Origin of the sequence: Pedobacter cryoconitis (assembly GCF_014200605.1) — a bacterium.
Taxonomy (GTDB): domain Bacteria; phylum Bacteroidota; class Bacteroidia; order Sphingobacteriales; family Sphingobacteriaceae; genus Pedobacter; species Pedobacter cryoconitis_B.
On sequence record NZ_JACHCE010000004.1, the window covers coordinates 199,619 to 257,289 of the forward strand.

The following is a 57,671-nucleotide window of genomic DNA, read 5'->3' on the forward strand; positions in this document are numbered from 1 at the left end:
CTCAGACAATGCTCTTGTTAGCTCCCTTGGATAAGGTTTTTGTCAGTGACCTCAGGCAACACTCTTGTTAGTTCCCTTGGATAAGGTTTTTGTCAGTGACCTCAGGCAACACTCTTGTTAGTTCCCTTGGATAAGGTTTTTGTCAGCGACCTCAGACAATGCTCTTATTAGCTCCCTTGAATAAGGTTTTTGTCAGTGACCTCAGACAATGCTCTTGTTAGTTCCCTTGGATAAGGTTTTTGTCAGTGACCTCAGGCAACACTCTTGTTAGTTCCCTTGGATAAGGTTTTTGTCAGCGACCTCAGACAATGCTCTTGTTAGCTCCCTTGGATAAGGTTTTTGTCAGCGACCTCAGACAATGCTATTGTTATTTCCATTGGATAAGGTTTTTGTCAGTGACCTCAGGCAACACTCTTGTTAGTTCCCTTTCAGCGATATTAGAAGACATTCTTGTTAGTACGTTTAAATAATAACTTAAGTGAAATCTCTAATTGATAACAATTAGAAGCCTTAAAGGTAGATTTTGAAGCCTGGAAGAAAGAATTGCCAGAGCTTAAATTAAAAGTTAAGCCATAAATAATCACCATTGCCGAAGCTAAAGAAGCTTTCAGCTATTAGCCCCATAAAAGCCTCAGGATTAATTTATTACAGGAAGTGATTAACGATTCTCAGAATTAACTAATTAAGATTGGGGTTTTTAGGGAAATTACTGATGTGTGCGTATTTAGGACCAAGGTGAATGATCACTTCTTTCCAAAGCTTTTCGGCATCGGTAGAGAAGATCATATCAGCATCATATTGATCGGAAACTATCCAGGTGTTTTCTTCCAGCTCAGCTTTGAGCTGCACACCCTCCCAGCCCGAATAACCAACGAATATTTTTACATCGTCTTTGGTTAGCTCCCCCCGTCCCATTAACGTCATGAAACTCTCGAAATTACCTCCCCAGAAGACTCCCTTAGCGATTTCCTCTCCACCCGGGATTTTCCCGGGGCATCTGTGGATGAAATGGATAGTGTCGGTCGCTACCGGCCCCCCGTAACATACCGGGAAAGCTGGTCCGCCAACGCCTTCAATCAGATCTCCCAACAGGAGCAGACTCGGCTGGTTAATGACAAAACCAAGGGTCCCCAGTTCACTATGCTCAGTAAGGAAGATTACAGAACGTGAGAAATTAGGATCATTTAAAAATGGTTCGGAAACAAGCAGTTTACCGGCCGAAGGTGCTAAGCGACTTATCATATCGGAAAATTACTTATAATTTTAAATAAACTAAAGACTATTTTTGTCAAATGGAGCTGACCAAAGAAAATATTCAAAACCTAAGACAAGATTACCGCGCTGCTGAACTTGCAGAGGGCGATATCGACAGAAATCCAATCACACAATTTGGAAAATGGTTCAAAGATGCAATTGACGCTAAATTGTACGAGCCTAATGTAATGACTCTGGCTACGGCCTCCCTTTCGGGGAAACCATCGTCCCGTATTCTGCTTTTAAAGGGATTTGATGAAAATGGATTCGTGTTTTTCACAAATTACAATAGTAAAAAAGGTCAGGACCTGCAGGAAAATCCTCAGGCTGCAATGCAGTTTTTCTGGCCGGAACTGGAAAGACAAGTGAGAATCGAAGGTATCGTAAGTAAGGTCACGGAAGAGGTTTCTACGGCCTATTTTCATTCCCGCCCAAAAGGAAGCCAGATTGGTGCAACCGCCTCTCCTCAAAGCACAGTTATCCCAAACAGGGAAATTCTGGAAAACCGTGTGCAGGAACTTACAGCCACTTACCAGGAAACAGAAGTCCCACGCCCCGGGCATTGGGGAGGATATATTTTAAAGCCTGAACACCTGGAATTCTGGCAGGGCCGCCCAAGTCGTTTACATGATAGAATTACTTATACCAGCGTCAACGGCGTATGGACAATCAACAGACTAGCACCTTAAAAAAACAAAATGACTAAAATAGCAGTAATCGGATCTGGTACCATGGGAAATGGTATCGCCCATACTTTTGCACAATTCGGCTACCAGGTAAACCTGATTGATATTAACCAGGAAGCCTTAAATAAAGGATTAAATACAGTCAGTAAAAACCTTGACCGTCAAGTTGCTAAAGGAACAATAACTGAAGAGGATAAAACAAAGACCTTACAAAATATAACTATTTTTATTGACCTGAAATCGGGCGTAGCCGAAGCTGATCTTATTGTAGAGGCTGCATCAGAAAACCTTGATATAAAGCTTAAAATATTCAGAGATCTGGACGCTTACGCAAAACCAGAAGCCATATTAGCAAGTAACACTTCTTCTATCTCAATCACACATATTGCCTCGGTAACCAGCAGAGGAGAAAAAGTAATCGGGATGCATTTCATGAACCCTGTACCTGTGATGAAATTGGTAGAAGTTATCCGTGGGTATGCGACATCAGACGAAACTACTGAGCTGGTAATGAACCTGTCACAGAAACTAGGTAAAGTACCTGTCGAAGTAAATGATTATCCTGGTTTTGTAGCCAACCGTATTTTGATGCCTATGATTAATGAGGCTATCTACACCTTATTTGAAGGCGTCGCCGGAGTTGAAGAAATCGACACAGTAATGAAACTGGGTATGGCTCATCCTATGGGTCCGTTGCAGCTTGCGGATTTCATCGGACTGGATGTCTGTCTTGCCATCATGAATGTTTTATATAAAGGGTTCGGCAATCCTAAATATGCGCCCTGCCCTCTTTTAGTGAATATGGTTATGGCCGACAAAAAGGGTGTAAAATCAGGAGAAGGTTTCTATGATTATACCCATGGCGTAAAAGAGGCAAAACCATCAGCTAAGTTTTTATCTTAACTTTACCACATGAACGAAAACCTTGATCCCTCTTCAGAAAGCTTATCACCCATTGAAAGGGATATAGAGAAAGTGTTGCGTCCCCAGGCTTTTGAAGATTTCACTGGTCAGGACAAAATCATGGAAAATTTAAAGATCTTCGTTAAAGCAGCAAAAATGCGCGGCGAACCTTTAGACCATGTATTGCTTCACGGCCCTCCGGGACTCGGAAAAACTACACTTTCTTATATCATAGCCAATGAAATGGGTGTGGGTATTAAAGTTACTTCCGGCCCCGTACTGGATAAACCTGGTGACCTTGCCGGCCTTTTGACCAACCTGGAAACCGGAGATATACTTTTTATTGACGAAATACACCGCTTAAGCCCTCTGGTAGAAGAATATCTATATTCTGCTATGGAGGACTTCAAAATTGACATTATGCTGGAGAGCGGGCCAAATGCCCGTTCTGTACAGATTACCCTGAACCCTTTTACATTGGTTGGGGCTACTACACGCTCAGGTTTACTGACTGCGCCACTGCGTGCGAGATTTGGTATTAACTCCCGGCTGGCATACTATGATGCAAAACTGCTGACCACGATCGTCCTGCGCTCCTCACAGATACTTAAAACACCGATCACCGAAGAAGGTGCTTATGAGATTGCACGCCGCAGCCGCGGTACCCCAAGGATTGCGAATGCTTTGTTGAGAAGAACAAGAGATTTCGCGCAAATCAAAGGAAACGGTACTATCGACACGACTATCGCAAAATATGCACTGACGGCTTTAAATGTTGATGAACACGGGCTGGATGAAATGGATAATAAAATCCTGCTGACTATCATTGATAAATTTAAAGGTGGCCCTGTTGGCCTTAAGACCATTGCTACTGCTGTTGGTGAAGATGAGGGAACCATAGAAGAAGTATACGAACCATTTCTTATTCAGGAAGGTTATATGATGCGTACTTCGCGCGGAAGAGAAGTTACTGAGGCAGCTTACAAACATCTTAAAAGACAATACCAGGCGCAGTCCGGCAAGTTATTTTAAGAAATATAATTTGAGGCATCATTTATGTGTGTGAACAGGTAATATTACACTTTTCACGTCTTTTACTGCTTACAGATGGCTTTTTTCAGACCAGCTGTAAGCAATAAAAGAATTAAAATAACGCACATGAATATTGAAACAAGAAAACTGACCCTGGAAGACTATGATGATCTGAAAGAGTCAATGGAACAGGCATATGATACCCTTGGCGGACAGATCTGGAGTAAACAAACTATCGCCAAACTACTTAAACTATTTCCCGAAGGCCAGCTCTGCATAGCTGTAGATGATAAAGTGGTAGCCTGCTCACTGGCAATCATCGTGAATTATGATGAATATGGTGATAAGCATACCTATCAAATGATCACTGGTGGTTATACCTTCTCTACACATGATCCTAATGGCGATACCCTTTACGGGATCGAGATCTTTGTTTCCCCCGAATACAGGGGCTTAAGATTAGGCCGCAGATTATATGAAGCCCGGAAAGAGCTTTGTGAAAGCCTGAATTTAAAGAGCATTATTGCTGGTGGCCGTATCCCCGGTTATCATGAGCATGCTGATAAACTGAGCCCGAGACAATACATCGACAAGGTTAAAGCCAAAGAAATCTATGACCCTACACTTACCTTCCAGATATCCAATGATTTCCACGTCAGGAAAGTCTTAAAAAACTATCTTCCCGGAGACCATGAATCAAAAGAGTTTGCTACACTAATTGAATGGAACAACATCTATTATCAGGGTGTTGATGCTTCGGCGCGTTCTGCAAAAACAATCCGGATTGGGTTAGTACAATGGCAAATGCGTCTTTTTCCGGATATGGATGCTTTTTACGAACAAGTGGAGTTTTTTGTAGACGCTGTAAGTGGTTATAAATCCGATTTCATCATGTTCCCCGAACTTTTCAATACTCCGCTCTTACAACCTTACAATCATTTACCAGAGATGGAAGCCATGCGTAAGCTGGCCGAATTAACCCCGGAAATTGTAGAAAAGATCCAAAGCTATGCTGTCTCCTACAATGTGAACGTCATTTCGGGCAGTATGCCAATCCTGGAAAACAACAAACTCTATAACGCTACCTATTTGTGTCATAGAAGCGGAAAAACCGAAGAGTACAGAAAGATTCACATTACCCCTAACGAATTGAAATACTACGGTATGGTTGGCGGTGATAAAATACAGGTTTTCGATACTGACTGTGGTAAAATTGGTATTCTGATTTGCTACGACGTAGAATTCCCTGAACTTAGCCGTATTTATGCAGACCAGGGTATGCAAATCCTTTTTGTTCCATTCCTTACAGACACCCAGAATGGCTACACCAGAGTGAGAAGATGTGCTCAGGCCAGGGCCATAGAAAACGAATGTTATGTTGCTATTGCCGGTTGTGTAGGTAACTTACCAAAGGTGAATAACATGGACATACAATTTGCACAATCGGCTGTATTTACCCCATCCGACTTTGCTTTTCCAACCAATGCAGTCAAAGCTGAGACTACTCCAAACACAGAAATGATGCTAGTAGTAGATGTAGATCTGCATCTTTTGGATGAGCTGCATCATTTCGGTACTGTAAAAATATTAAAAGACCGTCGTAACGATCTTTATGAGGTGAGACTCCTTAAATAATATTTTGAGTAGCAGCTTTAGATTAAAACAACTACTCAAAAAAATTATTTGCGTAAAAACAACCAATAAATGAGCAGGAGTGCTATAATTATGGGTACACCCCATTTAATTACAGGCCCTGCTCCTTTATCATTATCTTCATTTACTGCTTCTGGTGATGGTCCTGGATCTTCCTTATGTTTCGGATAATCAGTTTCTACTTCTCTGGGTTTATTCTCCGGGTTTTCCTCAAAATGAGGTTCTTCATTTTCCATAGTTGATCATTTAGTTTAGCCTTAAAAATAAATCCCACCTTAAATCTGGTGCTAAGCCGTAAAAATGCTTATACCTAAAGAACAACAAAACCCGTAAAAAGTTTAAACAGTGCCATTCTAAGTCCATAAAAAAAAATCCCTGCCCTTCCATACTATATCAAAAACTGCATTTTTTTCAGTAACGATTATCAAGTCGGGTATAATCAGGGTCAGGCACATACAACAAGTTAAGGACCTCATATAAGTTGTCAGATGCAGACACCTCTGTATAGGTATGCTCAGGTAAAGCAGATCAAGGAATATCAAATCCTGAGTTAAAAAAAACAAGTACAATACCCTAATCAAGTCAAGTATAATCAGGATACCACAACATAGCTACAACACCTACACAAATCTTCTAAAAGTTCTTCTATAATCATCATCTAAAAGCTCCTTCTATAAAATTCTTCAACAATAATTACCTAAACGCTCCATCAAATAAACATTTTCTACAAACATCATCTAAAAGCTCCTTCTATAAAATTCTTCAACAACCATTTTCCAGATGCGCTACCTAAAAACTCTGTCTGTAATTATCATCTAAAAGTTCTTCTATAAAATATTTCAACAATAATTACCTAAACGCTCCATCAAATAAACATTTTCTATAAACATCACCTAAAAGCTACTTCTATAAAATATTTCAACAATAATTACCTAAACGCTCCATCAAATAAACATCCCCTATCCGCTCCATCTATGAACACCAACCAGCAGACAGCGCCCCAGGATTGGAATAAAAAAATGACAGGCAACAAATCCGGCGTCCGTTGCCCGCCCCCTTCGGGGAGGGAAATGCGGCCGGTATTTGTGCCTGTCATTTTTTTATTAAGCCGCAGAAGCCTTACCTTTGTGAACTAAAATGTACAACAACCCTTCCAAACACAGCCAGCTCATCAAAGATGAAGCCCTTCGACTAGGCTTCATGCAATGTGGTATAGCCAAAGCCGGCTTTTTAGAAGAAGAAGCCCCAAGACTTGAAAAGTGGTTAAAAGACAACCGTCACGGGCAGATGAGTTACATGGAAAACCATTTTGACAAAAGGCTGAACCCTACTCTTTTAGTTGACGATGCAAAATCCGTCATATCCCTTACCCTGAACTACTTCCCCGAAGAGCGCCAGACAGATCCTGATGCGCCGAAAATATCCAAATACGCTTACGGGGCTGATTACCATACTGTCATCAAAGACAAGCTCTTCCAACTACTCAATTTCATACAGGAAAACATAGGAGAAGTAAGCGGCAGGGCATTTGTTGACTCCGCACCCGTAATGGACCGCGCCTGGGCAAAACGTGCTGGTATAGGGTGGATAGGTAAAAACAGTAATATAATCAGTAAAAAAAGCGGGTCATTCTTCTTTTTGGCAGAGCTCATCATAGATCTTGACCTCGTTTATGACGATCCATTTGCCACCGACCATTGCGGTACCTGTACCAAATGCATAGATGCCTGTCCGACAGAGGCGATCCTGTCCCCTTTTATAATTGATGCTACCAAATGCATCTCCTATTTAACCATTGAGCTCAGAGAAGAAATCCCTAAAAGCTTCAACGATAAAATGGATAACTGGATGTTTGGCTGTGATATTTGTCAGGACGTATGTCCATGGAACAGATTTTCTGTACCTCATACAGAGCCGCAATTTAAACCCAACGATAAACTACTGGGAATGAAGCGTGAAGATTGGATGGATATAACCGAAGACGTATTTAAACAGATCTTTAAAAACTCGGCAGTAAAGCGGACTAAGTTTAAAGGCTTAACCCGCAATATTGATTTCATCAGGCAGATTCCTGATGAAAGTAAATAATTGAGCAATGCACTAAACTGTGCTTATCTCACACTAAGAATATTATTATAATCGTTTTTATCTGGCACATACGTACTTCCAATCACAACTTTCTTTATTCTCTTATTCGTTTTAAAAGGAATAGAAATCATTTGAACCGGTTGCTCCCAGACGCCAATGCTCCAGTGTACCTTTTCAGTAGTGCTATCCTCATAAGTTAACGTCAGATCTACCGGTAGAGGCTTAAGACTCTTATTTTCTACCTTAAATATATAACCATCATCAGTTTTATCGGCAGCAACAATCCCCAGATCAATATCTCCCTCATCAAAAAACCAGCGTTTCCAGAACCAGTCCAGATTTTTTCCAGAACCTTCATTCATGCTGTAAAAGAAATCATAAGGCATAGGATGTTTACCATTCCACTGCTCAATATAATGATGTAAAGCTTTGGTAAACAATTCATCACCCAGATAATCCTTAACATATAAATAGCCTAAAGCAGGTTTAGGATAAGAATTTGTAAAAGTACCTGACCCCTTTAAATCGGGAGTAAGCGTCATAATTGGTGTATCATCCTTTGTACCCGAACTAAATGCAGTAGGCTGTATTCCATACTCATCAACCATTGTAGAATCGATTAGCGGGGAATTTAACCATTCTCCTATAGTTGCCCATCCTTCGTCCATCCAGCCATATTTAGTCTCATTGATCCCCATATAAAAAGGGAACATCGTATGAAAAATCTCGTGGATTGTTAAGGTAATCCCATTTTCACGTTTTTCAACAGGATTATCGTTGACCATCATCGGATACTCCATCTGATCAAGACCATCAAACACTGTTTCATGCGCATAAGGGTAAGGCCATTTTGGAAACTTATAGCTCATGGCATCAACAGATTTACGTGCAAAATCTATCACTTCATAATAATCCTTATGAATCGGATTAAAAGCAGCATCTACACGGGTTCTGCGCTTAGTTACAGGATCAACCACCAGGCTGCTTGATTTCCATAAATAGTGGTTACTCGTAGCAAATACAAAGTCAGTCACATTTTTAGCATCAAATCTCCAGGTATTAAAATTCTGGTCTTTAGTAACTGTGTGCGTTGCAAGGTCATTGTCAGTAATCACATTAACTACGCTGTCTACCTGCTCCGCTAAAGTAATTCTATCGGCAATCTTCTTATGCAGCACATTTTTAGCGTTCACTAAATCTCCGGTCGCCCAGATCACATAATCTTTAGGCACAGTAATTGCTGCCTTGAACGTACAAAAGTCGTTATAGAACTCAGCATCGCCCAGATAAGGATACTTGTTCCAGCCATCAATATCATCATAAACAGCAATACGCGGAAAGAAATAAGCTACAAAATACGAGCCTTCATCTACCATACCGGTTCTGTTATGAGAACCTTTATTCAATGTATACTGATAAGCAATTTTAACTCTGATACTTTTACCGGGAGCCAATGCAGCAATTGCAGTATGCATATTAGTCCCATCAATATTTAAAGCCTCAGTTGAAACAGATTTATCATTAATTGATAAAGAACCAATTTTCACACCTTCCCCCAAATCTCTGTCAGCAACTTTTGTTGCACGCGGACTGCCATCTTTATATAAATTCGGGTATAACTTAAACCAAACCTCTTTCAATGTATCCGGGCTCTGGTTCTTATAAATTACATCAACAGTACCTTTTAATAATCCTGATACCGGATCAAAATCTACTTTAAGATCATAATCGGCAGTATTTTGCCAGTATTTTAAACCTGGTCTGCCACTTACCGCTCTCGTCCCCTTCGTGTAGGCCTGCTGAAATTCCGGAGGAACCGGCAAAGCCTGTTGTGCAAAAACGCTCAGACCTATCATACTGAACAGACTGAGCATTGTAATTTTCTTCATCTTCTGAATTTATTATTCCCTGTTTATTTAAACTTTTTGTAAAAGCAATGCCAGGAATGCATTGCGTTTTAAAATTACAAAAACCATTATAGCAAAGAACCTGCATAACAGTTATGCATGCAGGTTCTTTTAATTTATTTACCGAATTTCATCTTTAACTGTTCGAGCATATCAGGAGTAACACTTACTGCTGGTTTCTCTTTTTTAGGCTGCTGGGCAGGTTGTCTTACTTGTCCGCCAGCCTGCTGCGGTCTGGGTTGTGCTGGTGCAGCAGGTTTAGGCTTAACAGCATTAGCCTGTTCAGCTGGTTTTGGTGCCGAAGGGATTTTAGCAGCTCTGCTTAATTCCTTTTTCTTGTTCCAGCGTGTCCAGATCTCTTCCAGCTTTTTCTTGGTATATAATGGAAAATCTCCCTGTTTCATCCAGGCATAATAACTAGGCTCAGTATCAAATACATGCTCTACAGTCTTATTTTTGTGCTTTCCGAAATTGAATACCTCTTCATCATTTTCATTGAAGACCATTCTTCCTGCAAAATCAACAGGCTTGTTCATGTTTGTAAATGCATGTAATGCTTCTACGTCATTTTTAACCGGCTGAGATATATTCCCCTGCTTATCTTCAAAATCTACATTTTCATAACGATCAAGCTGCGCTAATAAAACATGATAAGTAGCTTTGATATCCGCCTCTGCAGAGTGTGCATTGACAATATCTTTATCGCAATAAAATTTATAGGCAGCGCGTAAAGTACGTTGCTCCATCTGGTGAAATACATTCTGTACATCAACAAACTTTCTGCCTGTCATATCAAAATCTACACCCACGCGTAAAAATTCTTCCAATAATACCGGAATATCAAAACGGTTTGAATTATAACCAGCAAGATCGGCATCACCAATAAATTCAGCAATTTCCGCTGCTACTTCTTTAAATTTAGGGGCATCAGCAATATGCTCATCATAAATACCATGAATCAATGAAGATTGCAATGGAATAGGCATTTCAGGATGAATGCGTAATGTTTTTACCAGCTCAGATCCATCTGGCATAGCTTTTAAAATTGCAATTTCAACGATACGATCAGAACCTACATTAATTCCAGTGGTTTCCAGATCAAAAAAAGCAAGAGGACGGATTAGATTTAATTTCATTATTGTTTTTTTTTGTCAGATGGCGCCTTTGACGGTTAAAATAATTATTGCCCTGCTGGAATAATAGTTATTTTAATCATTTCGGGTTCATTAGTGTTTTTATTTTTTAATGGGTCAGCTGTTTTTACTAGTTCACGTTTTTAGATTTGGCAGCTAAATTTCATGTTAACTAAGAAAAATAATTCCCAAACCTATACCAATTATCATAATAAGATACATTAATATTTCAGTAGTAGCGAATTTTTTATACTTAGTCCAAAATGATATCTCGTGTTTCTTGCCTTGCATCTATATTTTTATATCAATTTTAATCTTTTACCGGCCCTGCTTTAATCAGCGCACGCTGATAAGCAGGAAGGCTTAAATCATCTACAATTACTCCACGCGTTGTTGAGGCATGAACAAAGTAACCATGATTAAGATAAACGCCAACATGATCAATTCCATTGCCCCCGAAAGAGAAAAAGATTAAATCTCCCTCTTTAAGCTGTGAAATACTTTTTTGTTTAATCACATCTGCCTGATCCCTGGACCTTCTTGGTAAGTTTAATCCATAAATCTCCTTATTCAAAAGTAAGGCAAATCCTGAACAATCTATTCCCCTTTTATCCAGTCCGCCCAGTTTGTACCTCACTCCCGTCCAGTCATTAATAAAACGGTACAGAGATTTACTCTTCAGTTCTGACATCACCTCAGCAGCTTTTGCTCCTCTTGTTTCTCTGTAAGCTGTTGATCTTCTGCTTCCACAGGAAGAGAAAAAAGCCATTGCGGCCAACAGTATGATCAGGTGAGAGGTGCGTATACTGCGTAAAATCATATCTCTTTTTTTTAGTTTTTAATTAGTCTCTGAATCTCATCCAGCTTCAGCAAAGCCTCTACAGGAGTCAATACATTTACATCAAGGTTATTCAGCATATCCCTGATTTGTACCAGAACAGGATCATCTACAGCAAACATATGCAGCTGATAAGCCTGATTCTGAACTTTCTTAAAACTGTCCTTGATACTCTGCCCTTCGGTTCTGTCTATTTCCAGTTTTTTAAGGATTTCATTAGCCCTGTTAATCAGTTTTGGCGGCATACCAGCTATTTTAGCCACATGAATACCAAAACTATGCTCACTGCCACCCGGCACAAGTTTACGCAGGAATATAATTTTATTTCCAACCTCTTTGACAGAGACATTGAAATTCCTGATGCGGTTCATTGTTCCCGCCAGTTCATTCAGCTCATGGTAATGGGTCGCAAATAATGTTTTAGGTCTGGCCGAAGGATGGGTATGTAAAAACTCAGCAATCGCCCATGCGATAGAAATACCGTCATATGTACTTGTACCACGGCCAATCTCATCCAGAAGAATCAGACTTCTGTCAGAGATATTATTCAGGATACTTGCTGTTTCATTCATCTCTACCATGAATGTACTCTCTCCCGAAGAAAGATTGTCAGAAGCCCCCACACGGGTAAATATCTTGTCTATTAAACCAATATGTGCAGCTTTAGCCGGAACAAAACAACCCATCTGTGCCATCAGAACGATAATACCTGTTTGTCTTAAAATTGCCGACTTACCAGACATATTGGGCCCTGTGATAATAATCAGCTGCTGCGTATCATTATCCAGGTAAACATCATTGGTAATATATTCTTCGCCAACCGGCAAACGTTTTTCAATTACCGGATGTCTGCCGCCTTTAATATCCAGCACTTTCGTTGCATTCATTAAAGGCTTAACATAATGATTTTTAATCGCCAGCTGTGCGAAACACAATTGTACATCAAGCTGGGCAACCAGAAAAGCATTCAATTGAATTGGTCTGATATAAGCAGCAACCTGCTGTACCAGTGCCTCATAAAGGCGGACTTCAATCTGCTGGATTTTATCCTCAGCACCTAAAATCTGTTCCTCGTATTCTTTAAGTTCAGGGGTAATGTATCTTTCTGCACTAACAAGCGTTTGTTTACGCGTCCATTCGGCAGGTACTTTATCTTTATGTGTATGGGTTACTTCCAGATAGTATCCGAAAACATTATTAAAAGATATTTTCAGAGAAGGAATTCCTGTTTTTGCGGCTTCACGCTTTTGAATTTCTACCAGGAAGTCTTTACCGCCCGATGAAATTGCACGCAGTCTGTCCAGTTCTTCATCGATACCTTCGGCAATCACATTTCCTTTAATCAATAATGCCGGAGGATCTTGCTGAAGCTGTTTTTCCAGCGTTTCACGTATGCTTAAACAAGGGTCAAGCTGCTCGGCAAGTTTTGTTAAATATGGGTTCTCAGCAGTTAAAGCTGTTTCCTTAATTTCTTCAATATGATATAATGCCTTTTTAAGCTGACTCAATTCTCTTGGGCCGCATTTCTGCAAACCTACTTTAGAAATCAGCCTTTCCAGATCACCAATCAGTTTTACATGGTTTAGAAACTCTTCGATCATCCCTTCATGGGCAACCAGAAACTCTACTGTTCCTAAACGTTCCTGTATTGGTTTCAGCTCCTTTAATGGCATTACAATCCATTTATGAAGCATCCTTGCGCCCATTGGGGTAGAAGTCTGATCCAGCACATTGAAAAGCGTCATAGCATTTTCATTGGCCGAACCCACCAGTTCCAGGTTGCGGACCGTAAATCGGTCCAGCCACATATAATTGTCTTCTTCCAGACGGGAGATCGCAGTAATATGTTTTAAATTGCGGTGTTCTGTCTCATTTAAATAATGCAGCACAATTCCCGCAGCGATAACGCCTGTCTGCAATTTATCGACACCAAATCCTTTTAAGGAAGTGACTTCAAAATGTTTGTTTAAAGTTTCGTTGGCATAGTCACTGGTAAAAGCCCAGTCGTCCATTGGGAAAGTATAAAACTTATCCCCGAAAAGTTCAAAGAATTCCTGACGTTTACTTTTCTGAAAGATAACTTCTGTCGGTTTGAACCCCTGCAAAAGTTTATCTATATATTCTGCATTCCCTTGTGCTACATGGAATTCACCTGTAGATATATCTACAAATGATACACCTATCATAGCTTTATCAAAGTATACTGCGCCTAAATAGTTATTGGATTTCTGGCTGATAATATTATCATTATAAGCCACTCCGGGTGTAACCAGTTCAGTTACCCCGCGTTTAACAATTGTCTTAGTCGTTTTAGGATCTTCCAGCTGATCGCAAATTGCTACACGCTGCCCTGCACGGACTAATTTTGAGAGATAGGTATCCAATGAATGGTGAGGAAAACCTGCCAGCTCTATATATGCGGCAGCCCCATTTGCTCTCCTGGTCAATACTATACCAAGTATCTGAGAGGTTTTAATGGCATCCTCGCCAAAAGTCTCATAAAAATCCCCAACCCTAAACAATAATAATGCATCAGGATACTTTGCCTTGATCGCACTGTGCTGCTGCATTAATGGTGTTTCTTTCGTCTTATCTTTAGCCAAAATATATGTTACGTTACAAAAATGTAAATATACTATCTAAGGATTAGCTTTAGGTTTTTTTTTGAAAAAATAAGGCACACAAATAGCAATAAATCTCAGCTACAACTGTTCTATATAGGATAAAAACAGGGATAAGGCTTCTCTTTTCTGAGCAGTCAGTTCAAAATCCAGCTTATGCATCAGATAATCATCCAGATCAAAAACAGGGTTCAAAGGCAATGTTTTCAATAAGTCTTTTCTTGCTGCTAAACCAATTTTCAAAGCTGCATTGAACTCATTTATAAACTCTTCAGGGATAACCTTATTCGCTACCCACGCTGCGTATACAAAAGGAAGACCGGTAAAATTCATCCACTCCTCTCCCATATCGTAAGCAAAAGCATAATCATCCTTTTTACCAAAAGTCCTGTCGCCGATTAAAACTATGGCATCAGTAACCGCATTGGCATCGGTTGTATAAGCTACTTCCTGTTTAAAATGAAACTTTAACAAGACACGGGCTAAATTATTTGATGTTCTGGAATGACTATCCAAACGCAAGGTCTTAATTTCATGGGCAGGAACACTACTAAAGATGAATACTGAATTTACAGCCCCTACCGACCCGATACAATAATCAGAGATGATGTTTGCATTCGGAACGTGCGGGATTGCTGCAACCGGGATTAAACCTACATCAACTGTACCATCAATTAATTTGGCGGCACAATCTGAAGGGATATCTAAACTCAGATCTATTTGATTGATTACTTCAGAATGATTAATTCCGTAAATAAAAGGCTTGGTATTGGTATAGGCAACAGCAGAAATCTTAATCTTATTCAATGTTATGCGTTTAAATGATCGGTATTGTTTTGCGCGATGATCGTGAAAGTATCACCCGTCAGATTCAGTCTGTAAAGACCGGTATTTTGATGTGGGAAATCATACATGGCTGATAGTGGTTTGTTAGTTAACAAACACATCAGTAAACGCAACGAACGTCCATGCATACAGATCAGTATCAGTTTTTCATCAGTCCTGCTTTTGATAACTTCTACTATCTTTTTCAATCTGATGGCAACATCCGCCGGACTTTCTCCTCCTGCGAAATGTGCGTCATAATCACCCGCCTGCCACTTCTCGGTGATGTCTTTAAAGGCACCGATTACCAGTTCACTGGTATGCTGCCCTTCAAATTCACCCCAGGCCAATTCGTCAAGTTCTGTATGTTTTTCCCAGGGAATGCCTGAATCAATAAACTGCTGAACAGTTTGCTGCGTCCTTTTTAAAACAGAGGTATAAACCTTTTCAAAAGGTGTAGCTGCATACAATTTATAAAAAGCAGCAGCCTGGGCTCTTCCAGTGTCATTCAGATCACTGTCTATCCCTCTGCCCTGTATAATTCCCTGTTTATTTAAATCCGTTTCGCCATGACGAATGATATATATTTCTTTATCCATTAATTAATAACCGGTAGCTTATAGTACTGAGGTTTAGTATCTTCTTCAAAAACGAAATCGGTATAATCTGTCACTACATTGTAGAATGTATCTCTTTCTATTGGCTTACGGTTAACCTGTTTAATCAGATTGGCCAGTTCGCGGGTACTCATACCCGGAGTTTGCTCTTCTGCACCAGCCATAGAGTAGATTTTTGTGGTATCATCCAGCGTACCATCTATATCATCAACTCCAAAATTTAAAGAAAGCTGTGCAGTCTGACGGCTGATCATTGCCCAATATGCTTTGATATGATCAAAATTATCAAGATAAATACGTGCAATGGCATAGTTTCTTAAATCTTCAATGACAGAAACCTCTGGAACATGTTCCATCTGGTTATTCTGATTTCTGAATTTAAGTGGAATAAAAGCCTGAAAACCACCAGTTTTATCTTGCAGCTGACGTAGACGCTCCATATGGTCTACTCTGTGCTTAAACTCTTCAATATGACCATATAACATGGTTGCATTAGTTTTTAAACCTAATTTATGTGCCTGCTCATGAATATCAAGCCATTGTTCGGCAGTACATTTATCATTTGCAATCTTTTCTCTTACCTCCGGATGGAAAATCTCTGCCCCGCCACCTGGCATAGAATCAAGTCCTGCTTCTTTAAAATATTTCAAGCCATCATAATGACTTAATTTAGCCTTTTTGAAGATATAATAGCATTCAACCGGAGTTAAAGCTTTAATATGTAATTCGGGACGGTGTGCTTTTACTCTTTTAAAAAATTCAGCGTAGAATTCAAGATTTTGTTTAGGTACTACTCCTCCTGTCACATGTACTTCTGTGACCGGCTCGTTATCATATTTTTTCAGGATATCCATCATCCCGTCAACACTCATTTCCCAACCGTCTTCTTTGTTTTTAATCAGACGCGAATAAGAACAGAAATTACAGGTATATATACAAACATTAGTAGGCTCAATATGAAAATTGCGGTTGAAGTAAGTCTTGTCTCCGTGCTTTTGTTCTCTGATATAATTTGCCAAAACGCCTAAAAAACCCAGTTCGGCATGTTCATATAAGTAAACACCTTCATCGAAAGTGATCCTTTCTTTTTGCTGAACTTTTAATGCTATCCCTCTCAGTTCCTGAGATAAATCAGCATTGTCCAGTATAAAAGTAAGCTTTGCAGTCGTATCCATCTTTGATTGATTTATAGCTCAAAAGTAAGATAAAATCGACATAACAAGGCGTAACAATAATTTAACGCTGTCAGTTTTATGTAAAAGCTAAGTAACGGGGGTATTTAGCTGCGCAGTTTAACACTCATTTATTGGGTGATAAGCCTCTTGATTTCAGGTAAGATTAATTTGAACCAGGCAGTATATTTTTCAGGCAGTGAAGCGACATCTTTTTCAATAGTATCCAGACTTAAATACTCCCATTCAGCGACTTCTTCGGGATCAGGTTCAGGAACCTGGTTGGTTGTACCAAAAAAAACATGATCGAGTTCATGTTCTGTCAACCCATTCTCAAACTCCGCTTTATAGATAAAGCTAAACTGATGTGACAGTTCACAGTTCATATTCATCTCTTCTTTTAACCTCCGGTGTGCCGAATCAATCAGTACCTCTGCTGGCCGGGGATGTGAACAACAGGTATTGGTCCATAATAAAGGGGAATGATATTTTCCAGCTGCACGTCTTTGCAGCAGCAGTTCATTTTTATCATTAAAAATAAAGACAGAAATTGCCCGGTGAAGCAGGCCCTGCTCATGTGCAGCCAGTTTCTCCATAATGCCTGTCTCATTATCCTTTTCATCAACCAGTGACACGTATTCTATCATTATATCCATTTTTATAACAAAGATAAAAATTAAAACAAGCCGGAGATTGGTTTTGCAGCATAAAAAAAGCTGCCCCTTAAGATAAGAGGCAGCTCAGCTGGTGTTTGTTTTGTTTGATGTAAATTCTTATTTCATCGCTTTTGTGAAGTTCAATATAATATAAGCTGGATTTTTACCATAATCCACAGGTGACTTTAAGACCAGGTTATCTCCTGTTGCCTGTGAAAGGATCAGTCTGTAACCTTCAGTCACATTCTTAGCTTTATCGCCTTCATACAATTTCTTGAATTGAAAAGTTTGATCCGCTGTACTCACTGACCAGAAAATACTTTGTGTTTTTGTAGGACAATCAGCTGTTCCCGGAAGCATATATGAACCGTTTCCACTGTTTGTTAATCTCCATGTACTACCGATAAAACATTTGTAAGAAGCCTCATTAAAAAGAGATTTTACATTCATTGCCGGTACACCATCAAATGAAATATCATTTAACACCCAGTTTCCAGACACATTTCCTCTTTTTAAACTCGCAGCTGCACCACCTTTAGGTGAGCAACCTTGTAAAACCATCAATGAACTACATAAAATGGCTGCTATAACTAATATTCTTTTCATATCTTGTATTTTCGAAAACAGCTTACATAAATCCTGCCAAAAAAACACTAAAAAGAAAATTTTATGCACACCGAAACGATTGCTATACATGCCGGAAACTTAACCCACAGTACCACAGGTGATGTAACCCTGCCAATTAGTCTTTCAACTACATTTTTCAGAGATGAAGATGGCGGCTATCCTGGCGGACACATGTATAGCCGTGTCAGCAACCCCAACCGTTCTGCACTGGAAAAAGTAATGACCGATCTGGAAAAAGGTGCAGATGCCTGTGCTTTTTCTTCTGGAAATGCAGCAGGAATGACTGTTTTTCAGGCCTTGCCTCCCGGCAGCCATATTATTGCCCCTGATGACATGTATTGGGGATTCAAAAAACAATTGCAATCTATCTTTGAAGGGATATTAAGCATTGATTTTATCGATCTCACGGAGATTAGTGAAATAGAGAAGCATATCAAAAGTAATACAGTGATGATCTGGGTAGAAACACCTTCTAATCCTTTATTGAAAGTTACCAGTCTGTCTGCTATTGCCGGACTCACTAAAAAACACCGCTTAATCTTTGCCTGCGATAGTACTTTTGCCTCCCCATGTTTCCAGAACCCAATCCTGCAGGGTGCAGATATCGTCATGCATTCTTCTACGAAATATATTGGCGGACACAGCGATGTGCTTGGGGGTATCTTAGTCACCGCTGCTAAAAATGGGCTATGGGATAAAATCAGGAATATTCAGCAGATAGGTGGTGCTGTCCCCTCTCCTTTTGATTGTTTTCTGCTACTCAGAAGTATTAAAACACTAGCTTACAGAATGCGCGGACACGCAGAAAATGGTATGGCTCTCGCCAAACACCTGTCTGCACACCCAAAGGTAGAAGCTGTATTTTATCCCGGCCTGCCTTCTCACCCTCAGTATGAAATTGCAAAACAACAAATGAGTGGTTTTTCAGGTATGATGTCTATATTAGTCAAAGGTGACGCCAAAAAAATAGTCAATAAAGTAAAGCTATTTGCACAGGCAACGAGCCTTGGTGGTGTAGAAAGTTTAATCGAACACCGCGCTTCGGTAGAAGGTCCGGACACTAAAACACCACAGAATTTAATTCGGATATCTGTTGGACTAGAACACATTGACGATCTGATTGCCGATTTAGAGCAGGCATTAGTCTAAAAACAGCGTTACAGACTATTAAAATAGACAACAATATTGAGTTTAAACAACTTAAAAACAGAAAGTTAATTATTTTTCAGAATATTATTTTGGATATACCGACAAAAACTCTACATTTGTAATCATATAGCGAAAGCTATTCAAGTCAACCCTTAACCTGGGTTTGATTTATAAAGAAGTGGCGAGAGACAGGCTCTGTGACCCACTGGCAACCCTCCCAAATGGAGAAGGTGCCAATTCCTGACCAGTTAGCATAGTGCTTTCTGGAAAGATAAATTAAGACAAAATGAAAACAAACCACCAATCAACGCAATCAGGCGAACCTGTTTCTTACACGATTAAGCATCTGCAAATTGTTGCATGTATGTGTTGTTGCATCGGCTAACAACAATCTTCCACGTAAAATTTTATTATTTCAACCGGAAGGCCTCTTTTCAGAGGTATGCAATCCCTTATACTCTAAAATTCTATTCATCATTTTAAATAAGCGCAATCATGTCAGCAAACTATAGATTCGAAACATTACAACTCCATGCAGGTCAGGAAATTGACCCGACAACCGGTTCAAGAGCAGTACCTATTTATCAAACTACTTCTTATGGATTTAAAAGTGCCGAACATGGCGCCAATTTATTTGCACTGAAAGAATTCGGTAATATTTATACCCGCCTGATGAACCCAACAACTGACGTTTTCGAAAAACGTGTAGCTGCATTGGAAGGTGGTGTTGCAGCTTTAGCAGTTGCTTCAGGACAGGCCGCTCAATTTATCGCATTAAATAATATACTGGAAGCAGGTGATAACTTTGTTTCTTCTCCTCACCTTTATGGAGGCAGTTACAATCAGTTTAAAGTTGCTTTTAAACGCTTAGGCATAGAAGTAAGATTCACTGAAAGCGATGACACACAAGACTTTGAAGCCAAAATAGATAAAAACACTAAAGCAATCTACCTGGAAAGTATAGGCAACCCATCATTCAGTATTCCTGATTTTGAGAAACTCTCTTTAATTGCTCAAAAATATGATTTACCCTTAATTGTAGACAATACATTCGGTGCAGCCGGCTATTTATTCAGACCTCTTGAACATGGTGCGCATATCGTAGTACAATCTGCTACTAAATGGATCGGCGGACATGGGACAAGCATTGGCGGAGTAATCATCGACGGCGGAAATTACAATTGGGGAAATGGTAAGTTTAAACAGTTCACTGAGCCTTCTGAAGGTTATCACGGCCTTGTCTTTAATGATGTATTCGGTATTGGCAGTGATTTTGGAAATATTCAGTTCATTATCCGCGCCAGAGTAGAAGGATTAAGAGACTTCGGCCCTGCCATCTCCCCTTTCAACTCTTTCTTATTAATCCAGGGACTGGAAACTTTATCGTTACGTGTACAAAGACATGTAGACAATACCCTTGCCCTGGCTACCTGGCTGGAAAATCATGAATCAGTAAAAAAGGTTTTCTATCCTGGTTTGGAAAGCAGTCCTTATCACCAGAATGCGAAGAAATACCTTAAAAACGGATTTGGTGCTGTACTTTCCTTTGAACTGCATGGCGGTAAAGAACAGGCAGTTCAGTTTGTTAATGAGCTTAAGCTGGTAAGCCACCTTGCCAATGTAGGTGATGCAAAGACATTAATCATACAACCTTCAGCTACTACACATCAGCAGTTAAGTGACCAGGAACAGGCAGCAGCAGGAATCACTCCGCAATTATTAAGAGTGTCGGTAGGAATTGAACACATAGACGATATTAAAGCAGATTTTGAACAGGCATTTGAGAAATTGTCAGCTGCAAAATAGCTTTAAGCATAGAAACACTACAAAACAAAATGTCATCAACACATATATATAACCACCCAAAGCAATTTCAACTGGAAAACGGAAAGAAATTGCGTGGGTTACAAATTAGCTATCAGACTTTTGGAAAGCTAAATACCAATAAGGATAATGTAATCTGGGTATGTCATGCTTTAACCGCAAATGCAGATGTATTAGATTGGTGGAAGGGCTTGTTCGGAGAAAAAAATCTGTTCAATCCACAAGATCATTTTATTATCTGCGCGACGATTATTGGTTCTCATTATGGAAGTACAAACCCGTTGAGTACTAACCCGGTCACAGGAAACCCTTATTATCTTTCTTTTCCTGAATTCACGATTAGAGATTTAGTTCAGGGACATCAGATTCTGGCTGAACATCTGGGTATCCAGAAAATTAAAGTCCTTATTGGTGGTTCTTTAGGTGGCCAGCAGGCTTCTGAATGGGCTATTATTGAGGGAAGCAAAATTGAAAACCTCATCCTGATAGCAACCAATGCATCTCATTCTCCATGGGGAATTGCTTTTAATGAAAGTCAGCGTCTGGCTATTACTGCCGACAGAAGTTTTTACGGGCAGCAGCCTGATGGTGGTATGAAGGGCTTAAAAGCAGCCAGAAGTATAGCCTTACTTTCCTACCGTACTTATGAGGCTTATGGTGCCACGCAACTGGAAAGTGTAAATGATAAAACTGATGGTTTCCGCGCTTCTTCTTACCAGAGTTACCAGGGAGAAAAGCTATGCAAAAGATATAATGCCTATAGCTACTGGTATTTAACTAAAGCAATGGATAGCCACAATGTGGGCAGAGGCAGAAAAAGCATTGTTGATGCGCTAAAATCTATCAAATCCAATACGCTGGTGATCGGAATAGAGAATGATTTCCTTTTCCCTATATCAGAACAGGCGTTTTTAGGAAAACATATCCCGAACGCTGAATTTCACAGCATCAGTTCGGCTTATGGCCATGATGGGTTCTTAATTGAAACAGATATACTTACGAATATAATAGGCAGCTTTCTAAAGGAAAGTGTAAATAAAAAAATTGTTAAACTGCATAAAACAGCATAAATGAGCAAGAAACTTAAAATTGGAATATTCGGTTTTGGAGTTGTGGGACAGGGACTACACGACATTATCCGTGGCCAGGATCTTAACCTGGAAATTATAAAAATAGCGATTAAAAATCCTGATAAAAAACGTAGTCTTGATGCCGGACTTTTCACCACAAATCATGATGAAATTCTGGATAATCCTGAGATTAATACAATTGTAGAGTTAATAGATGATGCAGATGCGGCTTTTGCTATTGCAAAGAAAGCTTTAATCAACGGAAAACATGTAGTTTCGGCTAATAAAAAGATGATTGCCAATCACCTGGAAGAACTGGTAGAACTACAGGCTGCTTATGGCGCTTCTCTGCTTTATGAGGGTGCAGTATGCGGTAGTATCCCTATCATCAGGAATTTGGAGGAGTATTATGACAATGAGCTGTTGCATGGAATAAGTGGTATTTTCAATGGTTCGTCTAATTATATTCTATCTAAGATTTTTAATGAGAACATGCCTTATGATGTGGCATTGAAACAGGCTCAGGAACTTGGTTTTGCAGAAACTGATCCAATTATGGATGTTGGCGGTTATGATCCTAAGTTTAAACTGGCCATTGCTACTGCACATGCTTATGGCTTGTTTATTGACCCTGATAAGATTTTGAATGTTGGTATTCAGAATTTATCTGAACAGGATATTCAATATGCAAGGGAAAAGAATTATAAAATTAAACTGGTACCTACAGCACGCAAAATAAGTACGAAACAGGTGGTGACTTATGTGCTTCCTAAATTTGTGAAGTCTGATGATTTCTTGTATAATGTAGAAAATGAGTACAATGGTGTTACTGTACAGGCTGCTTTTGCCGATAAACAGTTTTTCTTTGGAAAAGGTGCCGGCGGCCATCCTACCGGTGCAGCAGTATTGTCTGATATTGCAGCGCTAAGATATGGATACAGATATGAGTATAAAAAGTACCATCAGAAAAATGGCCTGATCCATACTGATAACGTAAACATTGAGATTTATTTGAGATATACGCATGAGTATACGGTAGAGAAATTGAAAATTGAGAATATCGTTGAAAGGTTCTCAAGAAATGATTTTAAATATGTGATTGGTAGTGTAAGCTTGAAATCACTATTAGCGAATAAGGATCTGCTGGTTCATAAGGATGTTTTTGTAGCACATACAGGAAGATTTACTTATACGGATAAACAGATAGAAGTAATAGCCGGAGAAGAGGTTCTGTTCAACTAGAATCCCCCGGGCTTTTTTCTTCCTCTAACCGTTTCTTCGTACATGCAGGGAGGTTAGGGACCGGAAGGAGAAAACAATAATACCTGACGATAAAACTTAAGGAGAAACTGATAACGACCAGCTTCTCCTTTTTTAATTGGTTATTTCACAACCGTAGCTTCCAGTTCAACTTTTAAAGTTTCAAAAAGACTTTTTACTTCTAGTAAAGTAGTGGCTTGCTTAATACCATGTTTAGCTATCCAGGCTTGCAGAATACCAAAATGAGGCCAGAGTTCTGCTGTTGAGGTAGTATAGATGTTTAAGCGGACGATACCTTTAGGTTCATATCCCGCTTTGCTGATAACCATTTCCAGATTCTGCAGGGCTTTGGTCAATTGAGATCCCATATCTTCGTTACTTGATATTCCTTCAGCACTTATCGCTGTCTGACCCGATATATATAAGGTGCTTTGCACATTTTTCACTTCAACAGCCTGCACATAACTGCGTTCATCCTGCCATTGCCATGGATTAATGGATCTCTTTTCCATTTGAACAGTTTTTTGGGCCTGTGCTAATACAGGCGCAATGATTAGAAGTATTAAGGTGAGTAGTTTTGCCGATTTTTTAATGATTGCTTTTTTCATTTAGCAAAATTGCAGATAACCCCCGGAAATGAGTGTTGACAAACCGCACGATTAATAAGTGATTAATGTCACGGTTAGGGAAATAATCTTCTTAGCATCCGGAGCATAAAAAAAGCCTGATCATGATGATCAGGCTTTTTTTATGCTATGCGCTTCGTTTAGAATTTAGTGAAGGTTGCGTAGTGATCTCCGGTGTAGTAACGGCTCCCGTCACTTCCTAATACAATACGCTCTGCTCCTCTGTTCTGACCGTTTACTTTTGGGTTTACATCATATTCTTTGTAAGCTGTCCCTTGTGGCAACAGACCTTCACGGTTTTGGAATACCGTCCCTCCTACATATCCCTGAGGGGCTCTTCCGTTTTTAGCAACGTAATCAGCTACAGTGTAGGCTTTTTGAGGAACAACAGCAAAGGATTTTTTTGCAGCATTACTCGTTACACTTACTGTTGTGCCTTGTACGGTATTTACAAATGCCGGAATACTACTATCCTTTGTGAAGGATGAAAATAGAATACCAAAGGTTAGCAGGGCTAACAGGATTTTAATGTGTTTCATAGGTTTTTTTTTAATGATTATTAATAGATAACTTAAATATCAGTGATTTAAGTCATTTATTTATAGGTTCGGCAAAACTTAATGAATTGTTTATAGTAAAAAAACATTGTAGGCAGGAATTCTTTATTCTGTAAATTGCCCGAAATAAAGTGAAGATCAATATTTGTATCAGACTATGATAATAGAAGATAATTTGTATGGTAGTTTTAGTGTTTCGGCACTGCTTGAAGAGCTGATCAATAGCAAGCCCGTAGAAAGACTCAAAGGAATTCATCAGGGGGGCGGAATATTTCTGGTTAACCCAAAGTTAACCTTAACCAGATATGACCATTCTGTTGGGGTTATGCTGCTGATTAAGTTTTTAGGGGGCACAGAAATTGAGCAGGCAGCAGGTTTATTGCATGATGTTTCACACACTGCCTTTTCTCATGTGATTGACTATGTCTTTGAACAGCAGGGAGAAGATTATCACGAAGAAATTTATCAAAGGATATTAATCGAATCCGAAATCCCTGGTATATTAGAGAAATATGGATACCAATTGGAAGATCTGCTGGAACAGGATTTTAATATTCTGGAACAGGCTCTTCCAAATCTTTGCGCAGACAGACTTGATTATACCCTGAGGGATTTATTCTATGCCGGTTTCATTAAGCTGGAGGAAGTCAATCGCATTGTATCGGAACTTGTTATTCATAACGGAAGAATCATGATGACCTCTGTTAAGGGCGCGCAATGGTTCAGCGAGATGTTCAGCGTTCTGAATAAAGAGTATTTTGCGAAGAAAGAGCATCTTTATGCCAATGAAAAACTCACTGATATACTTAAATACCTGCTAGCGGAAAAGGTAATTTCAAAAAGGGATTTTGAACAGGATGATAATTATTTATTAGCACTGGTTAAGGCCAGTGTTTTTGGGAAATCGGGCATTGAAGCCATAAAAAGAATGGATGGCTTTGATAGTTATAATGCCGCTAAGTTCAAGCTAAAACAGAGAGAAATTGATCCTGAATTATATATTGACAACCAGTATTTCAGGTTGAGCGAAGTATAATATTATACGGTTTAGTTATAAAAGCACCTCAATGAATGGCTCAGATCTGAGCATAAAAAAACGGGTATCTGATTTTCTACAGACACCCGCTTTTTTGCATTCTTATTATTTTGCGAATTAGATTTCTCTGTTAATATCCCAGTTCTCCAGATAGTCTGCCACACGGCGTACAAAAGTACCACCCAGGGCCCCGTTGACAACTCTGTGGTCATAAGACAGGGAAAGGAACATCATGTGGCGTATTGCAATAACATCACCATATTCTGTTTCTAAAACTGCTGGCTTTTTCTTAATCGCCCCTACCGCAAGTATCGCTACCTGAGGCTGATTGATAATTGGCGTTCCCATCACATTACCGAAAGATCCAACATTGGTCAGCGTGAAAGTACCTCCCTGAGTTTCGTCTGGTTTCAGCTTAGAGCCACGCGCACGGTTAGCCAGATCATTTACTGATTTAGTCAAACCAACAAGGTTCAGCTGATCTGCATTTTTAATGACAGGTACAATCAGGTTTCCGCTTGGTAATGCCGCAGCCATACCAATATTTATGTCTTTCTTTTTAATGATTTTAGTTCCATTAACCGAAACATTGATCATTGGGAAGTCTTTGATAGCTTTGGTTACCGCCTCAATAAAGATTGGGGTAAAGGTGATCTTTTCGTTCTCTCTTTTCTCGAAATTCTTCTTTACCTTATCTCTCCATAATACCATATTGGTTACATCAGCCTCCACAAATGAGGTTACGTGCGCAGATGTTTGCTTACTCATCACCATGTGGTCAGCAATGATTTTACCCATGCGGTCCATTTCAATGATTTCATCAGCACCACTTACGCTAACTACTGTCTGAGCATTGCTTGATTTAGCAGCTGCAACAGGTGCTGGCGCTGGTGTATTATTTACTGGTGCTTCTGCAGCTGGCTGGCTCTGAATACGGTTAGCCAAAACAGCTCCATTACTTTTACGGCCATTTTGGATATAGTTGAGCAAGTCATCCTTAGTCAGACGGCCATCCGCACCGCTACCAGTGATCTGGTCAAGCTCTGTTACACTAATCTGCTCCTGAGCAGCTATACTTTTAACCAGAGGAGAATAAAAACGATCAGATTCAGTAGTCACACCCGAACTTACAGGTACGTCATTCAACTGTGCTGTTCCCGGAATATTTGCCACTACCTCAGCTTCCGGAGCTACCTCAGCAGCAACTGGCTTCTCTTCGGTTTGAGCAGGCTCTGTTTCAACAGCATCAGTTTCGATCAAGGCTATAACAGCCCCAACCTGAACCACTTCATCTTCTTTATATAATTGTTTAATCAGTTTTCCAGCCACCGGCGATGGAACTTCTGAATCTACTTTATCCGTTGCGATTTCTAAGAGGGTATCATCTAAACTGATCATATCACCAGGTTGTTTTAACCACTTGATGACGGTTGCTTCTGCAACACTTTCTCCCATTTTAGGTAATAATAATTCGTATTGTGCCATTTAGTTTACAGTAAATTTGGTATTTCCTATCGGAGACAAAAGTAAGGCTTTTTTACAGTTAATTGTTATCTTCTTTCAGCAGATTCAAAATCATTGTTAATGCAGCTATAGCAGAACGCTCTATATTCTGAGCTCTTTTGCTCCCGAAATTGAATAGTTTAGCAACCACTCCATTCTTGTTTGCTACTGCTATCCAGACAGTTCCTACTGGTTTATCAACCGTTCCCCCATCCGGGCCGGCAATGCCGCTTACCGCTACACTATAGTCAGTTTTAAAATTAATAATTGCACCGGAAGCCATTTCTTTTACCGTTTGCTCACTTACTGCACCGTATTTTGCCAGTGTTTCTGCTTTAACTCCCAAAACAGATTCTTTAAGTTCATAGGAATAAGCTACCGCACCGCCTGCAAAAACAGAAGAGCAGCCTGCATGCTGAGTAATCAGCTGTGCAATATAGCCGCCAGTACAACTTTCGGCTGTAGAAAGGGTTAATCCCTTTTCATCCATTATATTCAGTATAGCCTTCTCAATGGCAATATCATCCTCTGCAACTATATAAGGCTTGATCTTCGCAATAATCCGCTGTACAAAGACTTCTACATCTGCTTTTAACTTTGCCTCATCAGCTCCCGAAGTACTTAACCTCAGTCTTACCTGACCAAGCTTTGGCAAATAGGCCAGCTTGATTGAAGGTGGCAGACTGTCCTCAATTTCTTCAATCTGCTGTGCTAAAAAGGATTCACCAAGATTTGCCGTAAGTATAGTTTTATGGTATATAAAAGGCAATTCAAATTTCTCTTTAAGCCTTGGAATAATTTCATCATCCATCAGATACATCATTTCAAACGGGACACCCGGCATAGAAACAAAAATTGTCCCGTTATGCTCAAACCACATGCATGGTGCAGTCCCATTTTTATTCTGAATCACAGTACAGCCATCAGGAACATCTGCCTGTTTGTTATTTGATTCGATCATCGGGCGGTTAAACCGTCTGAAAATCTCCTCTACATGAGCCAGTACTTCAGGGTCGCGGCGCATCCCCATATTAAAATATTTAGCCAATGTATATTTTGTAATATCATCCTTAGTAGGGCCTAAACCACCGGTCATTAAAATAATATCAGCTCTTTTCTCTGCCTGCCCCAGTGCTTCGATAATATGATCTGCATCATCCGAAACAGAAGTTATCTGCTTCACCTTAATACCAGAAGCATTTAATTGTTTAGCCATCCATGCAGAATTCGTATCTACAATCTGGCCGATCAGTATTTCATCGCCTATCGTAATAATTTCAGCTAACATAAAAATTCGTTAAAAACGTGTGTAATAAGCTTGTTGTTTGCTCAGTTTTAAATCCTGTAGTATGGATGCTTTTACCCGGATCGTCAGGTTATAACTTCTGTATTGACCCAGCGGAATCCAGTTGATACTCATATCCCAGCAATGCAAATCTCTGTAGATCGCAAAAGACGTTGGTGCCAGCGTCTTATTACTCATATCATATCCGGAAGTGAACTGCACCTTCCATTTAGGGGTCACATTAAAGTCCCCGTTACCATTGATTACACTGGTTGTGGTTGGATTTAATCCATTTCTTTGCTTGCTATAGTCAAAACGATAAGAGAAAGTAAAGTTCCATGGAATTTTAAAGTCGACAAATGCATTAGGGTCACTGCTCACCTGGGCCAATTGCTCCGCCTGTTCTGCTGTCATCCCATTCTGTTGTGCTTTTTTGTTTGTTTTATCCAGACTTTCGTTCCGTTTTTTAAAGGCTTCAGCATTCAGACTGTAACCAAAAGAAAGACTAAACCTGGTTAACCTTGGAAGTATATATCTGTCCACAAGTATTTTATCAACCAACACATCCTTACCATTGATTCTGTTAGTACTATCCCTTGTTGCATAAGGGGTTAATGAACCGTCGTAAGTAATCCCAAATTTATCTGTGAACTGAGAACGGCCGCTAAAACTCAAATCAGAAAGTTTAAATGAAGGAGCAAGGAAATTATAGGTGCCATTAAATGTCAAACCCTGAATGATCGGAACTTTCCTCATCCCTGTGCCTGTAGTGTCTTTCCTCGAAAAAACTTTGGCCTCTAATGTGTTATCCAATCCAAAATTGATACTGGCATTCCTGCCTTCTCCCGGGCCGCCGTACAATGTTCCATCATGAATAGAATAACGTTTATCTCTCTTATAAACATCATCATAGACCGGTGCACCATCCTGATACCTTAAAATTTTATAATTCCCTTTGGAAGGATCTGAAAAATCGGGGCGGTAACTAAAGTTAGCATTCGGTGTCATCACTAAACGCAGGGCTTTTAGATTACCCATTTTTTTAAACTGCAGTGTATTGTAAATCTTTGTTGACACCCCCATATTGACACTATACTCACCAGAGCGATTAAATCCCTGAATCGTATCAATAACTGTTTTATAGGGCTGAACAATACCGTTCTGTACAATTCCCCTGATAGCAGTCTGCCTTACAGACTGGAATTGCCATTTCTCCAGGTAAGTACCTCCGGCATTAAAGGTAAAATATTTGAGTGCGGTAAAGTTTATACTTACAGGAATAGTATGACTGAAACCATTCTTCAATCTGTCCAGTGCTTTCCTGGTAAAGAGAATACTGTCCGAAGTAGAAATAGAATTAGAAGCCACCATAGAGTAACCTACAGTAATCTTTTGATACCATTTTTGTTCACCCAATCTGTTTTTAGAATCAAAAGGGCTAAAAGTTTGCACACCTAATGCGATATCTGGTAAGGTAATATCAACACTTTTGGACCTGGTATTCTGATTATGCCTTGCTGCTGCCGAAAAAGTAATTTTACCGTCAGCAAGCGTTTTTCCATAACTTATACTGGATGATAATGCATTCTCCGTGATCTGATTAAAATTATAAGTGTTACCTGCCGCAGTATTCAAATTATAGCCACTTGTTTTGATATTTACACTTGCTCCGAAAGTCGTTCCAGGATGTGCATTGGCATTTTGTGAGTGTACCCACTGTATACTATAATCCTTTCTTGGATCATAGGCCGGAGTACCTTCTAAACCATAGCGGTTATTTGCATAGTCAATTTTGATACTTCCGTTGTATTTATAGCGCTTCACATAATTTGAGGTTACAGACAGACCATAAGAGCCCCTGGTAAAATAAGTTCCCAGTATTTTTGCGTCCCAGTAATCATTCAGGTTCATATAGTAACCTCCATCCCTTAAGTTGAATCCCCTGGTATAATCATCACCAAAACTTGGTATGATTACGCCCGAATTCCTTTTATTGGGTTTTGGGAAAAAAGCGAAGGGCAAACCTAAAGGCAAAGGGATATCTTCAATTTTAAGATAAACAGGGCCAGTAATAATCTGTTTATCCGTTACAATACCTTTAGTAATAAAGATTCCGAAATGGGGGTGCGGAAGGTTACAGGTACTATAAGTCATCCCTTTCACGTGGATTTCATTATCTGGCTGTCTTTTACTTTGTCCACCAGAGAAAAACCCTCCCTCCTGTTCAGTGAATGTATTAAAAACGGTCCCTTTCCCGGATTTGGTATTGTAAAAGAGGGAATCGGCAACAGATGATCCCTGTTTCTCCATTTTAAAAATGGGTTTACCAAGGTACTTTCCTTTACTGTCTTTTCTGCCACTTGCAAAAACGGTATTCGTTTTAGAATTATAGGTTATATAATCGGCGTCCAGCTCAAATGACTGATAAATAACCCTTGCTTTTCCATATAAATAGATAATACTTTTGTCTTTACTGTATTTGGTAGAATCCACAGCTGAGTATTCAATTTTCTCATCTCCCTGTTTTATCACAGTACTCTTGCCACCGGCACCACCAATTTTAATTTTACTTGTATCTTTTTTCGCAGTATCCTGCGGTAATCTCACCAATCCTTTAGGATCTGCATTTGTTTTAACTTTAGGTGTATTTTTTTTTGTCGTATCCTGCTGTAATATCTGCCGTGCAGAAAAATTCTCAAAGGCAAAAGCAGAGTGACCGGCTGATACCAGTAAAAGGATAAAATTCAGTAAGAGGATAGTTCGTAAAAATTTCAAATTCTTGTGTGAATGTAGTAAATGCAAAGTGTTTTAACCCAAAACGTCCAAAATTAGCGAAAAATATAGCATTGCCGGGTGCAAATGCAATTTTGCATAAAAATATTTCCCAACAATGCCTTAATCACAAGATTGACAGCATATTGGGCAATATAAATAATTAAAATCAGACCTGTATTCTGCTATATATAAGCTAAGTATCAGCGCAGATAATGGTACCATTGCTCAAACATTTTCAAACACCTGGCATCAATTCTGCACTAAAAATTATATTATACTATCTTTGTGCGCAAATAAGCTATAATTAACGGATAATTGTGCCTGTTTAAGTTTATAAATTAAAACAGATACCTGGTCATTAAACAAAAAGATTTAAATGAGATTGAAGAGAAATGTATTCTTATGCGCTATTTTTTTATTAATCGGTTCAAAAGCTGCCTTATCTCAGGGATATAAAGTAAAGACTATTGTTATAGATGCCGGACATGGTGGTGATAAACCAGGGGCAGCAGGAAGTTATTCTTTAGAGAAAAATGTAACCTTGCAGGTTGCTTTAAAACTAGGCAGGAAATTTGAAGATGAAATGCCTGAAGTGAAGATCGTTTACACCAGAAAAACCGACATTGATGTATCTCTGTACCGCAGACCTGAGATTGCTACTGCGGCAAAGGCCGATTTGTTTATTTCTATTCACTGTAACTCCATGCCAGACAGACGCGTTGTAACAGGTTATACGACACGCCGTGGAAAGAGGGCCCCTCAATATGGCTATGTAAAGAATAAGACGACCAGTGGTGCTGAAACCTTTGTGGCAGGTAGTCACCGTCTGAATGAACAGGACGGGGCGCTCAGAGAAAATGCCGATATCAGTCTGGAAAAGGATTATAAAAAAAATTATGATGGTTATGATCCTAAGGATCCTGAAACATTTATTATACTATCTTTGTTTAAAAATATATACAGGGATAAAAGTTTAAAGTTAGCGCGGTTAATACAGAACAATTATACCCGTGACAACAAAAGATTTAACAGGGGTGTTAAAGAACAGGGAATTTTAATCTTACAAAGATGCGGCCAGCCTGCTGTATTGACAGAGATTGGATTTATCTCCAACCCTGCTGAAGAAGATTATATAAATTCTGCAAGCGGACAGTCTGAGATTGTGAATGCAATTTTCAAAGCTGTAAAGACCTACAAGAAAGAAACAGAAGTAAATTAAGTTAAAAAGAACTACGTGAAAATAACAAACGAAACCAAAGTAGGCATATTAGCAGCCTTTTCTATCGCCGCATTAATTATTGGATATAACTTTCTGAAAGGAAACTCCCTATTTTCGAGCGAGACACTATTGTATGCCAGATACACCCGTGTGGATGGACTTGCTATATCTAAACCTGTACTAATTAATGGTTTTCAGATTGGTCGTGTAGACAAACTTGTTTTACAGCCTAACGGTACAATTCTGGCGACTTTAAAAATCAAAGGTAAATATGACATTCCAAAATCAAGTATTGCGAGACTGGAAAGCACTGACTTATTAGGAAGTAAAGCTATTGTGATGTCTTTAGGTTCTGGTAAGGATTATGCGCAGGATGGTGATACTTTAAATTCGAATGTAGAGAAGAACCTGATGGAAACGGTTCAGCCGGTTCAAAAGAAGGCTGAGTTGATTGTTGGCAAAATGGATTCTATCCTGACCAGTGTCAATTCAATTCTGAACCCTGATTTCCAGAAAAACGTAAACAAGAGTTTCAACAGTATTGCTGGTACACTGGCTTCACTGGAAGGTACTTCTAAAAAAGTAGACGGACTGGTTGGTAGTGAGAGTAAAAGAATCGCTGCTATTTTAGCGAATGCTGAATCTATCTCAGGTAACCTGAAAAATAACAATGAGAAGATCAATGCTATTTTAAGCAATATTAATAAAATTACAGATCAGGTTGCTGCTGCAAACTTCAAACAAACTATAGATAATGCAAATAAAGCTGTTGCAGATTTACAGGGAATCGTAAGTAAAGTAAACGATGGTAAAGGAACTTTAGGTTTGCTGGTTAACGATACTAAAATGTACGATAACCTGAACAATGCTTCTAAAAACCTGGATAACCTGATTATTGATCTGAAAGCTAATCCAAAACGTTACGTACACTTCTCCGTATTCGGAGGTGGTTCTAAAAGAGATAAGTAATAAATAAAAAAAGGTGAGCTGGTTTTCCGATTGCGTTCATGAATTATGAACGATATCAGAAAACCAGCTCACCTTTTTTTATTTAGTTCCTTCAATGGGTTGGTGGGCTTTGTTAGTGCGATTAGAAGATAGTTATTATTTATGCCTTTTGACGAAGCGATTTGACTTGGTTGAAACCTTTTGGCGAAGCCATTTGAATTATTTGTTTGATTACACTTGCCCCGGTTGACTTCCCTGGTATTACAAATTGTGTGGCGAATAAATTAACAATTCTGATATTGTCGCAGTAATGGATTTTAGATGGCAATACTTTGTATAGTCATTCCTCTCACTTTTTAGTCAGCTTATACCTTAAATGAGTTGTTAAGTCTGAAGGTATTACTTCTACGATTTGAAGATCATATTTATTGCTGTCTATGCCGTCAAACAGCCGGATACCATTCCCTAAAAAAAGGGGTGCAATATGAATAAAAAATTCGTCTACCAGTCCTGCATTGAGAAATTGTTGAATAGTATTTGCCCCACCCTGTATCCTGATGTCCTTTCCTTTGGCTGACACTCTTGCTTTTTCTAATGCACTTTCTATACCGTCATTGATAAAATAGAAAGTTGTCGTCCCCTTTTGAACCCAGGGTTCACGTTTTTCGTGGGTGAGTACATAAACATCCGTTTTATATAAATCCTCTTGCCAATGGACTTCCCCTTCTTCAAACATACGCTTTCCCATAATGTAGGCCCCCGCTCTAGCAAATACATCATCAATTAATTTACTATCTGCACCATATTCTTCACCGCCTTCCATATTGATGTTTTTCCAAAATGCTTTTTGTTTAAACATCCAATGATGAATTGTCTGTCCATTGTTACCCATAGGATTGCCTGGGCTTCTGTTATCGCCTGCGAAAAAGCCATCAAGTGATATTCCGCTGTCAAAGATAATTTTGCTCATAATTTTAATTTATTATTTGTAAAATTCAATTTTAGTCCATTGTTTTAACTATCAGTAATCACCCCTCATAATCAGATATAAATCAACCATTTACGCCCCATTCAAGAATATGGTCATCAAATTTAATATATAGTTGAGAAAAAGCAATACCTCAATTATGGATAGACATCATTCATTTTCGGACGATGTCTTTGAAGCTCTGGCATAGCAGTTTCAGTAAGGTCTGATCAGAGTTTAAAAGTACCTTAAGGCTTAATTTATTAATGAGTCAATAAATCAAAACCAACTAATCATCCAGGCTGCCAGTGCCCATAAAATTCCGATAAGCACTACAAAGATCAGGAAAAGGATTATCAGGGCAAGTACAATTGTATTCTTTCCGCTTCCCTGGTGTTTACCTTCCTGATAATATTCATTGAGCAGTCGCATATTGCGGGTATTCGACTTAAAGAAGAAATCCCAGGCCTGTCCAACCCCTGGAATTGCCCCTATGGTCGTATCAAGAAAAATATTGATACACATCAAAACAACAATCTTACTGGTTAAGCCTTTACTGGCCATTGCCAGTACCAATCCACCAGAAACTGCGAATCCGGCTATATCACCGGCAAAAGGAATAAGATTCAGCAAGGGATCTAAGCCAAACCTATATTTTGTTCCTGGAATGCGAAACTGTTCATCCATAAGAAAAGATAATCTGGAGATCCACTTTAAAAGTGAATTGTTTGGAAAATCAATCCTATAGGGTGAGTTATCTGGCATTTTAGATTAACGGAATTCGTTGCTGATTGTTTTAGCTTATAAATATTTAGCCTATTTTAGCCCATTCCTGAACTCTTTACCTGAGTGATGATTATTAAATAAAAAATTAGTCTTAGGTATAAAAAACTAAATCAATCTTTTAGTACGGGTAATTCATTTATATTGATAACAAACAGCAAGAGACCAGATGTTGCAGGATACTTTCACAACCAATTACAAGCATAAGAAATTTATAGAGCGCATTGTAGAATTTGAAATAGTCTGGGGGCTTAAATCCAAAGATGGGTGGGCGTCTGCTCCAGTAAATGTTGAAGAAGATACTATAACTATTCCATTTTGGTCAGATAAAGCCTATGCCAGGCAACTGGCAAAAGAAGAATGGAAAGACTATACCCCAACACAAATCCCCCTGACCTCATTTCTCGAGAACTGGTTAACAGGCATGTCTGATGATCACCATTTAGCAGGAACAAACTGGGATGCAAACCTCATTGGAAAGGAAAGCGATCCCCAGCAACTCATCCTTGAAATTATTGCGGAATTAAAAGCCAAAAACAAGCCTCTGAGCCTCAAAAAACACAGCAACCTGACAGAGCTTGAGACAAAGATCACCAAAATCTTCAAAGGAAATTTCAGACTTTCAAGCCACATGACCATTGAACAGCTCATTGCTGCTGTCATCAACAAGCACGATCAGCATATCAACTACACTGTATACGGGAAAGATAATGATCACCTCATTACTCCAGAGATGAATATATTCATAGACCAGCCCATACAAGTAAATGATCTGGATGAAGAGATCTATCCAGTAACCGTATTAGAGCAAAAGCTTTCCCAAGTTTATTCACGTGAGAACCTTCAGGATGTAATAAGCAGCGCCTTACATGAAAAGAAAAATGCATCCATCAGCGAGCTCGTTGAAGCATTAAATTATTATAATAACAATGATGCTTTCCTCACATTCAACAAATAATCATCTATAAAATCAAACAAGAGTTTCAACAACCTAACAATCCAAAAAGTTAATCTTAAATAGCAACTCTGCTATCTGCGCCCTGCTAAATAGAATGAACCTTTAGAATCTTCTTGATTAAAATAAAAAGGTTTGTTAATTTTCTGATATTGTTCATAATTCATGAACGCGATCAGAAAATTAACAAACCTTTTTATTTTCCCTAAGAACTACCTAAACGGTGAATGTAACCCCTTCAAGAGCCAACTCCGTATTCTCAAAAACCCCTTGTGCTTCTTCTAACAACGGCAATAACGTCTTATATCTCGAAGAAAAGTGCCCAATTAACAACTTATCCGCCCCTACTTCTTTCGCTATCCTACCGGCCTGCAAAGCCGTCGTATGGTGCGTCACATTTGCCCTCTCCAGCAAGTCATTCATAAAAGTAGCTTCATGGTACAACATTGTGCAACCGCGGATGCTTTCCAGGTAACTGCCATCTGCCATCGTATCTGAGCAATAGCAATAACTTTTTGGTGTATCAGAATCTATCGTATAATCTGTATTCAATATCACTTGTCCGCCGGGTAAAGTCAGGTCCATGCCCTTCTTTAGCAGCTGATAATATTCTGCAGGAACATTATCCTGCTCCAATTTCTCAACCAGAACTTTGCGCAAACGTTTCTTCTCCGTAAACTTAAACCCCGTACAAGGAATCCGGTGGTTGAGAATAATCGTTTCCACCGTCATATCCTGATTCTGAAAAATCACTCTGGGTTCATCAGCTACAATCGGACAGAACTCAATTTCAAACCTGAGATTCGTCTCAGAATATCTGAACTGAATCTCCAGTATTTCCATTAAGGCTGCCGGGGCAAAGATTTGGAATGGCTTAATACGGCCATTAAGGTTCATTGTGGAGAGTAAACCCACTAAACCAAAATAATGGTCACCATGAAGGTGACTGATAAAAGCGACATCTATTTTGCTGGCTTTAAAACCAAATCTGATTAACTGCTGCTGAGTACCTTCGCCGCAGTCAATCAGATAAAACTTATCTTTACAATTTAAAAGTTGTGCTGTTGGATTTCTATTAAAAACTGGAGTAGCCGAACTACTTCCTAAAATGGTAACCTCAAACTTCATTAATTTTTCTGATCAAAGCTCCCTAGTAATTCCTTCTCTATTTCTTCCATGAAGATCAAATCTTCCGCCTCATCCAGGTTGCCTACAATGTGAAGTGACTGGTCAATCGAAGACATCTCCAGGAGCTTGGAAATACAATCGCTAATACCGGTCACAATGAACAATCCATTTGCCTTTTTACAGAGCCTGTCGCCTACCAAAAGGCAGCTCAGGTCCTGTGAATCGTCACAATCGCTCACCACTGATAAATCTAAAACGATATTACAATATCCCTCAGCGTTCAATAAAATGAATTCAGATTTTAATCTGGGCGCATTATCGGCAGTCAGCCTGACTTCATCAAGTCTGATTGCGACATACTTTTCGTGTTTATCTACTGAAAATTTCATAACATCCCCCTTTTTTAAGGTAACAAATTAAGTATTTATTTCGATAAAAGCGTATCAAGGCTTCCTAAAACATTCTGCTCAATTCTGTCCAGAATATTATCCTGCTCATTCTTCACAAACGTATCGCCGGTAATCTGCTCATAAAGCTCAATGTAACGCTCAGAAATTGAAGCAATGATCTCAGGCGTCATTACCGGAACTACCTGTCCGTCTTTACCCTGAAATCCATTTTCAATTAACCATTTACGTACAAACTCTTTTGAAAGCTGCTTTTGAGGCGTATTTTCTGCCTGACGCTCTTCATAACCCTCAGCATAAAAATAACGTGAAGAATCAGGCGTATGGATTTCGTCAATCAGATAGATTTCATCACCAGATTTACCAAATTCATACTTGGTATCCACCAGGATCAAACCACGTTCTGCAGCCATTTCTGTCCCTCTTTTATACAGCGCATAAGTATAATTTTCCAACTGATCATAATCCACAATTGAAACAATACCTTTCGATAAAATATCCTCTCTCGAGATATCCTCATCATGTCCTACAGCTGCTTTTGTTGTAGGTGTGATGATTGGATGAGGCAATTTATCATTTTCCTTCAAACCCTCCGGAAGAGCTACACCACATACACTTCTTTTACCCTCACTATACTCTCTCCAGGCATGACCGGCAAGATATCCCCTAACCACCATTTCTACTTTAAAAGGCTCACAGATACGGCCTATAGTCACCATTTCATCCGGTACAGCAATCACCCAGTTCTGAACGATATCGGCTGTTGCCTTTAAAAACTTAGCACCAATCTGATTTAACACCTGTCCTTTGAAAGGAATTGCCTCTGGCAAAACCACATCAAATGCAGAAATTCTATCCGTTACTACCATAGCCATCAAACGATGGTCAATAGTGTATACATCACGCACCTTACCCTTGTAAAAACTACTCTGTTTAGGAAAATTAAAATTTGTTTCTTTAATTGCTTTCATGTTGTTGATGGATCACATCAATTATTGTTTATAAATTACTGTATATCTCCGTATGCCTTCAATATCCTTTTCACCAGCTTATGCCTTACCACATCTTCTCCGGTAAGATAAATGATCTCAATACCCGGAATATCATCCAGGATACGTAAAGCATTATGTAAACCAGACATTTGTTTCTTAGGCAAATCGATCTGCGTCACATCACCCGTTACGATAAATTTCGCAGAAGGCCCCATACGTGTCAGGAACATTTTAAGCTGCAAATCTGTCGAATTTTGCGCTTCGTCCAAAATTACAAAACAATTATCCAAAGTACGTCCCCGCATAAAAGCAAGAGGTGCAATTTCAATCGTTCTGTTCTCCAGATATAATTTCAGCTTTTCGGCCGGGATCATATCATCAAGCGCGTCATATAAAGGGCGAAGATAAGGATCTACTTTCTCTTTCAGGTCACCGGGTAAAAAGCCTAAGCTCTCCCCCGCCTCTACAGCCGGCCTGGTCAGGATAATTCTTTTAATTTCTTTATTTTTCAATGCTCTCACAGCAAGTGCTACTGCGGTATACGTTTTTCCGGTACCGGCAGGGCCGATCGCAAAAAGTACATCGTTCTTCACAATACTGTCTACCATTCTGCGCTGATTAGCAGTTCTGGCCTTGATCATCATACCGTTATTTCCGAATACAATGACCTCTCCACCGCCACCATTACCATTCACTTTTTCGGGTGCAGCATCAGCACCATAAGAATCTGCGTTATATTTAAACGCTAAAATTGATTCAATATCTCCCGGACTTAATGAACCATATTGTTCAAGATGACCTACGAGTTTACCGAACTTCTTTTCAAAGAGTTTTTGCTCATCTTCATCACCTAACACCTTCACTTCGTTGCCTCTGGCAACAACTTTCAGTTTAGGAAATGCATGTTTGATCAACTCATAATGCTCGTTGTTAGCACCCCAGAATTGCACTGGATCTACTGTTTCTAATGTGAGTTTAAGTTCGTTCAAAATATTGTTTTTTAGATAGGAGTGTATATTTTGATATAAAAGTTGAATATTTGTAGCGCTTTACCGCATACGCAAGAATAAGAATAAATATTCAATTTTTAATGGCCATTATCACTTTAACAACAGATTTAGGATCCAAAGATTTTTATCAGGCTGCACTCAAAGGCAGTATCCTGACGATCTTGCCTACAGCTACTATTGTTGATATAACCCACGAAGTTCCATCTTTCAATATTTCTTATGCAGCCTTTGTTTTAAAGAATGTTTATCACTATTTCCCTAAAGGTACTGTGCATCTGATAGGTATAGATTCTGTCTTTAGTGAAAACACAAAATATATTGGATTGAAATATCACGATCATTATTTTGTCGGTGCAGATAACGGTATTTTTTCTCTCCTGTTTGACGGGAAACCTGATGAAATCGTAGAGCTGAATATTATGCAGGATTTAAAATATCTGCACTTCCCGCTGGTTGATATTTTTGTTAAAGCAGCAATTCATCTTGCCAAAGGCGGAAAACTCAAAGACATTGGATTGCCGACAGCAAATATTGAAGAAAAAATGTTACTCAACCCGGTCATTGAAAAAGATATGATCAGAGGAAGCGTAATTTATATCGATACTTTCTGTAACGTCATCACCAATATCACGAAAGAACTGTTCACCAAAATTCAGCGCAACCGCGATTTCACCCTGTACTTCCGTAAAAGTGAAACCATTACCCAGCTGAGCTGGCATTACAATGAGGTATCTGAAGGAGAAAAGTTATGTCTGTTTGGAATTAGCAACCATTTGGAAATAGCCATTAACAAGGGTAAAGCAAGCGGACTGCTGGGGCTTCACCTTGGCGACATTGTCCGCATTCAGTTTCACCCCTAATTCGCCTTTTAAACAGTAAATCCTGCATAAATGCCCTTTCCAAATCAGGATAAGGCATAGATTTTGCTTTATATACCGAAAGATACAATTATGATCAGACCGCTCCTTCTATTTATTTGCTTAAGCACCTCTATTAACGCACTGGCCGTACAAAGTGACACTTCTGCCTATCAGGTACAACGTTTAAAGATTAATGCCTTACTCGCAGAGCGAAGCGCCAAATTTGGCCAATATGATTTAAGTCTTAGTGCCAGAACAGGAATTTTTGGTTTACAGACAAAAAATGACCTTAAAAACTCAAATGAGATCTTAAGAGGCATTATTCTCAATGACAATAATATTTTCAGGGAACTCAAAGTATTGATGAACTATAAAGATCAGGAAGTACAACAAGTGCAAACCAATGCAGGCAATAATGCAAAACGTATTGAAGCCTATATGCTGACCATCAAAAAACTGCAGGATCAGAATGAAGAACTCAAGAAAAAAACAGCAACAATTACCGCAGAAAAATACACAGAAACCTATTCTATCATATTTTTAATCCTGATTATCATTGGAGGGGGGATCTTCTTTTTCAACAAGATCCGCAAAAAACCCTGATCATTATTAATACTCCTCTTCGTGCATACAATAATTAGTCAGTATGCCAACCAGAAACTTAGGTTCTATCCAGGTAGATTTTGGTGGCATAGTCTTATTGGCATCAGCTACATTGATAATTTGTTCAACCGAGACAGCAAATAACGTAAATGCTATGGCATAGAGGCCGTTATCAACCATAGTCTGAATTTCACTTAAAGGAGTAATCCCGCCTTCAAAAGTGATCCTGGCATTGGTGCGTGGATCATCAATCCCCAGAACAGGGCCTAACAAATGATTTTGCAGAATACTGACGTCCAGTAATTCTACAGGATCATCAGCGTCATATATCCCTGGTTTAGGGCATAAGATATACCATTGAAAATTAAGATACATTCCTATCTGGTGCAGCTGATCAGGATCAACAGGCCGATCAGATTTTTCAATCGTAAAGGCCTCTCCCAGCCTGGACAGAAAATCTTCAGGACTCAACCCATGGAGATCTCTAACCAGGCGGTTAAACTGTAATACCCTGATTTCTTTTGTATTCATAAATACAGTAGAAAAGAAGTCCATTTTTGACATCGCTGCCGCGCGATGATGACCATCTGCAATATACACAGATTCAATCTTCCCAATCTCATTAGTGATCAAATCTATATCTGCCTGATCATCAATCAGCCAGACCTTATGACCTGTAAGATCAGTAAAGACAAAATCAATAACAGGAAGCTCTTTAATGTACTTCTGTGTAACCAATTCAATTGCTTCCACAGGATGGTAAGTAATCAATACCGGATTAGCGTCCAGTCCTGTATGGTGCAGATAATCAGCCAGCTGTTTCTCTCTCCTTTCGACCGTTAATTCATGTTTTTTAATACTGCCATTCAGATAACTCTGTACATCACTTAAAGTCCATAAACCTGTCTGGGTTATCCCATTATAGTTTAGCTGATAGATATAATAACAAGGCCGGTTTAAGTCTACCAGAACTTTACCATTAACAAAAGTATTGAAGTTTTCAGCAATCTTGCGGAAGATCAGACTCTGGTTCATATCACGCAGATAAGCATGATCCAATGCCGGATTAATTAAATGAAGAAAGCTGTAATTGTTTTCTGAGGCAATCAGTTTGGCCTCACCTGTACTATAATATTCCAATGGCCTTGTAACCACTGAAGACTGCAAATGTGCAGCAGGAATAAGCGCTGAAAAAGGCTTGACTAAAGGCATGAAATGGGGCTATTTGGTTTGGGACCGAATATAATCAAATCCCAAACCATTTAACTTATTTCATCTTATAATAATTATTTTTTAAAATGGGCGATGATCAATGAAGCTAATTCTTCACCGATACGCTCCTGCGCTTCGTTCGTGGCAGCCCCGATATGTGGCGTTAACGAAATTTTAGCATGTTTTAAAATTGCCTCTAAAGGAGTAGGCTCATTATCAAATACGTCTAAACCAGCGAAAGCAACTTTACCACTATCCAAAGCATTAATTAATGCCTGCTCATCAATCGTACCACCTCTTGAACAGTTAACGATACCAACACCTGGTTTCACCTGGTCAAACTCAGCAGCACCCAGTATAGGGCGGTCAGCGAAAGGCGTATGTAAAGTAATGAAATCACTATTTTTGATCACTTCTTCCAGACTTACTGTTTTAACAGGAATATCCAGACTTAAATCACCCTGAAATTTCAAAGTTAATTTACCATCAAATGGATACAAATCATAAGCAAGCACATTCATACCCAGACCTAAAGCCAGCGTAGCTGTTTCTCTTCCTATTCTGCCAAAACCAATGATCCCTAAAGTTTTACCTCTAAGCTCAGTACCTTTAGCGTAATCTTTTTTCAGTTTATTGAAATTTGAAGCTCCTTCAACCGGCATTTTACGGTTAGCATCCTGTAAGAAACGGATACCTGTAAATAAATGTGCAAATACCAGTTCTGCAACTGATAAAGAAGATGCAGCTGGTGTATTTACAACCGCGCGCCCCTGCTCTCTGGCATAGTCAACATCAATATTATCCATCCCTACTCCACCTCTGCCTATCAATTTCAGGTTAGGACATGCGTCAATTACATCTTTACGAACTTTCGTTGCGCTTCTTACTGTAATCGCGTCATAATTTTGCAGCGCTTCAATCAGTTTATCCTGAGCAACAGTCTCTGTATCTACAATAAAACCGGCTTCTTCTAATAATCGTTTTCCGATCGGGTCAATCCCGTCGTTTGCAAGTATCTTAATCATTGAATTTTATTTTTGGTGTTTCTCTGCAAAAACCTGCATTAATTCCACCAGTCTGTGTACACTTGTAATTGGTAAAGCATTGTAAATAGAAGCTCTGAATCCACCGACACTTCTATGCCCTTTAATTCCTTCGATATCATTTTCTTCTGCGAATTTCAGGAACGGTTTCTCCAGTTCAGGATTCTCCATTACGAAACAGATATTCATTTTCGAACGGTCTTCCACTGCAGCAGTACCTTTAAACAAAGGATTTCTATCAATTTCAGCATATAAAGCATGCGCTTTAGCGATGTTCTCTTTTTCTATCTCAGCAACACCACCTTTAGATTTTAACCATCTCAGGTTTAGCATCGCTACATAAATTGCAAAAACAGGAGGTGTATTATACATCGACTCACCTTCAGCATGCACTTTATAATTTAACATAGAAGGGATTTTATTGGTTGTTTTACCTAAAATCTCGTCTTTAACAATGACTAAAGTTGAACCTGCAGGACCAATATTTTTCTGCGCACCAGCATAAATCAGATCATATTGTGAGACATCAATTACCCTGCTCATAATATCAGACGACATATCACATACGATAGGTACCTGAGTTTCAGGCAGGCTGAACATTTCAGTTCCATAAATCGTGTTATTCGAGGTACAGTGGAAATAAGCACTGTCCGCAGGAATTGAATAATCCTTAGGCACGTAATTAAAGTTAGCATCTTTCGAAGAAGCCACTACATTGGCAGTACCAAAGTTTTTCACTTCCTTAATTGCCTTATTTGCCCATACACCTGTTTCCAGGTAAGCAGCCGTTTGTCCTTCGCTTAACAGGTTCATTGGAACCATGGCAAACTGCAGACTTGCACCTCCCTGTAAAAATAAAACAGAGTAACCTTCCGGTACATTTAACAACTCTTTAACCAACTTAACAGCTTCAGCTAATACGGCCTCAAACTCTGGTGTACGGTGGGAAATTTCTAAAATCGATAACCCATCCTTAAAATCTAAAACGGCTTGCGACGCCTGTCTAAACACTTCCTGAGGTAAAATACAGGGGCCAGCTCCAAAATTATGTCTCATTTTATATGTTAATTAATTATTGTAAATGTAATTGTTTTATCCAAATAATATTTGGTTTTTTGAAATAACGAGTAAAATTATAGGTTTTATATACTACTGATAGGAGAAGCTGATACAGCTTTCATAGTCCTGATCATTTCCAGAGGGGATTCAGCACCGAAAATTGCATTTCCTGCAACAAAAACATCAGCACCTGCAGCCAGTAAATCACTCAGGTTATGAATGCTCACCCCACCGTCTACTTCGATCAGCAATTCTGGATTTACCTGGGCCGCCATTGCTTTAAGCCTTCTGATTTTAAGCAGCGTATTAGGGATAAACTGCTGCCCGCCAAAGCCAGGGTTAACAGACATGACCAATACCATATCCAATACCGGAAGAATATCGATCAGCAACTCTACTGGGGTGTGCGGATTTAAAGCAACACATGCCCGGGCGCCACTTTTATGGATAGCCTGAATAGTTTTATTTAAATGAATGCAGGCTTCGTAATGTACAGTAATCCTATCTGCACCGGCAGCAACAAATTGTTCAATGTACTGATCCGGATTTACAATCATCAAATGCACATCCAAAGGTTTTTTAGCATATTTTTTAATCGCTTCCATTACCGGGAAACCAAAAGAGATATTAGGTACAAATACACCATCCATGATATCCACGTGAAACCAATCTGCGTCACTAGAATTAATCATCTCTATATCACGTTGTAAATTGGCAAAATCAGCAGAAAGTACGGATGGGGCAATCAGGTGTTTCATGTATTCTAATCGTTTGTTTTTATGGAAGTAAATATAAAAAAATAACCCGTTCATCCCGCAGATTAAAGGAGATAAAAGACCCGGTTTCGGGAAAATGATTGATGTCTGCCCCTGCTGCCGGCTTGATCAGACTTAGTCCCCGGATTAAAAACAACCTCATTTAAGACCGAACAAAATTCTGTAACAAACTTAAGGCAAGATTTATACAAAATATAAAAACAGTAAAGCAGTAACAATCAGTATAATTTCCTGAATGTTACCACTTCATTAATTAATATACATTTATGTTCTAATTTGCACTACGTTTTCCCTTGAGCCCATGAGTTCGGGAGGCTACAGTTGAACTGTCTACTCGAAATTTCTAGAGTCAGAGTGTGCAGGAAGGCTGGTATTAGAAGTCAGGGAGTCCGGAAAATCTGGCCTATAATATTTATTAATGAGATGCGTAAAAAACCGTAACCTGAGTAACAGCAGGGAGCGGTTTTTTTATTAAATTATGCCCGTAAATCTTAAGAACAAGAGTACGGTATTGTACACCAGCTGTACGTTTTCGAACGGTTTAAGGTTTGCTTTCGGCCAAAAACATGGTTTATCCTATCAAAAACCCTTTAAAAGGGTAATGGCATAGGTTTAGCTTCTGGCATGAAATAAATATAAGCCTTAAATACATGTTTAAACTTGACCTGAAAATAGCATTACGCAGCCTTTGGAAAAACAAAGGTTATACCTTAATTAATGTAGGTGGTCTGGCCATCGGCCTGGCCAGCTGTATGATATTATTACTTTATGTAGCTTATGAATGGAGCTACGACAGACAGTTTACCAATTTCGAAAAAACTTATGTCATCTATAATAACGTCAAAACCACTACAAAAACCTTTAGCTGGGCCTGGACACCCAATGCCATGGCCGATGAGGTTAGGAGTAAAATTACTGGCGTAGCCTATGCATCTCACTCCTCCTATCCGCAGGAACAAGTAATCAGCAATGGAGAAAAGACATTTAAAAAGAAAGCCGTTTATACAGACCCTTCATTCCTGAAAATATTCGATTATAAACTTATTAAGGGGAACCCAAATACACTTTTAAACAATATTAATTCAGTTATTTTAACAGAAACTATGGCCAAAAATCTGTTTGGCGACGAAGACCCCATTAATAAAATGGTAAAGCTGCAAAATACTGAGGTTTTAAAAGTCGAAGCTGTCATTCAGGATGTCCCTAAAAACAGTAGCATTCAACTGGACTATATCATGCCATGGGCGCTCTTCATCAAACAAAACCCATGGGCTAAAGACATCAACTGGGGGAACAATATGTGTCTTACCGTAGTCCAGTTACAGAAAAACACCTCTTTTGATCAGGCTAATACGCAAATCAGAGATATCTATAGCCGCAATCAGGAAGGCACAACGAGCAAAGCATTACTGCACCCGCTATCGAAATGGCATTTATACGATAACTTTGAAAACGGCAAATCGGTTGGTGGTAAAATTGATCAGCTCAGGATATTTCTCATCCTGGCCTTTTGTATACTTTTAATTGCCTGTGTAAACTTTATGAACCTGTCCACTGCCAGATCAGAAAAAAGGGCTAAAGAGGTTGGCGTAAGAAAGGCAATCGGCTCATCAAGAGGTGCTTTAATAGGTCAGTTTATGATAGAATCTATTTTACTTTCTTTCATGGCGATGCTGGTGGCCTTTACTTTAATGGAAATCAGCCTGCCCTATTTCAATTCACTATTAGGAATTGAACTGGTCATCAAATATGAGAGCTGGACATTCTGGGCAGTTCTGGTTGGTCTGACTACATTCACAGGTTTTGTTGCAGGCAGTTATCCGGCATTCTACCTCTCCTCTTTTGAACCTGTTAAAGTATTAAAAGGGTTTAATACAGCAGGCAGTTCTTCACTTTCCGTAAGAAAAATTTTAGTGATCTTTCAATTTGTATTTGCAGCCTGCCTTATCATTTGTACAGCTGTTATTTATCAGCAGCTCAACTACATTAAAGACAAACCAGTTGGCTATAACAAAGCAGGTTTAGTACAAATACCCATACAGGGAAATCTTGCAGGCAAAGAAAAACTGGCGCTATTGAAAGAAAGGCTGATCAAAACCGGCGCGGTAACACAGGTGACTTATTTTAGTACAACTTTAAATACGAGCGGTAATAATACCTTTAGCGTTAGCTGGCCAGGTAAAAATCCCAAAGAAGATATTTTATTTAATAATCGCGCTGCCGGTGAAGACTTTGCGCAAACAATGGGCACTGAAATGGTAGCAGGAAGAGAATTCTCTGCCAAATTCACAGCAGATTCTACAAATATTGTGATCAATGAAGCAGCAGCAAAAGTAATAGGGTTCAAAAATCCTATCGGAAAAACCCTCAATGTAATGGGCAAACCTTTTACCATCATCGGCGTCATGAAAGACTTTGTCATGGAATCACCCTATAAAACTGCCGCCCCGATGTATATCACCAATCACATGGAAAACGTCGATTTTATCATTGCCAGGTTAAATCCGGCACAGAATATCAGTACCTCGGCAGCGCAAATTGATGAGGTTGTAAAAGCACTCAATCCAAACTTTCCGGTAGACAGAACATTTGCAAGTGATAATTTTGAGCAAAAATTCCAGGATGAGCGTTTATTAGGAATTTTATCCAACTGGTTTGGTGGTTTCGCTATCTTCATCTCCTGCCTGGGCTTATTAGGTCTTGCCTTATTCATGGCAGAACAAAGAAAAAAAGAAATCAGTATCCGCAAAGTTTTAGGCGCAAGTACACTGAATATTTTAACACTGCTCAACAAAGATTTCATAAAACTAGTCGCTATTGCTAACCTGATTGCATTTCCCCTGGCCTATGTTATCATCAGCAAATGGTTATCAGCCTATGAATTTAATGTAGGGATAAACGTGTTGCCCTTTGTCATCGCAATCGGTTTATCGTCAATCATTGCAATCATCACTGTTAGTGTGCAATCCGTTAAAGTAGCCAAAGCTACTCCAATAGATTCTTTAAAGCATGAATAGCTCAGGAACAACCAAAATTTAAAGCATAAAAAAACGCCTCACGAAATTAATCGTGAGGCGTTTTTATTTATTATTCAGAGAGAGAACTAAGCTGGCTTAGTTTCAACACCTTCTGGTTTCGGTGGACGAGGCAATAAAGCTTTTCTGGAAAGTTTCATTTTACCTTGTTTGTCGATGTCTAATAATTTAACCTGGATTTTGTCACCTTCTTTAAGGACACCATCCATAGTTTCTAAACGTTCCCAGGCAATCTCAGAAATGTGAAGTAAACCATCTTTACCTGGCATAATCTCAACGAAAGCACCAAAAGGCATAATAGATTTCACTTTACCGTCATAAGTAGCACCTATGTCTGGTTTAGCAGCGATTGCGTTAATACGTTTAACAGCAGCATCAATTGCAGCTTTATTATCCGCGAAGATCTCAACGATACCTTTGTTACCAACCTCTTCGATAGAGATAGATGCGCCAGTTTCACGTTGCATTTCCTGAATAATTTTACCACCCGGGCCAATTACAGCACCTATGAATTCCTTGTCAATACTTAAAGAAACGATACGCGGAGCATGATCCTTGTAATCTTCACGTGGAGCAGAGATTGTTTTAGCCATCTCATTTAAGATGTGTAAACGAGCCTCATTAGCTTGTTTCAGGGCAGCAGTTAAAACTTCCCATTTCAAACCATTGATTTTTAAGTCCATTTGACAAGCAACGATACCTTTTTCAGTACCAGTAACCTTGAAGTCCATATCACCTAAGTGATCTTCATCACCAAGGATGTCAGTAAGGATTGCATATTTACCAGTTTTCTCGTCAGTGATTAATCCCATAGCAATACCCGAAACCGGAGCTTTGATTTTAATACCTGCATCCATTAATGCTAATGTACCAGCACAAACAGTTGCCATTGAAGAAGAACCGTTAGATTCAAGAATATCAGAAACGATACGGATTGTGTATGGGTTTGCTTCTAATCCTGGTAATACTTTTCTTAATGAACGCATAGCCAAATGACCATGACCAATTTCACGACGGCCAGCACCTCTGTTAGGGCGAACTTCACCTGTAGAGAAACCTGGGAAATTGTAGTGCAATAAGAATTTGTTGTATCCATTGATGAAAGCACCATCAATCATTTGCTCATCATCTTTAGAACCTAAAGTAACCGTAGTTAATGATTGAGTTTCACCACGTGTAAATACTGCAGAACCGTGAGCAGATGGTAAATAACTTACCTCACTCCAGATAGGGCGTACAGTACGTACATCACGACCGTCTAAGCGCATACCTTCGTCTAAAACAAGGTTACGGATAGCATCGTATTGTACATCATGGAAATATTTTTTAGCTAAGAAAGCAGTAACTGCATCAACTTCTTCACCAAGTGTTGCTACGAAAGCTGCTGAAATCTCAGCAAATTTCTCTGTACGCTCATGTTTAGAAGTCTGGCTTTTAGCTACAGCATAAACCTGATCATAAGTAGCAGCATAAACCTGCTCTTTTAATTCTGGATTGCTGTCTTCGTGTGAATATTCACGTTTTTTAGTTTTACCTACTGCTTCAGCTAATTCTTTTTGAACTTTAACCTGAACAATGATTGCTTTGTGTGCGAATTCGATAGCTTCAACCATTTCTTCTTCAGAAATTTCGTCAGCTTCACCTTCTACCATTACGATATCATTTTCAGTACCAGCTACTAAGAATTCTAAAGTAGCACGTTCTAAGTCACTAACATATGGGTTGATCACTAATTGACCATCAATTTTAGCAACACGAACTTCAGAGATTGGTCCGTTAAAAGGAATGTCAGAAACAGCGATGGCAGCTGAAGCAGCTAAACCAGCCAATGAATCTGGCATTATATTTTTATCAGAAGAAATCAAAGTGATCATTACCTGAGTATCAGAGTGATAATCTTCAGGGAACATCGGGCGTAAAGCACGGTCAACCAAACGTGAGATTAAAACTTCATAGTCTGATAATCTAGCCTCACGACGTAAGAAACCACCTGGAATACGACCTGCAGCCGCATATTTTTCCTGGTAATCTACAGATAAAGGTAAAAAGTCAACACCAGCTTTAGCACCAACTGAAGAAACTACAGTCGCTAAAAGCATTGTGTCACCCATTCTTACCACAACGGAACCATCAGCTTGTTTAGCTAATTTTCCTGTTTCAATTTCGATGGTCCTTCCATCGCCAAGATCGAACGATTTTTTTATTACATTCATTTACAAATTGTTGCGGTGTGTTTTCCTCTTTCGACACACCAGATTTATATATTATATTTTTATATTTCAATTAAAAAAGCCATCCCTAAGAATGGCTTTTCTTGATATTTTAACGCTTATTTGCTATCTCTTGTCGAACCTAATGGTTTGATAATATCTCTTAAACCTAAAGATTTAATGATAGCACGGTAACGGTTGATATCTTTTTTAAACAGGTAAGCCAAAATACCACGGCGTTTACCTACTAATTTTTGAAGAGACAATTGAGTAGAGAAATCTTTACGATTTTTCTTCAAGTGTTCTGTTAAGTGCGCGATACGGTAAGTGAATAACGCTACTTGTCCTTCTGCAGATCCTGTGTTAGTTTCTACTTCGCCGTGTTTTTTGAAAATGTCGGCTTTTACTTCTTTACTTAAATACATTGCTTGAATTATACTAAAGTGTATATTGATTAATTAATTACGCGCAAAGATAGTGTAAGTTTTCAGGATAAACACCTATCCTGATAAAATATTTCTGTAAACAGCCCTCAAACTTTACTTTTGCAGGATGGAAAAGACCGAATATAGTATATTTGAGACAGCATTAAAGGTAAGACCGGATGATATAGACATGTTTAACCACGTACACAACAGTAAATACTTTGACTACGTATTGGCTGCCCGTTACGATCAGATGGAACAATTCTATAAAATGCCGATGGAAGAATTCCTGAAAAGCGGTTTTGGCTGGGTGGTAAGAACTGCGCATGTAGACTATAAAAGGCCTTTGATTTTAGGAGACCAGCTTAAAATAAGAACAGGCATACTCACTATCAATGAAAAGGGCTGCAGAGTACAATTTGAAATTGAAAACGTACGTACAGGCAAAATAGCCTCAGACGGATGGTTTGATTACGTATTAATTGATACCGCTACAGGTAAAGGGTGTAAAGTAAGCGAGGAGATGATTAAGGCCTACAGCGTATAAAAATAACTTATATTATATAATTTATTTACATTAAATAACCTATTATTGCATAGGCTAATTAATTGTATGACTACACAACAAAACAGTACAACCAGCAAGACTGGAAGAATCTTCGATTTACTCAAACAGGCTGTCCAGGGGAAAGAACTCGATTTCACTCAGGGCAGTATGCGCAGAGCTGTTTTGTTGCTGGCTATACCGATGATGCTGGAGATGATCATGGAATCTGTCTTCGCCTTAGTGGATCTTTATTTTGTAGGTCATTTACACAATAGCAGTGAAGCCATACAAACAGTAGGCCTGACAGAATCCGTATTAGCTATTATCTATTCGCTGGCAGTTGGGATGAGTATGGCTGCCACAGCAGTTGTAGCCCGCAGGATTGGTGAAAAAGATCCGGTCGAAGCTGCAAAAGCAGGTATGCAGGCTATTTTAGTTGCCGTTTTCTTCAACCTGATATTGAGTATAGCCGGTTACTTTTATGCCCGTGAAATTCTGATGCTCATGGGTGCTTCTGCAGCAACAGCTACCGCAGGTACGCCTTTCATACAAATTATGATGTGCAGCAGTACCATCATCGTTTTACTGTTCCTGATCAACGGAATTTTCAGAGGTGCAGGAAATGCAGCCATAGCTATGAAAAGTTTATGGGTAGCTAATATTGTCAACATCATTTTATGTCCTGTGCTGATCAACGGATTTGGTCCTATACCCGCTTTTGGTTTAACAGGAGCTGCCTTAGCAACTACCATAGGCAGAGCAACCGGTGTATGTTATCAATTATATCAGATGGTGAAAGGAAAAAGTCAGTTAAAAATAAAACTAGCTTACCTTTACCCCCATTTCAAACAAATTACCGCCTTGCTGAAAATAGCAATTCCCGCTGTTTTTCAATTCTTCATTGCTTCCTGCAGCTGGATTTTCCTGGCACAGCTGGTTGCCACAACTGGTGGTGATCATGGTTCTGCAGGTTATCAGACTGCCATCAGGTTAATGATGTTCTTCATGCTCCCGGCCTGGGGCTTAAGTGGCGCGGCATCTACCCTGGTAGGACAAAATCTGGGTGCAAAGAATCTTAAACGCGCTGAAGATTCCGTATGGCAGACCACTAAATATATTATAATCTATATGGGAGTAGCTATGGTACTCTGTTTACTGGCCGGACATTTCTTCATTTCTTTCTTTACAGATGACGTATTGATCCGGAGCATTGCTGCCAAAGGATTGAATATAATGAGTATGGGGTTCTTATGCTATGGAGTAGGCATGGTGATGACCAGTACCTTTAATGGTGCGGGCGACACCGCAACGCCAACAATGATTAACTTCTTCGGCTTCTGGATATTCCAGATTCCACTGGCATATATCCTGGCCAAACACTTCAATTTAGGCCCTGATGGAGTATTTATAGCGATCCCGGTTGCCGAAACAGGAATCGCTATTGCTGCCTATATCTTATTTAAAAGAGGAAGATGGAAAACTATGCAGGTTTAATGAAATTGCCTGGTTCATCGCCGCTTCCTGGAATATAACCCAGACCCGGTGTTAACCAGTGCAGTAACATCACTCTGGAGTAACGGTAATTAAATGGAGAACAGATAAATACGGTTAATAGCAGGATACCCACATAGTACCACAAATTATCATAGACAAGTGGCAAACCTAAAACATAAGTAGCTACACTTGCACTAATCATTTCTGCTACATTCATCGCATAACTAATAAACATTGACACATAAAAGAATCCAGGTTCTCTTTCGAAACGCAGATTGCAATGCGGACAATATTCATTAGTGACCTGTCCTTTGAACGAAAAAGAATACATTTTACCACTAAAAATGTTACCCTGTCTGCATCTAGGGCATTTACACTGGATGACGGCTTCTAATTTTGTAATAGGGACCATAACGTTTATTTTATACGTAATAATTAATACACAAATCTAGTCATTATAATACTTCCAATTTATGATCTACATCATATGTTGTCTTAACAATCTTACCCCGTATAAGTTTGATTTCGCCGTTTGCAGCCAGTTTTTTGATGGTTCTGATCACCGTCTCCACCCGCAAACCACTCATATCTGCCAGTGTCTGCCTCGTCATGTTTAGTGCAGCGCCATTTTCCAGGTCCTGGCAGAGATAATTGATCAGTGTAGACAGTCTGTGTTCGGCCTGTTCATTAGCCAATTCTTCGAGCATCATAGATTTGTAAAATAATCTCTCGCTCATCGTCATTATCAGATCCATGCTAAAAGATCTGTTCTCTTCTATCATTTTCAGGAAGGCTGTTTTATCCAGCTGAATAATTTCTGTATCGCGCGAAGCGATAGTATAAGCCAGATAAGGCCGTTCCAGCAATAATGCCGGTTCTCCAAAATGTTGTTTAGATTTAAAGACCCCCTGAATAAACTCCCTCCCATCCTGGTTAACAGTTGCCATTCTGACTTCTCCGCTTTTAATAAAGTAGACATATTTTGGCTGTTGTCCAGGTCCATAAACCACCTCTCCCTTTTTGTAAGAGGTGGTTTTAAAATTACGGTCTGTTAAATACTGAATATACATTTATCAATTTTAACCAATAGTCTCTTTAATCAATTTAGTATAGAAATCATTTAGCTTCATACCAGATGCAGCAACCTGCTGAGGAATGAAACTGGTCACTGTTTGTCCTGGAATCGTGTTAATTTCAATAAAGTAGAAATCACCTTCATCAGCGGTCAAAATAAAATCTATCCGCACTACACCCCTGCAATTTAATTTAGCATAAACTGCCGTGGCAATCTCTTCCACACGCTTACGTGTTTCGGGGCGTAATGGTGCAGGTGTAGTTTCTACGGCTACTCCTGGTGTATATTTAGCTTCAAAATCAAAAAACTCTTTTGCAGTTTCTACTTCTGTAGCAGGCAGCACAGTAATTTTTCCGTCCAGCTTTACTACACCCACCGTAAATTCCCGGCCTTCAATAAATTCTTCAATCAGCACCTGAGTATCTTCTTTAAAAGCTTTATCAATTGCAGATTGCAGGTCATACTGATTTTTCACCTTACTCATCCCTATACTACTGCCCCCGTTATTTGGTTTCACAAAATAAGGCAGTGTTAATGAACTTTTAACATCAGACAAATTATAAGGGGTACCTTTAAAGATCTGTGCAGATTTAGCAATAAACAGGTTTGAAATATCCTTTACAATTGCTTTGGTATAACCTTTATTCATGGTAACTGCAGAAGTCAGTGCATCACAAGTAGTATAAGGTAAACCCAGCATATCGAAATACCCCTGTAGTTTACCATCTTCGCCCGGAGCGCCATGAATAGCGATAAACACCCCGTCAAAAGTTATCTTTCTGCCGTTATAAAGTACCGAGAAATCATTGCGGTCTACTTCTATCCTGACAGAATCAACAGGCTCGTAAAACCATCCCTGCTGGGTAAGCATGATTTTATAAACATCAAATTTATCCGGATCAAGGTTATGAGCGATAGTCGCTGCACTTTTCACAGAAATCACCCATTCTCCTGTTGTACCGCCAGTTATCAATGCTATTACTTTTTTCATCTATATATGTATATTTTTAAAACGGAAATGATGCCTTTATGGGTCAAAAATATTAAAATAGTTTATTCAGATCTCATTTAAATTCCGATAAAATATATTTTTAGTCTAAATTTGAGCCAAATACTACGTACACAAAATAGATAAATGGCAAAATTCATATCCTACTTACAAACTAAATCATTCAGAAACAACCTATTCGCTGCCATCGCCACTGTGGCTGTACTCTTATTCGTTGCTTTTTTCAGCCTTCGTTATTATACCAAACATGGCCAGGGCTTAAATGTACCAGCAGTAAAAGGCCTTTCTTTTAACCAGGCCGTATCAAAATTAGAAGATCTTGGTTTACGTTACGAAGTAGACTCTGTATATATTATGGATATGCCACCTGGAACAGTCATTGACCAGGACCCGGAAGCGAATACTTTTGTAAAAGACAACAGAACAATTTACCTGACTATAAATACTGCACAGGCACCGAATGTGAAGTTTCCTGATGTTAAATTTAAATCTTTCATCGAGGCACAGGCTATTATCGCCAGTTTTGGCTTAAAAGTTGGGGACACTGTATATAAAGCAGATGTCAGCAGAGATGTGGTACTGGAAGTATCATTTGGCGGATCGAGTATCAAGCCAGGTGATGTAATCCCTAAAGGATCTAAAATAGATCTGTTACTGGGTGATGGAAGAGGAAACGAAGATGTAGAAATCCCTGCACTTTTAGGTTTTACGAAAGATGAAGCAGCTTTCTCTCTGAGAGGTTCAAACCTTAAACTCGGAACGATAACTTATGAGGGCAATATCACTGATACTGCAAATGCCGTTATTACAGCACAAAGTCCTGCGTTATCAGATACACTGACAAAAGTTAAAATCGGAACGCCGGTAAACATTACTCTATCTAACAAGAAATAAGCGCAAAAATTAGAATCTCAACTTTCTATGACTACTGAAAATACTAAAGAAGTAAAAAAGAGCACCAAAATCGTTTGGGCTGTAATATTAATCGTACTTGCTGCAGGTGCATTTTATGGCCTCAAACTATATAAAGTTTATTTTGCGCCTAATATTTCAGGTAAAGAACAATACCTGTATATCAGAACAGGATCTACTATAGACGACTTGTATAAAGAAATCAAAAGTAAAGACCTGTTGAATGATGTCGGAAGTTTTAGTGAAGCAGCAGCAAAAATGGATCTGGATCAGCGTTTAAAACCGGGACGTTATAAATTGGCTAAAGGCATGAACAACCGCAGTCTGATCAACCTGATTAAAGCAGGTAACCAGGACCCGGTAAAACTAAAATTCCATAACATCCGCAAGAAAGAAGAATTTGCAGCATATCTGTCTAAAAGCCTGGAATCAGATTCACTGGCTTTCATCAAAGTATTGGATTCTGCAGCATTAGTAGAAAAATACGGTTTTACAGTAGATAACAGCTATACTATGTTCATCCCGAACACTTATGAGATGTACTGGAATACTACCCCGCTAGAATTCTTCGACAGAATGCAAAAAGAGTACACTAAATTCTGGACTGCAGAACGTAAACAGAAAGCTGCAGCTTTAAACCTGAGTCCACAGCAGGTAACTATTCTGGCTTCGATCGTTGACGGAGAGGCATTATACGACAAAGAAATGCCATCTATTGCAGGTTTATATCTTAACCGTTTAAACAAAGGCATTTTATTACAGGCAGATCCAACAGTAATATTTGCAAATGGTGACTTTACAGTAAAAAGAGTAACCGGACCATTATTACGTGTAGAATCAAAATACAATACCTATAAATATGCAGGTTTGCCTCCGGGCCCGATTATGATGCCAAGTATCAATGCGATTGATGCTGTTTTAAATCACGAACATAACAACTATATTTATATGTGTGCTAAAGCAGATTTTTCAGGTTACCATGCTTTCGCTGAAACCAAAGCACAACATGAGATCAATGCAAAAGCATATAGAGCAGCATTAGACAAGCGTAACATTTTTAAATAGGCGTTTTTTATGTATACGCACAGCACAAAGATCAGGGTTAGGTATAGTGAAACTGATCAGATGGGGTATGTTTACAATGGCAACTATGCTCAATATTATGAGGTAGGCCGTGTAGAAATGCTGCGTAGTTTAGGCATGACCTATGGTAAAATGGAAGAAATGGGCGTCATGTTGCCTTTACTGGAACTTAAATGCAAATTTATCAAGCCAGCATATTACGATCAGGAGATTACGATTAAAACGTCCATAAAAGAACTTCCGGGGGTCCGTATGTCATTTGACTATGAACTCTTTAATGAAAAAGAAGAATTGATTAATATCGGATCTACTATTTTAGTATTTTTTGATATGGTCAAGAAGAAACCGTGCGCTCCGCCAGGCTATTTTCTGGATAGGATTGCACAATACTATGAATAAATGAATTGGGTACACAGACAACTTTTAAAAATTAGGCTATATTCTCTATTTATAGACTGGACAAAAGTTTATGTACTGCCAGGTTTTAGCCCGATTCCACTCTATACCGTAGCCTCCTTCTTTTTTAAGGAGATAGGGAAAGATTCTTTAGTCAACAAAGCATCTTCCCTGGCCTACACCTTTATGCTGGCAATATTTCCAGGGATCATCTTTCTTTTTACGCTGATCCCTTTCATTCCTAAAAGAATCGGTTTTCAGGATCAGTTAATGGTTTTACTACAGCTGATCCTTCCGGCACAGGCCTATATTGCTTTCGAGGCTACCTTATCAGAGATCATTAAAATACAAAACGGGAAATTACTATCCTTCGGTATTATCCTGTCCGTGTTTTTTGCCACTAACGGCATGCATAGCCTGATGAAC

At 39.1% G+C, this 57,671-nt stretch carries 53 protein-coding genes and 1 riboswitch (1 of these 54 cut by a window edge); of the genes, 22 read left to right on the forward strand and 31 right to left on the reverse strand.

The annotated features are described in order from the left end of the window. Positions 1 to 678 precede the first annotated feature (678 nt). Positions 679 to 1,242 carry a YqgE/AlgH family protein gene (locus HDE68_RS14130; RefSeq protein WP_183882868.1) on the reverse strand — a complete coding sequence of 188 codons (564 nt, stop codon included), beginning with the start codon at positions 1,240 to 1,242 and terminating at the stop codon, positions 679 to 681. Positions 1,243 to 1,292: 50 nt separating this feature from the next. Between HDE68_RS14130 and pdxH the strand changes: the two genes are divergently transcribed. The 4 genes from pdxH to HDE68_RS14150 all read left to right on the forward strand — a co-directional run bounded on the left by pdxH (position 1,293) and on the right by HDE68_RS14150 (position 5,510). Beyond that, on the forward strand, positions 1,293 to 1,943 hold the full coding sequence (gene pdxH / locus HDE68_RS14135) for a pyridoxamine 5'-phosphate oxidase (protein WP_183882869.1): 651 nt from the start codon (positions 1,293 to 1,295) through the stop codon (positions 1,941 to 1,943). Positions 1,944 to 1,952: 9 nt separating this feature from the next. Continuing rightward, positions 1,953 to 2,843 (forward strand): 3-hydroxyacyl-CoA dehydrogenase family protein, encoded by an 891-nt coding sequence (locus HDE68_RS14140; protein WP_183882870.1) that lies wholly within the window; start codon positions 1,953 to 1,955, stop codon positions 2,841 to 2,843. Positions 2,844 to 2,852: 9 nt separating this feature from the next. Further along, a complete protein-coding gene (gene ruvB / locus HDE68_RS14145; protein ID WP_183882871.1) occupies positions 2,853 to 3,875 on the forward strand; it encodes a Holliday junction branch migration DNA helicase RuvB in 1,023 nt (340 codons plus the stop codon). Between the two features lie 126 nt (positions 3,876 to 4,001). Beyond that, positions 4,002 to 5,510, forward strand: coding sequence for a bifunctional GNAT family N-acetyltransferase/carbon-nitrogen hydrolase family protein (locus HDE68_RS14150; protein WP_183882872.1), 1,509 nt, complete (start codon positions 4,002 to 4,004; stop codon positions 5,508 to 5,510). A 44-nt stretch (positions 5,511 to 5,554) separates the two neighbouring features. On the opposite strand, the gene HDE68_RS14155 is transcribed toward HDE68_RS14150, so the two are convergent. Continuing rightward, positions 5,555 to 5,764 (reverse strand): hypothetical protein, encoded by a 210-nt coding sequence (locus tag HDE68_RS14155; protein WP_183882873.1) that lies wholly within the window; start codon positions 5,762 to 5,764, stop codon positions 5,555 to 5,557. A 901-nt stretch (positions 5,765 to 6,665) separates the two neighbouring features. Between HDE68_RS14155 and queG the strand changes: the two genes are divergently transcribed. Continuing rightward, complete coding sequence (queG, locus tag HDE68_RS14160) at positions 6,666 to 7,616, forward strand: tRNA epoxyqueuosine(34) reductase QueG (protein WP_183882874.1); 951 nt, start codon at positions 6,666 to 6,668, stop codon at positions 7,614 to 7,616. Positions 7,617 to 7,639: 23 nt separating this feature from the next. On the opposite strand, the gene HDE68_RS14165 is transcribed toward queG, so the two are convergent. The 9 genes from HDE68_RS14165 to HDE68_RS14205 form a co-directional block, all read right to left on the reverse strand. Further along, a complete protein-coding gene (locus HDE68_RS14165; RefSeq protein WP_260171768.1) occupies positions 7,640 to 9,505 on the reverse strand; it encodes a M1 family metallopeptidase in 1,866 nt (621 codons plus the stop codon). A 134-nt stretch (positions 9,506 to 9,639) separates the two neighbouring features. Further along, positions 9,640 to 10,659, reverse strand: coding sequence for a 3'-5' exonuclease (locus HDE68_RS14170; protein ID WP_183882875.1), 1,020 nt, complete (start codon positions 10,657 to 10,659; stop codon positions 9,640 to 9,642). A 307-nt stretch (positions 10,660 to 10,966) separates the two neighbouring features. Continuing rightward, positions 10,967 to 11,476 carry a C40 family peptidase gene (locus tag HDE68_RS14175; RefSeq protein WP_183882876.1) on the reverse strand — a complete coding sequence of 170 codons (510 nt, stop codon included), beginning with the start codon at positions 11,474 to 11,476 and terminating at the stop codon, positions 10,967 to 10,969. 11 nt (positions 11,477 to 11,487) lie between these two features. Continuing rightward, positions 11,488 to 14,097, reverse strand: a complete 2,610-nt coding sequence (mutS, locus tag HDE68_RS14180; protein ID WP_221300737.1) for a DNA mismatch repair protein MutS — start codon at positions 14,095 to 14,097, stop codon at positions 11,488 to 11,490. A 99-nt stretch (positions 14,098 to 14,196) separates the two neighbouring features. Continuing rightward, positions 14,197 to 14,922 carry a menaquinone biosynthetic enzyme MqnA/MqnD family protein gene (locus HDE68_RS14185; RefSeq protein WP_183882877.1) on the reverse strand — a complete coding sequence of 242 codons (726 nt, stop codon included), beginning with the start codon at positions 14,920 to 14,922 and terminating at the stop codon, positions 14,197 to 14,199. A 2-nt stretch (positions 14,923 to 14,924) separates the two neighbouring features. Next, the gene (locus HDE68_RS14190) at positions 14,925 to 15,539 is read right to left on the reverse strand and encodes a histidine phosphatase family protein (protein ID WP_183882878.1); all 615 of its coding nucleotides are present in this window, start codon (positions 15,537 to 15,539) and stop codon (positions 14,925 to 14,927) included. Beyond that, positions 15,539 to 16,732 carry an aminofutalosine synthase MqnE gene (gene mqnE, locus HDE68_RS14195; RefSeq protein ID WP_183882879.1) on the reverse strand — a complete coding sequence of 398 codons (1,194 nt, stop codon included), beginning with the start codon at positions 16,730 to 16,732 and terminating at the stop codon, positions 15,539 to 15,541. The genes HDE68_RS14190 and mqnE overlap by 1 nt, the downstream gene beginning before the upstream one ends. Positions 16,733 to 16,860: 128 nt before the next feature. After that, positions 16,861 to 17,376: an isopentenyl-diphosphate Delta-isomerase gene (idi, locus tag HDE68_RS14200; protein ID WP_183882880.1), complete on the reverse strand. Its 516-nt coding sequence runs from the start codon at positions 17,374 to 17,376 to the stop codon at positions 16,861 to 16,863. 126 nt (positions 17,377 to 17,502) lie between these two features. After that, a complete protein-coding gene (locus tag HDE68_RS14205) occupies positions 17,503 to 17,991 on the reverse strand; it encodes a lipocalin family protein (protein WP_183882881.1) in 489 nt (162 codons plus the stop codon). Between the two features lie 63 nt (positions 17,992 to 18,054). Here HDE68_RS14205 and HDE68_RS14210 point away from each other — a divergent pair, with 63 nt between their 5' ends. From HDE68_RS14210 to HDE68_RS14225, 4 genes are all read left to right on the forward strand, one after another. Next, positions 18,055 to 19,161 (forward strand): trans-sulfuration enzyme family protein, encoded by a 1,107-nt coding sequence (locus HDE68_RS14210; protein ID WP_183882882.1) that lies wholly within the window; start codon positions 18,055 to 18,057, stop codon positions 19,159 to 19,161. Between the two features lie 165 nt (positions 19,162 to 19,326). Further along, positions 19,327 to 19,439: riboswitch (SAM riboswitch) on the forward strand. 217 nt (positions 19,440 to 19,656) lie between these two features. Further along, on the forward strand, positions 19,657 to 20,967 hold the full coding sequence (locus HDE68_RS14215; protein WP_183882883.1) for an O-acetylhomoserine aminocarboxypropyltransferase/cysteine synthase family protein: 1,311 nt from the start codon (positions 19,657 to 19,659) through the stop codon (positions 20,965 to 20,967). Positions 20,968 to 20,996: 29 nt separating this feature from the next. Next, complete coding sequence (gene metX / locus HDE68_RS14220) at positions 20,997 to 22,055, forward strand: homoserine O-acetyltransferase family protein (RefSeq protein WP_183882884.1); 1,059 nt, start codon at positions 20,997 to 20,999, stop codon at positions 22,053 to 22,055. Beyond that, positions 22,056 to 23,297: a homoserine dehydrogenase gene (locus HDE68_RS14225; RefSeq protein ID WP_183882885.1), complete on the forward strand. Its 1,242-nt coding sequence runs from the start codon at positions 22,056 to 22,058 to the stop codon at positions 23,295 to 23,297. It begins immediately after the preceding gene. Between the two features lie 140 nt (positions 23,298 to 23,437). Here the strand turns inward: HDE68_RS14225 and HDE68_RS14230 are convergent, their stop codons facing one another. Together HDE68_RS14230 and HDE68_RS14235 are read right to left on the reverse strand one after the other, a co-directional pair. Then, positions 23,438 to 23,923 carry a RidA family protein gene (locus HDE68_RS14230; protein ID WP_260171769.1) on the reverse strand — a complete coding sequence of 162 codons (486 nt, stop codon included), beginning with the start codon at positions 23,921 to 23,923 and terminating at the stop codon, positions 23,438 to 23,440. 158 nt (positions 23,924 to 24,081) lie between these two features. Further along, on the reverse strand, positions 24,082 to 24,480 hold the full coding sequence (locus HDE68_RS14235; protein WP_183882886.1) for a ribonuclease domain-containing protein: 399 nt from the start codon (positions 24,478 to 24,480) through the stop codon (positions 24,082 to 24,084). A gap of 175 nt (positions 24,481 to 24,655) precedes the next feature. Here HDE68_RS14235 and HDE68_RS14240 point away from each other — a divergent pair, with 175 nt between their 5' ends. After that, entirely contained in the window at positions 24,656 to 25,534 is an 879-nt protein-coding gene (locus HDE68_RS14240; protein ID WP_183882887.1) for an HD domain-containing protein, read from the forward strand. 117 nt (positions 25,535 to 25,651) lie between these two features. Here the strand turns inward: HDE68_RS14240 and HDE68_RS14245 are convergent, their stop codons facing one another. From HDE68_RS14245 to HDE68_RS14255, 3 genes are read right to left on the reverse strand one after another with little or no spacing between them, the layout of a single operon-like run. Further along, a complete protein-coding gene (locus HDE68_RS14245; protein WP_183882888.1) occupies positions 25,652 to 27,019 on the reverse strand; it encodes a dihydrolipoamide acetyltransferase family protein in 1,368 nt (455 codons plus the stop codon). A gap of 58 nt (positions 27,020 to 27,077) precedes the next feature. Further along, positions 27,078 to 28,325, reverse strand: coding sequence for a competence/damage-inducible protein A (locus tag HDE68_RS14250; protein WP_183882889.1), 1,248 nt, complete (start codon positions 28,323 to 28,325; stop codon positions 27,078 to 27,080). Between the two features lie 9 nt (positions 28,326 to 28,334). Beyond that, entirely contained in the window at positions 28,335 to 31,097 is a 2,763-nt protein-coding gene (locus HDE68_RS14255) for a putative LPS assembly protein LptD (RefSeq protein WP_183882890.1), read from the reverse strand. Between the two features lie 376 nt (positions 31,098 to 31,473). Between HDE68_RS14255 and HDE68_RS14260 the strand changes: the two genes are divergently transcribed. Both HDE68_RS14260 and HDE68_RS14265 read left to right on the forward strand, forming a co-directional pair. Further along, the gene (locus HDE68_RS14260; protein WP_183882891.1) at positions 31,474 to 32,316 is read left to right on the forward strand and encodes an N-acetylmuramoyl-L-alanine amidase; all 843 of its coding nucleotides are present in this window, start codon (positions 31,474 to 31,476) and stop codon (positions 32,314 to 32,316) included. Positions 32,317 to 32,331: 15 nt separating this feature from the next. After that, on the forward strand, positions 32,332 to 33,285 hold the full coding sequence (locus tag HDE68_RS14265) for an MlaD family protein (RefSeq protein ID WP_183882892.1): 954 nt from the start codon (positions 32,332 to 32,334) through the stop codon (positions 33,283 to 33,285). A 328-nt stretch (positions 33,286 to 33,613) separates the two neighbouring features. On the opposite strand, the gene HDE68_RS14270 is transcribed toward HDE68_RS14265, so the two are convergent. Together HDE68_RS14270 and HDE68_RS14275 are read right to left on the reverse strand one after the other, a co-directional pair. Continuing rightward, complete coding sequence (locus HDE68_RS14270) at positions 33,614 to 34,234, reverse strand: dihydrofolate reductase family protein (protein WP_183882893.1); 621 nt, start codon at positions 34,232 to 34,234, stop codon at positions 33,614 to 33,616. Positions 34,235 to 34,510: 276 nt separating this feature from the next. Then, positions 34,511 to 34,996 carry a DUF4112 domain-containing protein gene (locus HDE68_RS14275; protein ID WP_183882894.1) on the reverse strand — a complete coding sequence of 162 codons (486 nt, stop codon included), beginning with the start codon at positions 34,994 to 34,996 and terminating at the stop codon, positions 34,511 to 34,513. 187 nt (positions 34,997 to 35,183) lie between these two features. Between HDE68_RS14275 and HDE68_RS14280 the strand changes: the two genes are divergently transcribed. Continuing rightward, a complete protein-coding gene (locus tag HDE68_RS14280) occupies positions 35,184 to 35,972 on the forward strand; it encodes a DUF2750 domain-containing protein (RefSeq protein WP_183882895.1) in 789 nt (262 codons plus the stop codon). A gap of 213 nt (positions 35,973 to 36,185) precedes the next feature. Here HDE68_RS14280 and HDE68_RS14285 read toward each other — a convergent pair whose 3' ends face one another. The 4 genes from HDE68_RS14285 to HDE68_RS14300 are packed head-to-tail and all read right to left on the reverse strand — an operon-like array spanning position 36,186 to position 39,485. Next, positions 36,186 to 37,097, reverse strand: coding sequence for a ribonuclease Z (locus tag HDE68_RS14285; protein WP_183882896.1), 912 nt, complete (start codon positions 37,095 to 37,097; stop codon positions 36,186 to 36,188). Further along, positions 37,097 to 37,486 carry an STAS domain-containing protein gene (locus HDE68_RS14290; RefSeq protein ID WP_183882897.1) on the reverse strand — a complete coding sequence of 130 codons (390 nt, stop codon included), beginning with the start codon at positions 37,484 to 37,486 and terminating at the stop codon, positions 37,097 to 37,099. Before HDE68_RS14290 ends, HDE68_RS14285 begins: the two co-directional genes overlap by 1 nt. A 35-nt stretch (positions 37,487 to 37,521) precedes the next feature. Then, positions 37,522 to 38,475 carry a phosphoribosylaminoimidazolesuccinocarboxamide synthase gene (locus HDE68_RS14295; protein WP_183882898.1) on the reverse strand — a complete coding sequence of 318 codons (954 nt, stop codon included), beginning with the start codon at positions 38,473 to 38,475 and terminating at the stop codon, positions 37,522 to 37,524. A gap of 35 nt (positions 38,476 to 38,510) precedes the next feature. Then, complete coding sequence (locus tag HDE68_RS14300) at positions 38,511 to 39,485, reverse strand: PhoH family protein (RefSeq protein ID WP_183882899.1); 975 nt, start codon at positions 39,483 to 39,485, stop codon at positions 38,511 to 38,513. Between the two features lie 101 nt (positions 39,486 to 39,586). Here HDE68_RS14300 and HDE68_RS14305 point away from each other — a divergent pair, with 101 nt between their 5' ends. Together HDE68_RS14305 and HDE68_RS14310 are read left to right on the forward strand one after the other, a co-directional pair. After that, positions 39,587 to 40,366, forward strand: a complete 780-nt coding sequence (locus HDE68_RS14305; RefSeq protein WP_183882900.1) for an S-adenosyl-l-methionine hydroxide adenosyltransferase family protein — start codon at positions 39,587 to 39,589, stop codon at positions 40,364 to 40,366. Between the two features lie 90 nt (positions 40,367 to 40,456). Continuing rightward, positions 40,457 to 40,969, forward strand: coding sequence for a hypothetical protein (locus HDE68_RS14310; RefSeq protein WP_183882901.1), 513 nt, complete (start codon positions 40,457 to 40,459; stop codon positions 40,967 to 40,969). Between the two features lie 6 nt (positions 40,970 to 40,975). On the opposite strand, the gene HDE68_RS14315 is transcribed toward HDE68_RS14310, so the two are convergent. From HDE68_RS14315 to rpe, 4 genes are all read right to left on the reverse strand, one after another. After that, the gene (locus tag HDE68_RS14315; RefSeq protein ID WP_183882902.1) at positions 40,976 to 42,181 is read right to left on the reverse strand and encodes a DUF1015 domain-containing protein; all 1,206 of its coding nucleotides are present in this window, start codon (positions 42,179 to 42,181) and stop codon (positions 40,976 to 40,978) included. Positions 42,182 to 42,255: 74 nt separating this feature from the next. Further along, positions 42,256 to 43,206, reverse strand: coding sequence for a D-2-hydroxyacid dehydrogenase (locus HDE68_RS14320; protein WP_183882903.1), 951 nt, complete (start codon positions 43,204 to 43,206; stop codon positions 42,256 to 42,258). Between the two features lie 6 nt (positions 43,207 to 43,212). Continuing rightward, on the reverse strand, positions 43,213 to 44,280 hold the full coding sequence (gene serC / locus HDE68_RS14325; RefSeq protein ID WP_183882904.1) for a 3-phosphoserine/phosphohydroxythreonine transaminase: 1,068 nt from the start codon (positions 44,278 to 44,280) through the stop codon (positions 43,213 to 43,215). Positions 44,281 to 44,366: 86 nt separating this feature from the next. Further along, complete coding sequence (rpe, locus tag HDE68_RS14330; RefSeq protein WP_183882905.1) at positions 44,367 to 45,041, reverse strand: ribulose-phosphate 3-epimerase; 675 nt, start codon at positions 45,039 to 45,041, stop codon at positions 44,367 to 44,369. Positions 45,042 to 45,709: 668 nt separating this feature from the next. Here rpe and HDE68_RS14335 point away from each other — a divergent pair. Next, positions 45,710 to 48,076, forward strand: a complete 2,367-nt coding sequence (locus HDE68_RS14335) for an ABC transporter permease (protein ID WP_183882906.1) — start codon at positions 45,710 to 45,712, stop codon at positions 48,074 to 48,076. 86 nt (positions 48,077 to 48,162) lie between these two features. On the opposite strand, the gene pnp is transcribed toward HDE68_RS14335, so the two are convergent. Both pnp and rpsO read right to left on the reverse strand, forming a co-directional pair. Then, complete coding sequence (pnp, locus tag HDE68_RS14340; RefSeq protein ID WP_183882907.1) at positions 48,163 to 50,307, reverse strand: polyribonucleotide nucleotidyltransferase; 2,145 nt, start codon at positions 50,305 to 50,307, stop codon at positions 48,163 to 48,165. A 116-nt stretch (positions 50,308 to 50,423) separates the two neighbouring features. Beyond that, positions 50,424 to 50,729 (reverse strand): 30S ribosomal protein S15, encoded by a 306-nt coding sequence (rpsO, locus tag HDE68_RS14345; RefSeq protein ID WP_041887075.1) that lies wholly within the window; start codon positions 50,727 to 50,729, stop codon positions 50,424 to 50,426. 127 nt (positions 50,730 to 50,856) lie between these two features. Here rpsO and HDE68_RS14350 point away from each other — a divergent pair, with 127 nt between their 5' ends. Both HDE68_RS14350 and HDE68_RS14355 read left to right on the forward strand, forming a co-directional pair. Next, complete coding sequence (locus HDE68_RS14350) at positions 50,857 to 51,276, forward strand: acyl-CoA thioesterase (RefSeq protein ID WP_183882908.1); 420 nt, start codon at positions 50,857 to 50,859, stop codon at positions 51,274 to 51,276. A 66-nt stretch (positions 51,277 to 51,342) separates the two neighbouring features. Next, a complete protein-coding gene (locus HDE68_RS14355) occupies positions 51,343 to 52,770 on the forward strand; it encodes an MATE family efflux transporter (RefSeq protein ID WP_183882909.1) in 1,428 nt (475 codons plus the stop codon). Here the strand turns inward: HDE68_RS14355 and HDE68_RS14360 are convergent. From HDE68_RS14360 to HDE68_RS14370, 3 genes are read right to left on the reverse strand one after another with little or no spacing between them, the layout of a single operon-like run. Beyond that, a complete protein-coding gene (locus tag HDE68_RS14360) occupies positions 52,757 to 53,182 on the reverse strand; it encodes a DUF983 domain-containing protein (protein ID WP_183882910.1) in 426 nt (141 codons plus the stop codon). The genes HDE68_RS14355 and HDE68_RS14360 overlap by 14 nt on opposite strands. A 43-nt stretch (positions 53,183 to 53,225) precedes the next feature. Next, positions 53,226 to 53,840, reverse strand: coding sequence for a Crp/Fnr family transcriptional regulator (locus HDE68_RS14365; protein WP_183882911.1), 615 nt, complete (start codon positions 53,838 to 53,840; stop codon positions 53,226 to 53,228). Between the two features lie 9 nt (positions 53,841 to 53,849). After that, positions 53,850 to 54,836 carry a D-alanine--D-alanine ligase gene (locus tag HDE68_RS14370; protein ID WP_183882912.1) on the reverse strand — a complete coding sequence of 329 codons (987 nt, stop codon included), beginning with the start codon at positions 54,834 to 54,836 and terminating at the stop codon, positions 53,850 to 53,852. A 144-nt stretch (positions 54,837 to 54,980) separates the two neighbouring features. Between HDE68_RS14370 and HDE68_RS14375 the strand changes: the two genes are divergently transcribed. The 4 genes in view from HDE68_RS14375 to HDE68_RS14390 are tightly spaced (at most 27 nt apart) and all read left to right on the forward strand, a layout consistent with a single transcriptional unit that may run on beyond the window. Then, positions 54,981 to 55,748, forward strand: a complete 768-nt coding sequence (locus HDE68_RS14375; RefSeq protein WP_183882913.1) for a PASTA domain-containing protein — start codon at positions 54,981 to 54,983, stop codon at positions 55,746 to 55,748. A 27-nt stretch (positions 55,749 to 55,775) separates the two neighbouring features. Further along, positions 55,776 to 56,831, forward strand: a complete 1,056-nt coding sequence (gene mltG, locus HDE68_RS14380) for an endolytic transglycosylase MltG (RefSeq protein WP_183882914.1) — start codon at positions 55,776 to 55,778, stop codon at positions 56,829 to 56,831. 9 nt (positions 56,832 to 56,840) lie between these two features. After that, the gene (locus tag HDE68_RS14385; RefSeq protein WP_183882915.1) at positions 56,841 to 57,248 is read left to right on the forward strand and encodes an acyl-CoA thioesterase; all 408 of its coding nucleotides are present in this window, start codon (positions 56,841 to 56,843) and stop codon (positions 57,246 to 57,248) included. Further along, positions 57,249 to 57,671, forward strand: the beginning of a protein-coding gene (locus tag HDE68_RS14390) for a YihY/virulence factor BrkB family protein (protein ID WP_183882916.1). It continues 543 nt past the right edge of the window; the window shows 423 of its 966 coding nt (coding positions 1–423); its start codon is at positions 57,249 to 57,251; its stop codon lies off the right edge, out of view.

Bases quoted from the DNA above. Each gene is read 5' to 3' on its own strand.
- HDE68_RS14130 (WP_183882868.1), bottom strand. From the start codon at position 1,242: ATGATAAGTCGCTTAGCACCTTCGGCCGGTAAACTGCTTGTTTCCGAA.
- pdxH (WP_183882869.1), top strand. From the start codon at position 1,293: ATGGAGCTGACCAAAGAAAATATTCAAAACCTAAGACAAGATTACCGC.
- HDE68_RS14140 (WP_183882870.1), top strand. From the start codon at position 1,953: ATGACTAAAATAGCAGTAATCGGATCTGGTACCATGGGAAATGGTATC.
- ruvB (WP_183882871.1), top strand. From the start codon at position 2,853: ATGAACGAAAACCTTGATCCCTCTTCAGAAAGCTTATCACCCATTGAA.
- HDE68_RS14150 (WP_183882872.1), top strand. From the start codon at position 4,002: ATGAATATTGAAACAAGAAAACTGACCCTGGAAGACTATGATGATCTG.
- HDE68_RS14155 (WP_183882873.1), bottom strand. From the start codon at position 5,764: ATGGAAAATGAAGAACCTCATTTTGAGGAAAACCCGGAGAATAAACCC.
- queG (WP_183882874.1), top strand. From the start codon at position 6,666: ATGTACAACAACCCTTCCAAACACAGCCAGCTCATCAAAGATGAAGCC.
- HDE68_RS14165 (WP_260171768.1), bottom strand. From the start codon at position 9,505: ATGAAGAAAATTACAATGCTCAGTCTGTTCAGTATGATAGGTCTGAGC.
- HDE68_RS14170 (WP_183882875.1), bottom strand. From the start codon at position 10,659: ATGAAATTAAATCTAATCCGTCCTCTTGCTTTTTTTGATCTGGAAACC.
- HDE68_RS14175 (WP_183882876.1), bottom strand. From the start codon at position 11,476: ATGATTTTACGCAGTATACGCACCTCTCACCTGATCATACTGTTGGCC.
- HDE68_RS14190 (WP_183882878.1), bottom strand. From the start codon at position 15,539: ATGGATAAAGAAATATATATCATTCGTCATGGCGAAACGGATTTAAAT.
- mqnE (WP_183882879.1), bottom strand. From the start codon at position 16,732: ATGGATACGACTGCAAAGCTTACTTTTATACTGGACAATGCTGATTTA.
- idi (WP_183882880.1), bottom strand. From the start codon at position 17,376: ATGATAGAATACGTGTCACTGGTTGATGAAAAGGATAATGAGACAGGC.
- HDE68_RS14205 (WP_183882881.1), bottom strand. From the start codon at position 17,991: ATGAAAAGAATATTAGTTATAGCAGCCATTTTATGTAGTTCATTGATG.
- HDE68_RS14210 (WP_183882882.1), top strand. From the start codon at position 18,055: ATGCACACCGAAACGATTGCTATACATGCCGGAAACTTAACCCACAGT.
- HDE68_RS14215 (WP_183882883.1), top strand. From the start codon at position 19,657: ATGTCAGCAAACTATAGATTCGAAACATTACAACTCCATGCAGGTCAG.
- metX (WP_183882884.1), top strand. From the start codon at position 20,997: ATGTCATCAACACATATATATAACCACCCAAAGCAATTTCAACTGGAA.
- HDE68_RS14225 (WP_183882885.1), top strand. From the start codon at position 22,056: ATGAGCAAGAAACTTAAAATTGGAATATTCGGTTTTGGAGTTGTGGGA.
- HDE68_RS14230 (WP_260171769.1), bottom strand. From the start codon at position 23,923: ATGAAAAAAGCAATCATTAAAAAATCGGCAAAACTACTCACCTTAATA.
- HDE68_RS14235 (WP_183882886.1), bottom strand. From the start codon at position 24,480: ATGAAACACATTAAAATCCTGTTAGCCCTGCTAACCTTTGGTATTCTA.
- HDE68_RS14240 (WP_183882887.1), top strand. From the start codon at position 24,656: ATGATAATAGAAGATAATTTGTATGGTAGTTTTAGTGTTTCGGCACTG.
- HDE68_RS14245 (WP_183882888.1), bottom strand. From the start codon at position 27,019: ATGGCACAATACGAATTATTATTACCTAAAATGGGAGAAAGTGTTGCA.
- HDE68_RS14250 (WP_183882889.1), bottom strand. From the start codon at position 28,325: ATGTTAGCTGAAATTATTACGATAGGCGATGAAATACTGATCGGCCAG.
- HDE68_RS14260 (WP_183882891.1), top strand. From the start codon at position 31,474: ATGAGATTGAAGAGAAATGTATTCTTATGCGCTATTTTTTTATTAATC.
- HDE68_RS14270 (WP_183882893.1), bottom strand. From the start codon at position 34,234: ATGAGCAAAATTATCTTTGACAGCGGAATATCACTTGATGGCTTTTTC.
- HDE68_RS14275 (WP_183882894.1), bottom strand. From the start codon at position 34,996: ATGCCAGATAACTCACCCTATAGGATTGATTTTCCAAACAATTCACTT.
- HDE68_RS14280 (WP_183882895.1), top strand. From the start codon at position 35,184: ATGTTGCAGGATACTTTCACAACCAATTACAAGCATAAGAAATTTATA.
- HDE68_RS14285 (WP_183882896.1), bottom strand. From the start codon at position 37,097: ATGAAGTTTGAGGTTACCATTTTAGGAAGTAGTTCGGCTACTCCAGTT.
- HDE68_RS14290 (WP_183882897.1), bottom strand. From the start codon at position 37,486: ATGAAATTTTCAGTAGATAAACACGAAAAGTATGTCGCAATCAGACTT.
- HDE68_RS14295 (WP_183882898.1), bottom strand. From the start codon at position 38,475: ATGAAAGCAATTAAAGAAACAAATTTTAATTTTCCTAAACAGAGTAGT.
- HDE68_RS14305 (WP_183882900.1), top strand. From the start codon at position 39,587: ATGGCCATTATCACTTTAACAACAGATTTAGGATCCAAAGATTTTTAT.
- HDE68_RS14310 (WP_183882901.1), top strand. From the start codon at position 40,457: ATGATCAGACCGCTCCTTCTATTTATTTGCTTAAGCACCTCTATTAAC.
- HDE68_RS14315 (WP_183882902.1), bottom strand. From the start codon at position 42,181: ATGCCTTTAGTCAAGCCTTTTTCAGCGCTTATTCCTGCTGCACATTTG.
- HDE68_RS14320 (WP_183882903.1), bottom strand. From the start codon at position 43,206: ATGATTAAGATACTTGCAAACGACGGGATTGACCCGATCGGAAAACGA.
- serC (WP_183882904.1), bottom strand. From the start codon at position 44,280: ATGAGACATAATTTTGGAGCTGGCCCCTGTATTTTACCTCAGGAAGTG.
- rpe (WP_183882905.1), bottom strand. From the start codon at position 45,041: ATGAAACACCTGATTGCCCCATCCGTACTTTCTGCTGATTTTGCCAAT.
- HDE68_RS14335 (WP_183882906.1), top strand. From the start codon at position 45,710: ATGTTTAAACTTGACCTGAAAATAGCATTACGCAGCCTTTGGAAAAAC.
- pnp (WP_183882907.1), bottom strand. From the start codon at position 50,307: ATGAATGTAATAAAAAAATCGTTCGATCTTGGCGATGGAAGGACCATC.
- rpsO (WP_041887075.1), bottom strand. From the start codon at position 50,729: ATGTATTTAAGTAAAGAAGTAAAAGCCGACATTTTCAAAAAACACGGC.
- HDE68_RS14350 (WP_183882908.1), top strand. From the start codon at position 50,857: ATGGAAAAGACCGAATATAGTATATTTGAGACAGCATTAAAGGTAAGA.
- HDE68_RS14355 (WP_183882909.1), top strand. From the start codon at position 51,343: ATGACTACACAACAAAACAGTACAACCAGCAAGACTGGAAGAATCTTC.
- HDE68_RS14360 (WP_183882910.1), bottom strand. From the start codon at position 53,182: ATGGTCCCTATTACAAAATTAGAAGCCGTCATCCAGTGTAAATGCCCT.
- HDE68_RS14365 (WP_183882911.1), bottom strand. From the start codon at position 53,840: ATGTATATTCAGTATTTAACAGACCGTAATTTTAAAACCACCTCTTAC.
- HDE68_RS14370 (WP_183882912.1), bottom strand. From the start codon at position 54,836: ATGAAAAAAGTAATAGCATTGATAACTGGCGGTACAACAGGAGAATGG.
- HDE68_RS14375 (WP_183882913.1), top strand. From the start codon at position 54,981: ATGGCAAAATTCATATCCTACTTACAAACTAAATCATTCAGAAACAAC.
- mltG (WP_183882914.1), top strand. From the start codon at position 55,776: ATGACTACTGAAAATACTAAAGAAGTAAAAAAGAGCACCAAAATCGTT.
- HDE68_RS14385 (WP_183882915.1), top strand. From the start codon at position 56,841: ATGTATACGCACAGCACAAAGATCAGGGTTAGGTATAGTGAAACTGAT.